This window comes from Deltaproteobacteria bacterium, from assembly GCA_016874755.1.
Taxonomy (GTDB): Bacteria; Desulfobacterota; Binatia; order UBA9968; family UBA9968; genus DP-20.
The window spans coordinates 1-57,671 of sequence record VGTH01000033.1 but is presented as its reverse complement, the minus strand read 5'-3'; the positions used below and the strand labels follow the sequence as shown (position 1 = coordinate 57,671).

Here is a 57,671-nt window from a genome sequence, read left to right as displayed (position 1 = left end):
GCCCTGGCCTAGTCAACAGCGTCATGGCGGGCTCGGACGCGGTGTTTGTTGCCGCCGGTATCACCGGCTTGAACTATGTGCTGATGGGTAAACCGGGGGTAAAGAGCCTTGAACAGCTGAAAGGCGGCACTCTAGCCATCAGCCGTTTTGGCTCGGCAACCGATACCATCGCGCGCCTGGCGCTGCGCAAAGTCGGACTCACCGTGGGCAAAGACGTAACCCTCATGCAGGTCGGCAGCGGCCCTGAGCGGTTGGGCGCCCTGATGACCGGCAGAGTCACCGCGGCGGTGATCAATCCGCCGTCTAGCTTTACCGCGGAGAAAAAAGGCCTCGCCACACTCGTCGACGTCGCGAAGATTGGCGTGGTCTTTCAGCATACCGGTGTCGCGACGACCAAACGTTTCATCAAGGAACAGCCCGATACCGTGCGCCGGTATGTCCGCGCTCATGTGGAAGCGGTGGCGCGCATGTGGAACGACAAGGAAATCACGATCAAAGCGTTATCGCGCTACATGGGCAGTAGCCTCGACCGCGAGACCCTCGAAAAGAGTTACGAGAATGTCATGAGCGAAGCGCTCTATCCGAAAAAACAATACCCGAGCATCGAAGGGCTTAAGACTGTGATCGAGGACATCGCCGAACGCGACCCACGCGCCAAGAACGCCAAGCCGGAGCAGTTCGTCGACAATACTTTCATTCGCGAACTCGACCAGAGCGGCTTCATCGATGGGCTGTACAAGAGAAAGTAAGCCACAGCGCCGGGTAATATGTTAAGCCCGCAACGCGGCGACGCCGCCGTGCCGGATCTTTCCGCTTGGGCGACAGAGATCGCCCGGCGGACCGATCCGGAGGTTGACACCCAGGTCGAGTTCGAGGAGGATTCTCATACTTTCATCCTGCGCTTGACCAAAGGCGCCCGCGTGTTGATCTTCCGTCTGTCGCAAACTCAGGTCTACACTGACGGCCGCGAAGCCGAATGCGAGCGCACGCTGGTGCGCAAGATCAAAGATTTGTGGAACTTGATTTAGACTACCGCCTCACTGCTAACCAACCCCTTCTTTTTTCCGATTTCAGTTGATCCATTCTTTGACTCTGCCGGCCATGATTTCGTCGAGGATCTCCTTGCAATCTTTGATCGACCCGTCGACGACTTTGGGATCATCGGTGTGCGATATCCCGGTTTTGACCGCGCCGTACAGCGCGCGCACCACTTCGGTAAGATGCTGGTCCAATTTATCTAGATTGGCGACTGGCGTTGGCATAGTTTCTCCTCCTTACATGTAGCGGCGGCCTTTATTCGGATCGGGAACTTTCAGCCCCATGCCAGTGAGGATCGGCCCGACCTCATTCATATAATCCTGCCGCGCTTGCTCGTTGGAGCGGCGCTTCAAGCCCCAGTGACGATAGCGCTCAGAGCGCTTCGAACCGGTGCGACCAAACATATCCAGCGCGCGCACATACCAGAAATCGACCGCACGCTGGGCTTTGGCTTTGCCCTCATCGCCGGACTGCACGAGCTCCAGCGTTTTGTTGTAACCGTACTCGATATGGCCCAACTCTTCGGTCACGATATCGGGCAAAATGCGCTGCAGCGGCAAATAGCTGCAATCGTAGAACTCTTCGAGCTGATAACGGCCGACGCGGTCGATCAAGAAACCGAAGACAGCGTTGTCTTCCCAGGTCGTAATCAAACCACGGAAAGTATCGACGAAACGCTTTTCGTTGGGTTGACTTAAAACAAACGAAACATCGATGCCAATGTCGCCAGCAACTTTTGCCACCTTGCGGTAGTGATCGATCTCTTCCCCGGCGGTGCGCGCGACGATCAGTTGATCGAGTTTGGTCGGCGCCGCCGGTAACATCTTTTCAACGTAGAGGTGCGGCCCGCCGATTTCGCAGTCGGCTTGAATGCACAGCACATGCGCCATAAGATCTTTATATTCTTGGTCCATCTCGTCGTAGTCTTTTAACTCTATCTTGTCTGTGAACATGCTTACCCTCCTTCGGTCGTGCTTAAGAGCGAATCTAAGGGTTGATTAGAGCAAGAGAAATGCCAGCAGGGTAACGCTTTCGCTCCCAGGAGGATAAGCGCCGTCACACCAATTCTTTCTCAGCCTTCGGAGAACTGGCTCGCTTGATTCCTAAGGATAAGAAAATTGCTTGACCGGTGCGCCGTAGCTTTGATAGGAGCGGTCTCGTTACGTGAGGTGCCAATGAAGATGCTCACCGTGATTTTTGTCCTGGCCGCTTTCCTGGGGACAGCCGCGGCACCCGCTTTCACCGCCGAAAAGCTCGTCGCCGGCTATTCGTCAATCAGCCCGGCGGAATGGACACTCGTCAGCGCTGCCAGGGCCAATCTATTTGAAAAATACGGCCTCGACGTCAGCACGGTCTACCTTGGCGGCAGCACACGCATCGTTCAGGTCATGATCGCCGGCGACATTCATATCGGCCAGATTGGCGGCTCGGCCGCGCTCTTCGGCAAGGCAGCGGGCATCGATATGGCCTTCATCGCCACGACGATCAACAGCATGGCGGCACAAGTGATCTCGCGCCCCGAGATCAAAACCATCGCCGATTTGAAAGGCAAAGCCGTGGGAGTAACTCGACGCGGCGCCAACACGGATTACTGGGCGCGCTTCGGGCTCACCCATCATGGGCTAGTCCCAGACAAAGACGTGCGGATTCTCTACACGGGCGGCCTGCGCGAAACCTATACCGCGCTGCAGCAGAAGCAGGTGGTCGCGGCGGCCATGGGATTGGGCAATTCCTTTGGCAAGATGCTTCAACGCGAGGGATTCAACACGCTGATCGACGTTTCCAAGCTCGGCGAAGACTTTCCGTTTAACGGCATAGCCACCACAAAGAAGTATCTGCAAACAAAACGACCGGTGGTCGTCAACTTCATGAAAGCTTATCTCGAAGCGATCAAATGGAACCTTGACAACAAAGCACAGTCTAAGAAAATCCTCGCGGCCTATACCGGCGTGAACGACGACGAGCTCCTAGAAATCGCCTACGATGTCTACATCCTGAAAATCCGCAGCAAAGTCCCCTACCCCGTCAACCGCGGCTGGAAAACACTGATTGAATTCACCGCGCGCGACAATCCGAAAGTAAAGGACGTTAAGGCGGAAGAGATTCTCGACGACAGTATCGTAAAAGAACTGGACGAGAGTGGGTTCGTAAAGAGTCTGGGGCTGAAATAAATATTCAAGAATAGGAGAGCAATGCACGTCTTTCTTCGAGCCACTGATGTTCATCTTTCGTGGCGATTTTCTCTAGATCCGCTGGCGAAGCTCCACCATCATTCACCCACCGCCGCAACAACTCGCTACCGTTGATCAAATCGATCGCTAACCGTTCGCGTTCGTATTCGTAGGGAAAGTCGCGCCATAGCTCATAGTCCGGTCGCAATAGCTTCAGCGCTTTGAGTGCCAGCGCCATCAAGCGCCAAGGCTTGAACGCTTGATGATCGTAGCCCAGATCGTCGACGTGGATTTGCACACCAGCACAGAGCTTCCCTGCATGTTTATGAAACGTCGGCTCAAACCAGCATTCGCGCAGGCTGCAGCCGCGCAGCCACTCTGGCGCGAGGGATTCCATCTTGGCGAGCAATTTCCTCGGTTCGATGTCCGGCGCACCAAACAGTTCAAGCGGCCGCGTCGTGCCACGCCCCTCCGACAGCGTCGTGCCTTCGAGCATCACTGTGCCGGCGTAGCAGCGCGCCATCGACAGATTGGCCGCGTTCGGGCTCGGGTTGACCCAGCTACGCTCACACAACGGCCAGCCATAGCCCGGGCCGGTGTCGGGTTGCCACCCTTCCATTGCGATGACCTGGTAATCAACGTCGAGCTGCAACGTCTTCGCGAACCAAGTGCCCAGTTCCCCTAACGTCAAACCATGCCGCATCGGTAGCGGTCCGGCACCGACAAAACTCTCCCAACCCGAGCGGAGCAATAAGCCTTCCACTGGCCGGCCCACCGGATTCGGCCGATCGAGCACCCACACCGTTTTCTTGTGCTGCGCCGCCGCCTCAAGCACGTATCGTAACGTGGTAATGAAGGTGTAGATGCGGCAGCCCACATCCTGGAGATCGACGAGTAAAACATCGAAACAATCCATCATCGCCGTCGTCGGCCGGCGCACTTCGCCGTACAAACTGAACACGGGAATGCCGTGCACCGGATCGACATAGTCCGGCGACTCGATCATGTTGTCCTGCTTGTCGCCGCGCAGGCCATGCTGCGGGCCAAAGGCAGCAGTCAATTTGACCTCGGGAATGGCCACCAGCGCATCGAGTGAATGCACCAGATCGCGCGTCACCGATGCCGGATGGGCAAGCAACGCAACGCGCCTGCCGGCAAGCCGCTTGCGCAGTGCCGGTTCCTCGAGAAATCGATCGATGCCAAATTTCATCATCGTCGATTCTAAGCGCTCTCATTGCCAAGTGCGAGCTGCAACAAAAAAGACTCCGGGTGATGAAAATCTGGCTTATCAGCGGGGTGCTTGAGCGCCCAATAGGAGAGCTCCCCATCGCCGCCTTCGATCACTGCAGTTAAGCCAACGTGTAGCCGCGCGCCCGCTGTTATCCACGCTAGCGGCTCGAGCGGAACAACGGCTTCAAGCTCCAAGCAGTTGCCAGCATAGCGCACTGAGAGTTCCGGCGCCCAGTCGGACGCGCGCAGCGGGACGCCGTCGCGATAACTGCGAAACTCGTAAACAGCCCACTGCCGCGATGGCGAGAAGTTAAATTCATAGTAAGCCGCGCTGCCCCTGACGCCCACAAATGCCTCGAAACAAGTATGTTGCCAAAGACCATCGGCGTGAACTGGTGCGGCGAGTTTCGGCAGTCGCAACAGCGCCAGGTTACCATCGAGCCGATAGCGAAATATCAATTGGTTTTGTTTGCGGGCGATGCCTGCGTGGACCCCCTCCACCCCGACACTTGGCCGCGCAAACGGATGGAGCCGCAAAGTGATTCGCCGGTTAGCCATCGCTGATCACAAATTATGCCCGATTCGCCGCCAAAGCGGAACTCAGCTCGGCTTTTGCCTTGACTCTCGATGCCACCGCGTTTAGAACCGTTCTACTCTGTGTCACAAGTCAGGAGCGAGAATGACTACCGTTTACCGAGGTCCTTATTTCAACTCCCCCGAGCTCAAAGAAATCAAAGCTAAAGTCGTCAATGCTTGCCTCATCCTCGATCGTGAAGGAATCACCGATGGCTTCGGTCATGTCAGCATGCGGATACCCGGGCACGATGCCTTCATCACCATCGCTCAGGTGAGCCCGGGCTGCGCCTCGCTCGACAAGCTCGTGTTGTTGGATTTCGATGGCAACTTTCTCGGCGGTGCGCAACCGGCGCCCTACGAATGGCCGATTCATGCCTGTATTCTAAAGGCGCGTCCCGATGTGAACAGTGTTTGCCACACCCACTCTAAATGGAGCGCGCTGTTCAGCGTGCTCAAAAGAAGCCTGCGGCCGGCGCACATGTACGGCCGGTTTCTTCCGGTAAGTGGCGCGCCGATTTATCCGCACGCTGGTTTGGTCACCTCAGTCGACCGCGGCCAAGCACTGGCGCAGTCTCTGCAAGACGGCGCGTCGACGTTGCTGCGCGCCCACGGCGACGCAGTGGTCGGCGCCAGCGTCGAGCAGGCGGTGCTGCGCACTGTGCAGCTGGCCTTTTTGGGTGAGCTTGCCCATATGGCAGCGGTGCACGGCGGGCCGGATTATTTGACCGAAGGCGAGCTTGCGACTTTCGCCGGCGACCGATCCTTTCCGGCGCGCCCCTGGGAATATTTTTTGAGCCGGCTGGGCGATCGTCGCGTTTGACAGGTTCAACTTCGCCAAAGTAGATTCGCCAATATGGCAGCCAGTCGCAAAAATGTGCCAACACTCGATTCTTCAGAGCTAAAAGAATTAACCGACAAGCTCATCACCTCTTGCCATATTCTCGACAACGAAGGCGTTACCGATGGCTATGGTCACGTCTGCGCGCGCGTGCCCAACTACGACGCGTTCATTACCATCGCTAATATCAGCCCGGGCTCAGTCACGCGCTCTCGGCTGATCATGCAGGACTTTGCCGGCAACCATCTCGACGGCGCAACCACGCCGCCCAACGAATGGCCGATTCATGCGTGCATTCTCAAAGCGCGGCCGGAGATCGTCAGCGTCGCCCACACCCATTCGAAATGGAGCACGATCTTTAGTGTGCTGCCGATCAAGCTGAAACCGCTGCACCATTACGGTAAATTTCTTTCCGCCGACGGGCCGCCGGTCTATGAAGGGGTGGGGCTCGTGCGCACCATCGAGCGCGGCAATGATCTAGCCAAAGCATTAGGCAACGGACCGGCGGTCCTCATGCGTGCGCACGGCGACGCGGTGGTCGGCGAAAGCATCGAGCAGATGATCGAGCGCACCACCAGATTGGCCATGCTCGGCGAATGGAATCACCTGGCGCTGCTGCACGGCCAACCGAAATATCTGAGCGCGGAAGAACTAGAAGTTTACAACGCCGACCAGCGTTTCCCGCTGCGCGGCTGGGAATATTTTGTCGATAGACTGAGAAAAAACGGCTTGGAGTAGTCGAGTGTTGGAGTTGCTGGGGGCCTACCCACCCACTCCAGTAATTAATTCGTTCGGGAGGTTTTCTCATGGCCACATCCAAAGAATGGGTTGCGCAGATCAAGAAAGACATTCAGACGTTTCCCAAGATTCGCATTAATCATCCGTTTCTGAAGGCCGTCGGCAACGGCACGGCGTCGCTGGACGACATTCGCGCCTGGACGATTCAGGATTATCAGTTTCGCGCCGCTGTGCCGCGCATCGCCATGCTGAGATATCTCGCCTGCACCGATCCGGAAATCGCGCAGAAGCTCTGGGGCGTGGTCGAGGAAGAGACTCGCGGCATGGACACGGGAAGCGCCGGCCATAACGAATTGGCCATCCGCTTCGCTAACTCGATCGGCGTCAGTCAGAAGGAACTAGAAAATGCTGAGCTGCGGCCGTCGACGGCGGCGCATCTTTACTATGTCGAGCTGATCATCCACACGCTGCCCTGGTTTGTCGTTATGTCGATCCAGATTGGCGCCGAGGGCACCTTTGGCCCGGCTGCTGCGGCGATTGGCCATGGCTTGCTCAAGAACTATAAAATGAAACCCGACGATGTCCGTTTCTTCACCGTGCACGCGGAAGCCGACGAAGATCACAGCAGCCTGGCCGAGGAAATCGCCACCAAATACCTCCACTCACCGGATCTGCAAGAGCAAACCCGCAAACACATGTTCCGGCGCATGGAACTGCTCTACGAGATCTGGTCGATCCCCGGCTATGATAAGTAATAATCCAAGGGAAAAGATTCACCACGAAGGGCACGAAGTTCACGGAGGCAAGAGAAGAAAATAGTTTCCGAACTTCGTCTCCTTCGTGTGCTTCGTGGTGAAAAAGCATTTCTCACATCGAGCGACAGGCAAAAATGGACCAACTTACACTAGGTTTCATCTCCGCCTACAACGAGCGCGTCGAGCCGTTCATGAACGGCACCATCAAGGTCGATGGCGTCGAGCTGATCCCTACGTACTCGCATCCGGCGGAGACGTTTTGGCGACAATTGAAATTCGGCGAGTTCGAAGTCGCTGAGATGTCGATGTCGTCTTTTCTAATCGCCCGCTCGCAGGGCGCCGATATGATCGCGCTGCCGGCGTTTCCCAGTCGGCGGCTATTTCAAACCGAACTCTCGTATCACCTCGACTCGGGTATCACGAAGCCGGAGGATCTCGGCGGTAAAAAGCTCGGCGTAGCCGAATACCAGCAAACAGCGGCGCTGTGGATTCGTGGCATTCTCGAACACGACTTCGGCGTATCGCAGTACAAAATTCACTGGTACATGGAGCGCAGCGAAGAGATGAGCCACGGCGGCGCCACCGGCTTCAAACCGCCGGAAGGAATTTCCTTTAGCCGTATCGATCGAAGCAAAAGCCTCAAGTCGACGCTGATGGCGCACGAATTGGACGTGGCGCATGTTTCTAGTCCGTGGGTGCGGCAAGCCAATACATTAGACCGTTCAAGCCGCATCGGCGGCGACGATTTGAGCAAGATTCGTCCGCTGTTTCCCGACCGCATGGCCGAGGGCGCGCGCTTCTACCGCAAGCACGGCTTTCTGCCGGTGAATCACGCCTACATTATCCGCGGCGACATCCACCGCCAACATCCGTGGCTCGCCGCGAAATTGTATGACGGATTCGTGCGCGCCAAGGCTCTAGCCAATCAAAAACTCACCGAGCAGATTCCAACCGCACTCATGTTCGGTCAGGAATATACCGCCAAAACCCGCGAGCTAATTGGTGAAGACCCGTTCCCATTCGGCATCAAGGCCAACCGTGCCATGCTCGACATGATTACCGGATTTTCTTGCGAGCAAGGGTTGACGCCGCGCAAGATGAAAATCGAAGAACTATTCGCCGAAAGCACGTTGGACACTTGAAGACTTAAGAATATTTCGCGCAGAGACGCGGAGTTCGCAGAGAAAGAAAATTTTCCGAGCCCTGCGCGCTCTGCGCCTCTGCGCGAGCCATGTCCGAAAGAGAACCCCCACAATGGCAACTCTCAAACTCGGCATCATCTCCGCCTACAACGAACGCGTCGAGCCGTTGATGCGCGGCATCGTCAAGGCCGAAGGCATCGAGTTCGAACCGACCTATTCGCATCCGTCCGAGACTTTCCTGCGCCAGTTGCGCGATCTAGAATTCCCCGTCGGCGAGATGTCGATGTCGTCTTACTTGATCGGCCGCGAGCGCGGCCTCGACATGATTGCCCTGCCGGTGTTTCCCAGCCGCCGGCTGTTTCACACCGAGCTTTCCGTTCATACCGACTCCGGCATCACCAAACCGCAAGATATCGTGGGCAAACGGATCGGTGTCAGCGAGTATCAGCAAACCGCTGCGCTCTGGCAGCGCGGCATTCTCGAACATGATTTCGGCGTGTCGCAGCACAAGCTTGATTGGTACATGGAGCGCACCGAGGAGATGAGCCACGGCGGCGTCACCGGATTCACGCCACCGAAGAACATTGCGTTTCATCGTGTGCCCCCTGAGAAAAGCTTGGCATCGATGCTGGTGCACCACGAGCTGGACGTCGCGGCGATCAACAGCCCATGGAAAAACTCCCCCAGCCAGCTCGGCCGCTCGCACAAGATCACCGGCGCGGAGGGCGACTGGAGCAAAGTGAAGATGCTTTTTATTGATAGGATTGCCGAGGGCAAACGCTTCTTCAACAAGTGGGGTTTTCTACCCGTCAATCACGCTTACACCATCCGCGGCGATATCTACCGTAAATATCCCTGGGTCGCATTCAATCTCTATAGCGGCTTCGTCAAAGCTAAAGAACACTTCAACGCCAGATTGGAAGAGAGCATCCCGTCAGCGCTCTTCTTTGGCAAAGAATATCTACACCAGACCCAAGAAATCTTCGGCCGTGACCCGTATCCGTACGGCATCAAAGCCAATCGCAAGCTGCTGGAGACGTTGATCGAGTTTTCTTTCGAGCAAAAACTGACGACGAAGAAGATGAAAATCGAAGAACTGTTCGCGGAAAGCACGCTGGACCTGTGATGCCGATTGGAGTGATGGCGTATTAGAGTATTGAAATATCAGGAAACTCTTATGAAAAAACTATTGCTTGCCGCAGCTATCGCGGGAGCGTGCCTATTCTCAGCCTTATCCGTTAACGCCGCTCAATACTTTGAGCGCACGCCGCGGCAAAACGAACGCGCTTTTTCCCCGGCGGTGATCACCGAAGACGGCAAAATGATCTGGCTTGCCGGTCACCGAAGGCATCGCGTTCATGAAGCGGCATCGCAGCGACAGCGAGCGCATGATCGCCAAGTACATGAAAATTTCCGATCCCCAGTTGGCAGCCATCGAAAACAATTTCTACAGCGTGCTCTACCCTGACTATCCGCTGGCTACGGTGGAATGCATACGACTGATCCTGGACAATCTCGCGTTGGAGAATCCAGAGGCGGCGCGCCGTGATGCGAGAGAGTTCGTCGACCATTCACCGATCATAAGCCGAGTCGGACGGCGACAACATTGTTCCCATGCTCCGCGGCATCAAGGGTGGATTGGACTTTCTCAGCGTCAATCAAGAAAAAGTCGCGACAGTGGTCACGAAGAAAAGCTCCTTGGGCGACCCGGCCACCGTGCGCCAGGTGATCAACCATTTTCCAACCAATACTCGATCGCCATCATCGATTCGCTAATCGCCGCCGCCAAGATTGAGACCGAAGCTAAAAAACTCGGCGGTTCAGATAAGTTCTTTGCCCGGCAATTCGTCAACAGGGTATTGGGACAAAGTCGCTGAATCTGGCCCCGTTAGCATATGTGGCAGCGGTCGATTCCGTTCGCCCTGAGCTCAGTCGAAGGGCTCCGATGTTTCGTGCGCATTGACGAGGAGCAAACAATGAAAACCAGCAAACCCAAGCCGCGCATCATCGACGCCGACGGCCACATCCGCGAGACCGACGAGGAAATCATCGAATACATGTCGCCGGGCTACCGCAACCGGCGCGACGCCATGCTCTATTTTCCGTTGACACCGCACCACGGCTGGCACCGCTCGATTCCCGCCAATGATTTTCGCCCGTCGGACTTCCGCGTGCCCGATTGGCAGGAGTGGGTCAGCAAATTGGATGAAGGCGGCTTCGAGCTAACGGTTCTTTACCCCACTCGTTTCATGCACATCGGCCAGATCGGCAACCCGCCCTACGCCGTCGAGCTATGCCGCGCCTACAACGATTACTTGCACGATCGCTTTCTCAAACACGACAAGCGCTTTCGCGGCATGGCGCTCTTGCCGATGCAGGACCCGCAGGCCGCAGTGAAAGAACTCCGCCGCGCCGTGAAAACATACGGCACTGTCGGCGGCATCGTGCCCGCCGAGGGGTTGTCGCTGCCGCTCGGCCACAAACAATTCTGGCCTGTATTCCAGGAGGCCGACAAGCTCGGCTGCGCCTTATCGATTCACTCCTGCAACTCGCTGCGAGATAACGACCGCTATCTCGTACCCAACGAAGCCGCGACGTTGACTCACGTGATCCCACAAATGCGCCAGTTCACCAACATCATGTTCTCCGGTGTCATGAACAAGCTGAAAAACTTACGCCTGGGATTTCTCGAAGCCGGCTGCGGTTGGACGCCGTTTCTAATTAGCAAAATCGAAGAACGGCTAGAACGCGTGTCACCCAAAGAACGGCCGATTCTGCCGAGCGAACTCCTCGCGCGCAAACAGCTCTACTTTCAATGCGGCGAAGAGACCACGACAAAACGCGACGTCGAGCTGCTGGGCGACGACTGCCTCTTGTGGGCCTCCGACTTCCCCCACGAAGCGACACGCACCGACATGAAAAAGCTGGTCAAGGAACACTTTTCCAGGAAAGATCTAAGCCCAATAACGAAGAAGAAAACGATCTACGATAACGCGAAGCGCTTCTATCGACTTTAGATTTCGCCGAAAATTACCCGAGGTCAGGGCTCCACCGAACATCTTTTTCTCTGCTGCCGTGACGCCGGGTCATTTAGATATCAATCGGCGGTTTAGCACCGACACCCACGGGCGTTACAAATACTCGGCGCTACGCATCTTTAATCGTCAACGCCATGGGGAATCTTTCTATTGTTGCAACCCTTTGATAAACCCGCTCTGCTCCAATTCCCGCACAATCTTTCCGTCGGCGTGCTCCTCCGGTTTCGAAGTCTTCGCTTTGGGATTCGACGGCTCCAATCCTTTCAATAAGCTGGCGACGCCCGGCACGGACGGATGCGGGGGGATGACAAAGTTATTCTTGACGATCATGTCGTAGCTTTCGTCGAGCAGCTCACGGTCGTCGGTGCGGAAGATCTTGCCCATGGAGCGCGTCGCGAAGTTTTTGTCGCGCTGGCCGCGCACGGCGCCTTCGATGTAGGCACGCATGAAGCGGCGCACTATATCTTCGTTGGTTCTTAGATAACGGCGCGTTGTTACGACACCGTTGATGTGATACTCGGCGTCGAGCTTGGACATGTCGAGCAGCTCTTTGAGCTTGCTCTTTTTTGCCTGCAGAGTCGCCGGCGGGCTTAGTGCCGCGGCGTGAATGCGGCCCGTGGAGATAGCCACCACAGTGTCCGCCGGACTGGAAGTTTGAACCATGGTGATATCGCGCTCGGGGTCAATGCCGTAGAGACGCAGGGCAAATCGTGATGCCAGGTCGGACAGCGACCCAAATCGCGTCGTGCCGAACACCTTGCCTTTCAAGTCCTCCATGCGCGCGATACCTGGCGTGGAGTAAATCCAAAAGAGAAATTTCTTGACGATGGTCGCAATGATCACCGTATCGGCGCCGGAAAAATTCGCCTGGAGCGACGCCGCCCCGCCAAGCTGGATAATCGGCAGCTCGCCTGAGAGCATCGCTTGCAGCGCTAGACTGCTTCCCGGAATGCTAATCGCTTCGACGCTCAAACCGTTCCTCTCGTAAAGACCGGCGTCCTTGGCAAACCACATCGACATCTGCGTCGCCGAGGTGGAGCCGCCGCCAATACGAATCCGGTCCAGCTTCTTGTCCTGTGCGAGACCATCCGACGCACTCATCAGAGCCAGCCAGACTACCCAGCACCCGAGCCATTGATATTTGGCCATAGAAAACTCCTTAACGACCGTTTGCGCTCTTGCTGACCGCCTGCGCGCCAGCCAGGATCTCACGCGCGGGAGTTGACAGGAGGCAGCCTTTGTCCGAGAAAAATCCCAGGAGCTGGGGCAGCCAATCTGCCTGCGCCAAATTCATTCGCGAGGCGAAAAACGCCCCGCGCCAATGAAAGATAATATCATGCCCGCCAACCCATTGACGCGCGTCGACCATCTCGACGTCAGCATAGCTGCGGCGCCTGTGTTTGACCAGATTGTACTCGACGCCATCGCCGTGAAGTACCAGGCTTGGGTTCAGGTTATTGGACGCCACCCCGATGAGGGGCCAGCGTTTGAACACCTGAAACGCCGCTCGCAGCGGGACAGCCAAGCCGGCGGCCGGTAAGGGTGTGGGAATGATCATGATCCGACCCTAACCTTTTAGGCAAACCCGGTCGGCACGTCAAGGATTTGACCGCCAAGCGCGCGCCTTCGTTTAGTGCATCGAAATTGCATGTCCCTTCGTCTAAGAAGTGAACGCGGCACGAAGTGCCTCTCGACGGAAGGAGCAAGGCTATGGCGACTTATAAAATTTGGCTGGTCGGAACCCAGGAAGTATCCATCGAAGAAGCCAACTCCGAGCGTGAAGCCTGTGCAAAAACCGGCTGGAAGCTCAGCGAGTGCGAGCTCCAGTTGATCCCGGAACGGGCAATCATCCGCAAGTACGAACGGACTCTAGAGACCGCGGCCGCTGCCTGAACGATCGGCAGATCCCGCGCCATCGGCGCGCGCCGTCGCCGCTCACCAGGTGAGGTATTCGACGCGGCGTTCGCCAGACTCTCCGCTGGGAGGTCTCTCACCTTGATCGCCGCCCAAAAAGATTATCGCTGATACGCTGCGACAATCGGTAAACTCATGGCACGATGCCGATTCGGCGCAGCGTCTCTCCGCGAATGCGCTGCATTTCGAATTGCAGCGTTTTGCTCTGCGCCGGCTCAATGTGCAGCCACAGCGCCGCATCGCCGGGGCCTCGCTCGGGTCGCCCACCGCCCCACAGTGTGGACAAGTTTCTGATCGCTATTGCTTTCATGATGGCTCTCCTTTCCGCTCGCTGCTGCCAAAATCCTAACGATGGCAATAGCAGCCGCCATGCCAGCGCGTGCAGTAAGCAGCCAAAGTTACGAGCAATGAAATATTTGAGGAAAAACAGCGGGAATCACGCTCAACGGATGCGCGATACCAGATCAGTCGCGTATCTGAAAGGATACGGGGAACAGAAAACCGGGAGAATCAAGTAAACCTAGTTTACATCCGCCGGAAAAACCGTTGACACTAGCCCTTCAGGAAGTCCACGACCAAGCGGTTAAACCGCTCGGCCTGATCCCATTGCACCCAGTGGGCGCACTGGTCGAAGAGATGAAACTCGCAGTTCGGCATCAACTGGAAAAGTAAGATACCGCGCTCCACCGAAACGCCGCGATCTTGGGCACCCCACAGGAGCAATGATTTCTTCTTGAACTGGCGCAACTCATCAAAAACTGGCCGCGGCGGTCTGACACCGCGGCGGCGTTCTGCGGCTTCTTGGTTCTTGCCGATGCTCATTTCGTAGCGGGCCTGGACCAACGCTTCGGTTACCAGCTCCTTTTTGCACAAAGTGCTCAGCGTGAGCTTGCGCATGTTGTCCAGGCCTGGCACATACTCGCGCAGCTCCTCGGAATGTTTCTGCCCCAGCGCTGCCGATTCCTCGGATCCTCTCGGTGCCAACGTACCGCTGGTCGTCGTAACAAACTTGACGACACGTTCGTCTTCCAACGCCAATCGCGCGGCAATGTAACCACCCACTGAGTTGCCGATCACGTGATAGCGATCGAGTTGCAAGGCATTGACGAACGCCCTGGCATGCGTGACGCGATATTCGATCGACAAATCCGCGGGGTTGTCGCTCCGGCCGTAGCCGGCTTGGTCGTAGGCGTAGACCGTAAAGCCCGCCGCCGCCAGCGGTTCGATATTCAACTGCCAATTGACCTGCGCCGATGCGCCCGGCGCGGCACCGTGAAACATGACCAGCGGAAAGCCGCTGCCGGCTTTCACGTAAAACGTCTTTATGCCGTCGGCGTCGATGTAATGCTCTTCCATGCTATTTGCCTTGACCCGCTTCAGCGTAGCGCAGCACTTTGCCGCCCTTGGGCGCCCGCGTCGGTCCGTAGGGCGTGTCTTTTTCAATGTAGATGCAGGCACCCTCTTTGTAGACCGTGCCGCCAATCTCGATCTCACCTTCGAGCACGTAGAACATCTCGTGATAGGGATGGCTGTGCACAGGAATATCAGTGTCAGGCCCCCAGTTGCGAATCATCATCTCCGGACCGTTGCCGCCAGGAGAGACATACAGCCATTGGGTGAAGCCGCGGCCGCTTTTCACTTTTTGAACGTCGTTTTCGTTGGTTGCGTAGATTGCCATTTCGCTTCCCTCAAAAGACTCACCACGAAGGTACGAAGGACACGAAGTCGGAAAAAACATTTAGGATATTCTTCTCTTACCTTCGTGCTCTTCGTGACCTTCGTGGTGAATTTTCCCTCTCCGAGTTTTGTGCCTTTTGCGCCCATCCTCATCCGACCGCCGCGGTCTTGGACAAATTCCGCTCGCTCTCCGGTACCCACTTCTCGTAAGCTGGTATCACAATCATCTGGTTCTTGGTCGGGTCGCGCACGACACAGCGCGGGTCTTCGCCGCGTTTTACTTTCTCGATCTCGCGCAGATACATCTGGCGCAATTTGATAATGCCGTCGTCGATGGCTGGGCCGAGATTTTCGTTCTCGCGATCGGCGATCGCCGGCATGCTGTCGACGACCATGCCGTCTTCGATAAAATGCAGCGGCGGTATCGGATAGCCCAACTCAGGCTCGTCGGAATCCAGATATTCTTTGTAAGGCACGATGAACTGCTGCGGCGGCTTCCAGCGTTTGCTGAACGGATCGCCTTCATACTTGCCCGCATTGTCGCCAGGCTTAAAGCGCACCCGCATCAAGAGCGTGTGCGTGTCGTCGATGGGCACACTCCAGCGCGCCGCCGACACCGGTGTGCCGGTTTGCTTGCCGGCGAGATAGCGCCCGCCGCTGCCGCCACAGCTAACACCTGGCATCAGCAAATGATGCTCGCGATAGTTCAAAACGCCGGGCTCTTTGGTCTTGCGATAGGCTTTATAAACCATGCCCCAGTCGGTTTCGTGAAAGCCCAACTCCGGCTCCGTGCTCATAATGTCTGGCCAGGCACCACCGTGGGTGAAGCTCGGATGCACCGGATCCATGCCATTCTCGACGCACTGCAGCCAGTTGCAATTCTGGATGCCTTGAATGGTCAGATAAACTTCGCCGTCGCCGACAAGGAAATTGTAGCGCGGCACCAGCGGCACCGGCTGAGGGCCGAAATAGGCGAAGATCAAACCGCCCAGCTCTTCGACCGCATAGGCCGAAAGGCGAATCGATTCCTTCTTCAGCTCGCTGTTAGGCGGCTCGCCGGGAATCTGCACACATTGACCCTGCGTGTTGTACAACCAACCGTGGTAGCGGCAGCGCACGCCGTCACGCTCGACGTCGCCGAGGCACAAGTTGGCGCGCCGATGCGCGCAGTAGGCGCTGATCACGCCCGCCTTGCCAGTGCCGTCGCGAAACAGCACCAAGTCTTCGCCGAAGACACGAATGAAAGTCGGCTTAGTTTTCAGATGCTTGGAAATACCGATGGGCCACCAATAACGCCGCAGGAACTCGCCCATCGGCGTGCCCTTGCCGGTGCGAGTTAAGATTTCATTTTCTTCCTTGGTTGTTTTGTACATGAGAATTCCTCCTGAGAATTAACCACAAAGAAGCACAAATAATAGGATCGGAGATTGAACCGCAAAACGCTTGTCGTGAGCGATGTCGAAGGGCGCAAACAGAATCTTTGTAGGGGCGGGTTTCAAACCCGCCCGCTCGATTTGCTCTCTGTGGTTAAGACTCCCTAGTGCCCTAGTATTTTCTTCATCCGCTCGACTACATCCGCTGGCTGCACGACGACTTTTTTGCCGATCGCTTCCAGCTCTTCGCCCGTAACCGGCTCCAACTCCCAGCCGCGCGTTTTCGCCTCGCTGACAAATTCCGGATCGGCGAGCGCTCTCTTGAACGCATCGCGCAGTACTTTCACTCGCTCCGGCGGCGTGCCCGGCGTGGTCGCCAGCGGCCGGCCGATTTGATCCGGCGACAACAGCACACTCGCCAGGCGGCGCGTGCCCTCCGGCGCTTTGCGCTTATCCATCAGCTCAGACAACGTTGGTACGTCGCTGATACGTGGGTCGCGCTTGACGCCGCCATGGATCAAAACCCTCGTAAACCCCGTCTTTGCCCAGCTCTTGCTCGGCTCACTGCCGAAGTAGCCTTCCAAGCTTCCGGCGCGGCACTGGACTTCGTTTTTCTGAATCGCGAGGTCAATCTCCGCCGCACCGGGGTAACCCAAGACCAGATTGAACTTAACGCCTAACACTTCTTCAACAAGCCTCGGAAAGTAATGTCCCACCGTGCCCAGCGCCGTAGCGCCGCACTTTGGACCCTCTGAGGTTTTCAAATCTGCGACGGTTCGAAACGGTGCATCGCTGCGGATATAAATGATCCGCTGGGTCTGCTCCGGCGAGCCGATCCAGACAAACTTCGACCAGTCGAACTGAACTTCTTTGGCGCCGATCAACTGATTGAAAAACAATCCCGGCGTGAAGAAGGCCATCGTCAGGCCATCTGGCTTCGCCACGTTGTAAACGTAATTGGCCGCCGTAAGCGAGCCAGCCCCCGGCATGTTGTGCAAAATAATCTGCGGCTTGCCTGGAATGTGCGGCGTCATTGCGCGCGCCAAAGCGCGGCCCCACAGATCGCTGATGCCGCCGGCGGAAAAACCCAGCACCAAGCGGATCGTCTTGTCTTCGTAGAAGTTAGCTTGGGCTAACGCCGAAACGGTCCAAACACAAACCAGCAATATCGCGCAGGCAATTCGTTTCAAAAAACCCTCCGTTAAGCGAATGCAACTTATCACAGGATGCTGAGAATTGTCAGGTGGCAAACCGTCAGGGGCGATGGTTGCACAGACTCATTCCGGCGGCACAGTAACCGTCGCGCGCGCGCCTTCGACCCAATCGATACCATCGGGAATGACAACGGCGCAGCCGCGCACGCGGTAGACGCTGCGATCTTTGGCGCCCGGAGGATTGGCGCCGCGCTCGCGCCAAGCCTGCGCTGCGTCCAACAACATTTGGCGCGCTTTAATCACGGTCATATCGCCGGCGCAAAGATTCTCCCTGGTGCGATCGAGGATCGCCGTTGGCCCTTCGTTCTCAGTGACCGCAACGTCCTGCAAATTGACCCCGGCGATGCCGAAACGGCGCGTCTGGTGCAGCTCCCAGTTCATCAAATAATCGTTGGCTTTTTTCGCTTTCGTTCGGATATGACCGAACGGCACCGCATTGGTCGGCGCATCATACGCCTCCTCGGCGAAACCGCCGCGCAGCGTTTCCTTGGACGCTTGTTTAATCTCTTTGCTCGGAAACCATTTGATCTGCCACTTGACGCAGCTCTCATCGTCGACGGGAATGTAGGCCCGCGCCTGCTTCTGATCGCCACCCGGCGGCATGGTGTAAAAAGGCATGATGAACTGATTGATGCGCCACAGGCTCTTGCCATCGCCCGCCGGCCGCTTGGCGCCGTAGGTGAAACCGCCGGGGGTGTCGGCGATGGCCACGTCCAACGGCGTGCGTGCACCGGAGCGCTGCGCCACGCGGTGCTGATCCGGTTGCTGCGTCGCCGTCAGCTCTTCATCACCAAGATCGTAGGGTGAGTGGAGCCACATGACATGGGTGGGATCGATGCCGCCTTCGAGCACCTGGAGATAATTGCATTCTTGGTAGAACAAGCGATACTGCCGGTCGTCATCGCCGACCCGGAGAAATTCCAAATCGGGCAGCTCGGGCTGCGAGCCGCCGCGCCCCAGGTAGGCCCAAATTACGCCGCCATGTTCCACGCAAGGATACCCGGCATGATGGATATCGTCGCAGAACGAAGACTCGGCCGGCACGTTCGGCATCTCCATGCACTTACCGTCCGGCGCAAACTTCCAGCCGTGGTAAGCGCAGCGCAGTCCCTCGTCTTCAACGCGACCATAAAACAGCGGCGCCAGACGATGCGGACAGAAAGAACCGATCAAACCAAGTTGGTTATTTTTAGCACGGAACAAAACCAAATCTTCACCGAGCAGCTTCACCCGCAAAGGCCGTCCGCCTGGCGCTTGCACATCCACTGACGGCGTCACAGGCAGCCAATATTGCCTAAAGAAATTCCCCATCACCGTGCCAGGACCAACGCGCGTCAACGCATCGTTTTCCTGCTTGGTAAAATGATGGAGCTGGTCCCGACCAGCTCCGTATGCGCTCTCAGATTTCATCAACCGATTCGCAGGGTGACCAGCCGGTCGCCCCTACTTGCCTACTGCCGGCTGCTTATTTCTTAAAATCCATTCGCGGGTCCCAGGTATTGATCATGCCCAACTCGTCGAGCACTTCTTTCAAATATTTGAAATTGTAGTAGTCGCTCACCGGCTTCACCGGCAGATTCCATTCTTTGGTGTAAAAATCGACCTTGCGCTGGTAAGCATCCAGGTTGAGCACCGGTCCCCACTCCTTGTTTACCTCATCGTACGCCAGATTGGCCAATTCGCGATTGATGAAATGGTTGTGGCGCAAAATCGAATCCAGCGCTTCCTGCTTGCTGTATTTCGCCACCATGACGCCGCGCAACAGCGCGCGCACCATGCCTTTGACCACGAATGGCTTTTCCGCGATGACCGCCGGCGAAGTCGAAAACCCCGCCTCGGGAATTTCAAAAAAATCGCGGCACGAGCTCAGCGCGTGGCCGCCCATCTGCACCGCGATATTCCAGTGCGGTGGATCGCAGCAGACCGCGTCCACGTCACCGCGATCAAACAATTCTAAGCGATAACGCTCGGTGTTGGGCGGTTTGCCGCGGCTATCGATCCAGGTCACGTCTTTTTCCGGATCGACACCGAAGTGGCGCATCACCATCTTTGCATCCATGCTCGAACCGCCCTTTAAGTCGCCGGCGATCTTTCTGCCCTTCAAATCCTGAACATCTTTGACGTAGGGCTTGGCGACAAACACATGCGCGGTGCGATTGGCGATCGAGACCACGTTAACCTCACCGTCGATGTGATCGCGGTTCTCCAACACCGAGCGAAACGGCGGCGAGCCGCCGGGCGACTGAAAAACAATCTCGCCGTTTTTGCGCCAGCCGTGGCGCGGGTGTTGGCTATCGGGTATGCCCTGCACCGGGCGCAAGTCGACGTCCAAACCTTCTTCTTTGAAAAAGCCTTTGTCGTGCGCCACCCACATGGGCGTCAGATTCATCGGCAAGGCCGGGCCGAAGACGACGATTTTTTCGTTGGAACTCACTTTTTTGTTTTCCTTTCGTTTGGCCTCGATTGGTCTGGCCAAACAACCCATGGTTTGCTATAACGCAGCAGCATCTAGACTGTCAAGGAACACATTTGGTCAGACCAATGATTGCTTACACCAGCCGCGTCGACAAGATCGCCAATGACCTGCAGCAGCAAATCACCAAGGGCAAACTGCGCCCGGGCGACCGCCTGCCTGCCGAGCGCAGCCTGTGCGTCTCTTTCGGCGTCGGGCGCACCACCATCCGCGAAGCATTGAAGACCCTGGTCGCACGCGGCGTCATCGGCCGCAAAGGGCGCGGCACGATCATCGCCGATTCTCAGAATATCTTACAACCGGGACTCGACCTTGCCGGCCTGGCGGCCCAAGTGAACATCAAGCAGCTCTACGAAGTTCGTAAACTCATCGAGGTGCAAATTGCCGGTTGGGCCGCCGCGCGGGCAACGCCAAAGGAGATCAAAGCGCTGCGCCGTGCCCTCGACCCTTCCCTCACGCCACGGGGCCCTCATCGCGCATTCCACGGCGCCCTTGTGCAAGCGGCGCACAATCCGGCACTGGCGCAGATTTACGACTCCGGCGGCCAAATCTTCTTTCGCCTGCCGTTTTTCTGGAAGCTGTTTGACGACACCGAAGTCAAAGCGGTGCGCGAGCGGCGCCACGAGATGGCGCGGCGCTGGCATGAACAAATCCTGCAAGCGATCGAACAGCATGACGTGCCGGAAGCAAGAGGTGCGATGTTCCAGCATCTCGATATGATGGAAAAGGACTTGTTGAATCGACTGTCTCCTGGAAATGACAAAACCGCGCTGCACCCGCTGCTCCAGGACTCGCCGATGAACAACAACAAAATTTCACCAGCCAAGCGCGCGGCGCGCTAGAATGGTCAAGAAGGTATCTCGTTATGAAAGTATGGCTCCTCTTAAGTGCACTATGGTTTGGGTTACACGCAGCGCCGCTCAGCGCCGGCGAGGCGAAAGCACCGCTCAAGCTGCGCGTCGGTCTGGGGTCGTCACCGGTCCCGCCGCTGCCCAATTCCGTCCTTTGGCTTGCGAAGGACTTGGGCTTCTATCAGCGTGAAGGTCTCGATATCGAGCTAATTGAGTTTCAGGGCACGCCGCTGGCGATTGCGGCGATGATCTCGGGCGATATCGATGTCGGTAACGTCTCGACGTCTGAAGTCATACGACTCAGCGCGACCAAAGGCGCGCCGATGCGCGCGATTCATTCTCCTGACGCGCGGCTCTATTTCTTGATTGCCGCGCGCGACGAGATCAAGTCGCTGCAAGGTTTGGCCGGCAAGACCTTCGGCGTGGCGCGCTTGGGCAGCGTCGATCACACCCAATCGATGTTAACCCTCAAAGCCATGGGCGTGAACCCGGCCAGCCTCACCGTGATCGCCATGGGCGTGCCATCGACCCGCGCGCAAGCGTTGGTTGCCGGCCGGATCGATGCGACTTCCATGTCGGTGGGCACTTGGGTCACGATTCAGCGCGAGTCGGGTGTGAGAGTGCTGGTCGATCACAATACTTTTTTCGAGAACGCGACCGTAGTGGAAAAAGTCAACGCCGCGACGGCCAAAGTGATCGAAGAAAAACCCGAACAGCTACGCCGTTTCACGGCGGCCATCGTCAAAACCGCGCGCCACTTCGCCGACAACCAGGAATCGTGGGTCAACGCCATCACCAAGCGGCGCACCAAGCTCGACCGCGGCGATGCAATGAATCTATGGACAACCTTCAAAAGCTCCTGGGCGGTGAACGGCCTGCTGAATTTAGACATCTACAGAAAGACCGCGGAGTTTTACTACCAAACCGCGAGCTTTGAAAAAGTGCCGCGCATCGACGTCAACGAATGGACCGACACCCGCTTTCTCGACGGTGTGCTGAAAGAGACCGGCGTTTTCGCGCAGATCGACCCATTAGGGCGGCAAATTCGCTGAAGCGTGGCTTGACAGGCATTCAACTTGAGGTCAACAATCAACCCGAGATCGTAACTAGTGCTCGCGATTCTTCTGCCCGAAAGGGGTCGGCGAGCACCAGTAACGAAATAGAGAAACGGAGGATAAACTCATGGCAATCGGACTATCCCACGGCGGAACGACCATTTATTCTTCTCCCACCCTTTCCAACCAAATTCTCGTCGGCACGGCCCAAGGCTTGGCGACCATCGAGCGCAGCGGAGCGGAGTGGCGCATTGCTCATCGCGCGGTGACGGACAAGCACATCAGTTCCATCATGAAAGAACCGGAGAGCGGTTTGATTTTCGCTGGTGTGTTCCAAGGCGGCATCTTGGTCAGCGCCGACGAAGGCAAAACCTGGGAAGCCCGCAACAACGGCATGACGCAAAATAACGTCTACTCGGTGAATGCCAAACGGATGAACGGCAAAGTGCGGGTCTTCGCCGGCACGGAGCCAGCCCATCTATTCGTCAGCGAAGACCTCGGCGTGAACTGGAAAGAGCTGCCCAACCTGCGCTCGGTGCCGAGCGTGTCGAAATGGAGCTTCCCGGCCCCGCCGCACATCGGCCATGTGAAGCACATCAATTTCGATCCGAACAATCCAACGACCATCTATGCCTCCATCGAAGTCGGGGGTCTCCTACGCAGCACCGACGCCGGCGAGAACTGGGAAGAGTTCCCGAGCCTCTACGAAGACGTGCATCGGTTGATGATCCACCCGACCAATGCGAATTTTCTCTACGCCGTCACCGGCCGTGGTCTGTACACCGGTCCAGAGCGCGGTGCGCGCTGGGAACAGTGGACACGAAGAGAAGATGACATCGGCGGCTACCCCGACGGTTTCGTTTTCCGCCCGAGCGATCCGAAGCTGATGTTCATGACCGCCGCTCACGATGCCCCCGGCACCTGGCGCACTACCCATTTCGCCGGCGCGAGAATTTCGCGCAGCCAAGACGGCGGCAAAACCTGGGAGATTTTGAAGAACGGCCTGCCCGATCGCTTGCAGGCGAGCATTGAAGCCTTCTGCCTCGAAGAGGCAGGTAGCGCAACTTCGATCTACGCCGCCACCACCGCCGGCGAAGTGATCTGCAGCGAAGACCTGGGCGAAAGCTGGAAAGTAATCGTCAAAGGTCTCGCCCCGGTCTCCAAAGGCGGCCACTACCGCCCGCTGGTGCAGGCCGCGTAAGCATTTCCGCCTTACGCTCGTGCCTGCAGGGCCGGGCGTAAAGCTTTTTCGTATTAGCACAAGCTCACTGGCATCCGGCGAGGCAACAGTGATGAGGCGGATTTGGTTACACCCTTCCCGCCGTAACACCGCCATCGATGACGTAAACCCCACCGGTGATGTGGCTCGCTTTATCGGAAGCGAGAAACAACGCCAACTCCGCGACGTCGTTCGGTTCAACGACACGGCCAAGCGGGATTTCTTGCAACGGCTCTTTGATCTTGTCCGCCGCTATCATCGGCGAGTGAGTGGCGCCGGGGCAAATGCAATTGACGCGAATGCCATAAGGGGCCAGTTCGCGCGCCGTGGTTTTACTCAACATGATCAACGCCGCCTTCGATGAGCAGTAAGCGCTCCCTTCGGCGTAACCGACCAGACCGGCAATGGAAGCGATGTTGACAATGGCGCCTTTGCTAAACTTGAGATGGGGCAACGCATACTTCATACAAAGGTAGGCACCGCGCACATTGACCGCCATCGCCTCGTCCCACAGGGATGTTGAGACTCTGTCCATCGCCCCGAGCTTTCGAATGTCGGCATTGTTACAGAGCACATCGAGCCGACCGAACTGGTCGATCGTCCGGCGCAGCAGCGTTTGTACTTGTTTTTCGTTGCGCAGATCGGCAGCGATCAGCGCCCGCCGGCACTCGTATTTCTCGAGGCTCACGAGCACTCGTTTGCAGCGTTCCCGGTCAGCACTGGCGATCGCGACATCGTACCCCATGGCGGCAAACTTGCGCGCAATACCGAAGCCGATGCCAGAGCCGCCGTCGGTGACCAAAATAACCGGGCTGCTCGGTGCTGACTTTCTTGCGAGGTCGGCCGCCATAAAGACAGTTTACATCTTCTGACGGCCGTTGCCGATAGCACCGATCTTTTGACAATCGAACTCGAAAGGGATCCAAAAAGTGCAGCGAGGAAAGTTGGTGGGCCCACCTGGACTCGAACTTCTTCGAGCGAAAACGACGGAGGCGACGAAAACCGCTGAAGTTGTTGAGAAATAGAATGAATGTGGACTTTTTTGCGATCAGCGCGATCCCGCAAAATCCCACGTTTTACCCCGCAAATCCCCAAGAAACCGGAACGTTTCCCGGAACGCTTTTGGCAAATCCATCGCTACAAGGATTGCGGAGCGGGAGCTCCCATAAGCTTCTCAATAAGTTGTTACGGGCTCGATTGCGGTTGGCGCTCGGTCGCGGCGCGAATCTTTTTTGTTACAGCTTGATCGGCTTTTTGCGCCTTTACCAACACCTTTTGTTCAGGGGTTAGCGGCGCCGGCCGACCCAATAGCATTGTAAAGCGAGCCGCGCTACCATCTTGCCCTGGTAGCGCCACACAATGGCCAACCTTTGCATGCCCAGCGCTTCGCTGACAGTACGGCAGAGAAATACTCGCTGCGCGCAAACTCGACAGTGCCGGACCCGATTTTCGCCCGTACGATCAAGATCTTTCCAGTTCATCGGGCACTCGAATGCAAATTTCACGTCGTAATTTCGGATCGCGTTACGCGGTCGCTCACTTACCATGCCTTAGATCGCTAGCAACGGAGCGTGGCTGTCATTTACCGTTGGCGCACGCAAGCAATACAGCGGTCAGAAACTTGCCTGGACCAGAAGCGGAACACACCTGAACACGGCAAGCATGCTGCGTCCGATCCAGGTACCGGCCACGTGAGCGTACGTTCGGGCTTTCCCAGGACCGCCAGTTTCCGTTATGAGCTATACGTAGACGCGACCCCTTTTGGCTTTGATTCACTGTGGCGACGGATGCAACGGGATCAAATGCGACCCCCGGGACGGGTCGACAACTAATTTTTCGGCTCCGGCCTGTCTATATGGGACCCAGCGATAAGCCGCTCTGCGGTTTCATCAGGCAGGGACTCCAACTCCGCCAAGGTCCTTTCCGACTGCGACGCGGCAATTTTTCTGGCGGTATTTTCATTCATGATCCCTGCCATTTGGGCGATTGTCGGCGCACCGAGCAGGGATTGCAACGGCACTTCGATCTGGAGCTGTTTGTCAATCTGATTGATGATCTGCATCGCGGCGAGCGAGTGGCCGCCGAGCTCGTAGAAGTTGTCGTTGATGCCGACGCGATCTAGGCCCAGCACTTCGGCCCAGATACGTGAAAGCATCTGCTTCAGTGGGGTCTTCGGCGCGACGAAATCCGCGGTGAGAATCCGCTTTTTTTCGTGCCGCAAGGCCAGCGCTTGCCGGTCCACCTTCCCGCTGGGGCTGAGCGGCAGAAAGTCGACGACTACAAAAGCCGTGGGAACCATATATGAAGGAAGCTGCTCGCCCAGCAGCTTTCTCAGCTCTGTCGCTTGCAGCGGCGCGCCACCAAGCGGAACGATGTAAGCCGTGAGATGGCTGGTTTCGCCATCTTCCTCACGCGCCAGAACAGCCGCGTCTTTGATCATGGGGAGGCTCGCCAGCAGAGATTCGATCTCCTGGATTTCCACCCTATGGCCTCTTACCTTCACCATGAAATCCTTGCGTCCGCCGTAGACCAGGCACCCATCGGCCCGCAAGCGACCGCAATCGCCGGTCAGATATATTCGTTCTTGACCGCCGCCAGGATTGGGCAAAAACACAGCTTGGGTGAGATCGGGCCTTCTCCAGTACCCCGGAAATAGATATCGGCTGCGCACGGCGATCTGACCCACTTGGTCGGACTCCAGATACTTCCCTCCTTCGTCCAGGAGGAGAATCTCTTTGTCATCGACTGCATAGCCGACGGGCAGAGTGTTGTCCGTGATGACGCTGTGGCGGTCGAAAAAATGTTCTCGCACCGTGCCGCATTCCGCCGAGCCAAGAGAGTTCAGCATGATGCATTGCCGGGTGAAGTACTTCTGGAATATCTCCAGATTTTTCCGCCCAACAGCCTCACCTCCTAGATGGATAACCCGCAAGTTCGGAAAGGCCTCATTGCCGCTCAGGACATCCGGTAACTGTTGGAAAACCGACGGGGTCGAAAAGTAGATCGTGATCCCCTGTCGAAGGAGCCACTGTGCGAGCCGCCCTACGCCTTGGTGACCAACGTCGAAGGGACAGAGACAGGCACCGTTGAGCAAGGCGCCAAAGATATCTCTCAGCGACATATTGGAGCTGCAATAACTAAGAAGCGAGAGCCGGTCTTGCGCGCAGATATGCACGTCGCGTGTGTACGCGAATATCCGGTGCAGTAAGTTCCGATGGTTCTGCACGACTCCTTTTGGCTGACCCGTGGAGCCGGAAGTGTACATGATCAGCGCCGACGCATCCGGCCCGACCATGCATCCGGGGTTTCTATCCGGCAGACTCCCTGCTAACTCATCGACGTTCATTACCATGCGCGCATCTTTGGTAAGGCTGTGAGCCTGAGCGAGATTGGCTTGGTTCGTGACAATCAAGCGAGCGTGACTATCCTCCAGCATGAAGCCAAGACGCGCCTCCGGATAGGAGCTGTCCAGGGGAACGTAGATATTTCCGGCCTTCAATACCCCCAAGATCGCCGCGAGCATGTCGCAATCATGGTCAAACAAGATAACCACCGGCTCCGCATCGCCGCTGCAGCGATCGAGAATAGCCCACGCAATGCGATTAGCGTTCACGTTAAGCTCTTCATAGGTTAGGCTTCGCTGGTCGGTTTTCGCCGCAAGCCGCAGTGGATGGAGCCGCGCCATACGCTCGAATCTTTGGGCCAACGACTGCTCAACATGGTCTCGGCCAAAATCGCTGGCCGTTCCGATAGGATGAAAACAGTTTGCGCGAATCGCGGCCTGCTCTGGCGGCAGCTCTAGGGTGCGATGTTGTTGTCGATCCATGGCCGATGGGACAATGAGTGTTCGGTGTCAAAACTTTACTTTTGACATCTGCTCTTCAATCTCCACCAACGCTCGGCTCAGCGTACTGTCTTGCGCCGACTTTTCTCCCGTAGCCGCGTGCGCGCCCAACCCACCGAAGTGCAAGCCAGTTCCCTCGCTACAGTCCGTAGAAGCGACGCGGGTTGTCGCAGAGAATTTTTTCGATCACCGCCGGCGCTATGCTTTTCTTGCGCCGATCACACCCACCATTCCATCTTCTTTGGATTGACCCTGGTGGCTGTAATCCGAGCCCATGATATGTTGTCTTCGCCGATGTGAGTCAAGCGATAAGCCAGGTCATCGTCCGCCTCGGCGGCGACGTAGAGCCGGTAGTCCTTGAATAGCTTTGGGCCCCACTTCATGGCCGCATCGGCGTCGCTGCCGGAGTTGAGTTTTGCGCCGCTGGACCAACTGCGGCAGCCCCTTGAAGATCATCGCCGCCATTGAAGACCCGCCGGTCATCGACAAGATCCTCAGCCATCTGGGCCTGCCGACCCGCGCCCCGGCTCGTCGAGTCGATTCATTCCAGGAAATCTGACACCCGAAAACCGCCTGCCACTGCAAGCCGATGGCGCCGCTCGCTCCGAGTTCGACAGAGCAGCGCCGTAAGCAACCTTTCGCGCGCTTACCGACCGCTCGCCGGGTGAGCCGACGATAGAACAGTGGGTTTTTTCATCGCGTAGAACACTGATTGACGATTCTGCCGGTTCTCCGCTATAGCTCCGCCATAGAAAAGGTGGTTTAAAAATCCTATCCAGATTTCGGCGCGATTTGAAGAGAAATCATGAGCGAAGAGTAGGCACAAGGTTTGCTGTCGAGTTCGGAAGGATCGCAAAACTCGGATTGAAGAAACGGATACTGATGCCAAGAAATCCACTGTCTTACAGAACACCGTGGTATTCTTGTTAAGGGTTGTTCCACATGGTGTCGACAATCCACCAGCTGTTGCAAGAAAGAGCTACTTTCACCGGGGACGGTATTGCCTTCGCGGCTGCCGGGAAAGGCCCGACCACATATTGTCAGCTTAGTGAGCACGTCAACAAATTGGCAGTGTTTCTCACCGCCAACCGTGTTGGCAGGCAAGACAGCGTAGCCGTTGTCTTGCCCAATGGGCCGGCGCTGGCGGTCGCCCTGTTGGCTTCGATGTCAGTTGCGGCGGCGGCGCCGCTCAATCCGGCTTACACCGATGCCGAATTAGACTACTTTTTCTCCGATCTCGAGGCCAGTGCTTTGATTGTCGATGACAGTGGTTCACTTGCCGCAAAGGTGGCGAGCAGGCGCGGTATTCCGGTTGTTGAATGGTGCGATGAACTGAGCGCTCCTCGCGGCGGCACGGGTTACGAAAGAGATGCGCAGCAAGTATCTCCCGACGCTCGACCGGCGGACATTGCGCTTAGGTTGTACATATCGGGCACGACTGCGGCACCCAAGCGTGTGCCGTTGAGTCACGGCAATCTCCTCGCTTCGGCAGGTAACATCGCAGCGACGTTGCAGTTAAGCCAGCGAGACCGCTGTCTTAACAGCATGCCGCTGTATCATGTTCATGGATTAGTCGGGGCGTTGCTGGCTTCGTTGACCGCGGGAGCGAGTGTTGCGCTGCCACCGCTGTTTGAGGTCGGTTTGTTTTGGCAATGGTTGAAGGAGCTGCAACCGACCTGGTACACGGCAGTGCCAACCATGCATCAGGCGATCGCGGCGCACGCCGCGGATCATCAAGAGATTATTGCTAATCACTCACTGCGGTTCATTCGGTCCTCTTCAGCGGCCCTGCCGGCGCGCCTGCTGACAAAGTTAGAAGCGACCTTCGCTGCTCCGGTGATTGAAGCCTACGGTATGACCGAAGCGGCGCATCAAATGGCGAGCAACCCTCTGCCTCCTGTCGAGCGCAAACCGGGGTCGGTGGGCAGAGCAGCTGGATCCGAGATTGCTATCATGGATGAAGCGGGCGGTCTGCTGACGGCCGGCGAGCGTGGCGAAATCGTTGTCCGTGGCGCCAATGTCATGGCCGGCTACGGAAACAATCCCGCGGCCAACGCTAACGCGTTCTCAGCGGGCTGGTTTCGCACCGGCGATGAAGGATATCAGGACCAAGACGGCCACCTTTTTATCACGGGTCGATTGAAAGAGAGGATCAACAAAGGCGGTGAAAAAATCTCGCCGCAGGAAATCGACGAAGCGTTGCTCGATCATCCTGAAGTATCGCAAGCCGTGGCCTTCGCCGTAGCGCACGCGACGCTCGGCGAAGATGTCGCAGCTGCGGTGGTTTTGCGACCTGGTTGCCAACTAACGGAGTCGAGTCTGCGGCAGTTCGTGGCGCAGCGGTTGGCAGCATACAAGATCCCGAGCCGGATTGTGACGCTTGACGAGCTGCCCATAGGCGCGACTGGCAAGTTGCAGCGCATCGGGCTAGCGGAGAAGTTAGCGAACGTCTTCTTGGAGCCGGCACCGAGCGGTCCGGAAGGAGATATCGAATCGCAGTTAGCGAGCATCTACGCCGAGGTGCTGGGAGTGCAACGAGTCAACCGCGCGGAAAACTTCTTTGCCCTCGGCGGCGACTCGCTGCGGCGAACCGGCAGAATTGTCAATCCGTTTTCTACGCGATGAAAAACCTTGCTTTTCTATTGGTCCGCTCGGCCAGAGAGCGCTAGGTAAGCGCACGAATGGTTGCTTACGGCGCCGTTCGATCGAGCTCAGAGCGAGCGTCGCCGTGGGCTTGCGTTGGTAAGCTGTTCTGACTGCCCAGATGCTCTGGAAAAGATCGAATCGATGAGCCGGCGCGCGCGGCGGGGCACGGGTCGGTAGACCGAGATGGGTGAGGATCTTGTCAATCACCGGCGGATCTTCAATGGCAGCGGATGCGCCGAGGCAATCACCGATCGCCCGGCTACGGCCGCAAGTGTTTGACAAAAAACGCTTCCGCGCGTTTCAACGTATCTTCCAGCGCCGCTTTATTCGGCGCGTGGCTTTGTTTGGCTTTGCCCGGATCGTCGTACGAATGGTGCGCGCCGGGATACATGAAAAATTCAATATCCGCGCCGCGCGTTTTGATGTGCTCCGCCAAGGTCGCGCACACCTGAGGCGAGACCTCATCGTCATCGGAGGCCACCAGCATCAACATCGGCGCATAGGGCTTGTAGTCGGCCTGATCGCGCTGAATGCGGCATCCCGGATACTGGCTGATCGCGGCGCGAAATTCGCGTTGCGGCGTGGGCGCGGCAAGCCGCGCGCGATCGGCCTGGTCGGGTGCCACGCGTGGCGGATTCGGGGCCAGCGCCGCAAGCAAGGTCATGCCGCCGTTCGACCAGCCGTGCACGCCGACGCGATCGGCAATCACATCGTTGCGGGTGCGCAAATAATCGAGCGCGCCATAAGCATCGAGCGGCCGCACCGACTGTTCGTTGACTTCGGGCGGACGACTGCTGTACGAGTGTTTGGGAAAACCCCGCGGGTAACCGCGCGGGCCGAAGCTGTCGACGTGCAGCGCCACATAACCGCGCTCGGCCCAGAAGTTGCCCCATAAACGGTGTCGCGCAGTGAGATTGGTCGCGTCCGCCACGCCGGGCCTCAGCGCCGAATAGGGCCCGCCGCGTCCATGCAACATCACCACCGCCGGATGCGGCCCCGCGCCCGCAGGCTTAAACAAGTAACCGACAAGTTCGGTCTTGCCGTCGCGGCTCGCGAACTTCACCGTCTCCGGCGTAGCTGCGAACCCGTTGCAGGCCAGCCCCAGCGCAAAAATGATGGCGTTCTGTAAGCATTTGATTTTAGTCATATTTTAACATGGCTTTCCGATGCGCCCGCTAATTCATCCTTCATCCTTGCGCCGTCATCCTTGACGCGAAACCACGCTGCATATAACGCCGGCAGAAAGGTTAAGGTCAACACCGTTGCAAACAACAGCCCGCCCATCCGTATAGGAATTTTAAACGCGCTTTTCTATGACCCAGAGCCATAGCGCGGGACCGCAAGAGATGTCAATTCGGTTTGTGCCTGGCGTAGCGGTTGACTCGGCCGGCTCAATACCGAGGTGGTGCCCGAGCTGTGATCCCGCGCGACTACATCACCGAATGGCGGGCACAGGTGCCTTGGGTGCAAGATTTTCAGGTTGAACTCAGCCGGGCTCTGGTTGAGATCTTCGGGCACCCACTTCTCGGAGCATCCCTGGCTTTCCGGGCGGAACGGCGATTTACAAACTTCACGTAAAGCCACCAGCCCGGTATTCGGCGGATATTGATCTCGTCCAAGTCGCGGCTGAGCCGGCTGGGCGGCTGATGAATGCGCTGCGCGCTGTGCTTGATCCGTGGCTGGGTAAGCCACAGCTGAAGGTAGAGATCAACTCACGTGAACATTTCACGGTGTACGGAATCACTCGCGTCCCCTTCTCCGTATCCTCTCGTTGGTTTCAAGGGTCATGCGACATCGAGCGCAAGCCCTACTCTACTCGTCACACCTTCATCTCTGCCGGGTTAAGCAATGGCGTCAACATCGAATGGCTTGCGGAATATTGCGGCACTTCAGTGGCGATGATCGAAAAGCACTACGGCAAATTCATCGGCGGTAACGCCGAAGAGCAGCTTTCGCGGCTGTTGGGGGGCAAAACCGGAACGCTTCCCGGAACGCTGCGGGGGCGAGCAGGCACCCCTAAGGCAGAACTGAATGATTTCAATAAGTTAAGTGAAGAAAAAGTTGGTGGGCCCACCTGGACTCGAACCAGGGACCAACCGGTTATGAGCCGGTGGCTCTAACCAACTGAGCTATGGGCCCCAAGGAGGGAAAACGTTGCGGGTTCGGGTTTAGAGTTTAGGGTTCCTTAAATCGCCTGATGCCGAAACATGTCGGCGTGTTTGGCGCGTTGGTGATTTCGAGTTGCGGATTCTCCCTGCTAGGTTTCCATGAAACTCTTCAGCCGTTTGCTGCGGCTAGGGTGGCGCAGCTTGCGCAGGGCCTTGGCTTCTATTTGTCGGATGCGCTCGCGGGTGACGGTAAACTTTTGGCCGACCTCTTCAAGCGTGTGGTCGGAGCGTTCGCCGATGCCGAAGCGCATGCGCAACACTTGCTCTTCGCGCGGTGTCAACGTCGCCAGCACTTTACGTGTTTGCTCCTGCAGGTTGATATTCACCACGGCATCCGACGGCGTGATGATGCGTTTGTCTTCGATGAAATCGCCTAAGTGACTGTCCTCTTCTTCGCCTACTGGGGTCTCCAGTGAAATCGGTTCCTTGGCGATCTTCAAAACCTTGCGCACTTTGTCGAGCGGGATCTCCATCTTGCTGGCGAGCTCTTCGGGGGTCGGCTCACGGCCGATTTCCTGGACGAGGTAGCGCGAGGTGCGGATCAGCTTGTTGATGGTCTCGATCATGTGCACCGGGATGCGAATCGTGCGCGCCTGGTCGGCGATCGCGCGCGTGATCGCCTGACGGATCCACCAGGTCGCATAGGTGGAGAACTTATAACCGCGCTGGTACTCGAACTTGTCGACGGCTTTCATCAAGCCGATGTTACCCTCTTGGATCAGATCGAGAAATTGCAAACCGCGGTTGGTGTATTTCTTGGCGATGCTGACCACCAGGCGCAAGTTCGCTTCGATCAATTCTTTCTTGGCGAGATTGGCTTTGGTTTCGCCTTCGAGGATCGACCAAACCCGCCGCTTGATTTCTTCTGCGGGCATTTCGATGTCGCGCTCGATCTGGCGCACCTCGCGGCGGGCGTTACGAATATCTTCGGCCATCTGCACGATGGCATCGTGGCCCATATGCATGGAGTGGCTGAGCCGCTGCCAGTCTTTGCGCTTGCCGTTGAGGCTCGCCACCGAGCGGAGAATTTCTCCCGCCGGGCGGCCGGCGCGCTGCTCGAAGTCTTTGACGCGCCGCTCATAGGACTGCATGCGCTCCATGGCCTTCTTCAAGCCATCGGCGATCGCCTCGGCCTGTTTGTGGTTGAGCTGCAGTGCTTTTAAGCCGGCGATGATTTTTTCCTGCAGTTTGTTTTGCGCCGAGGTCAATGCCTCGTGGCGCTGGCTGGAGACCCTCTTGCCATCGAGTTGGTGGCGCAGCTTGTCGCGCTCGCCGACGACGCGCCGAATCTTGCCGATCTGATCGAGCAAGCGCTTCTCGTGGACTTCTTCGTCGGTAAAGTTTTCAGCGTCCTCCTCGCCTTCTTCCTTGATGATTTCGCGCACGCGAATTTCGTGATTGGCCAGCTTCTCGCCCAATTCTAAAATATAGCTGAGCGCCATCGGGCTGGTGAGAACTTCGTGAATCACCTGGTTCTCGCCGTGCTCGATCTTCTTGGCGATCTCCACCTCGCCCTCGCGGCTGAGCAACGACACCGTGCCCATCTCGCGCAAGTACATGCGCACCGGGTCGCCGGTCTTGCCGACGACGTCGCCGTCGACGTCCGATTCAATCTCCTTCTCGTCTTCTTCGTCTTCCGACACCTCATCGCCGCCACCGCCGAGGGTCACGCGGGCGTTGGAATCGACAACCTCGATGTCCATTTCGCCAAAGATCGACATGACATCGTCGATCTGGTCGGGCGACACCACCTCCGCCGGCAGCATGTCATTGACATCGTCGTAGGTGAGGTAGCCCTTTTCCTTGCCGAGGTCGATCAGTTTCTTGACCTCTTTAAGGTCTTTTTTGCCGCCCGCTTTAGCGCCGCGCTGCGGCGCCGGCTCCTCTTGCTCTAACTCGTCATGTTCTTCGGATCGAGCCTTCGGCGTTCTAGCTGGCGTTCTTTTCGTACGATGTCTTGCCATTCTAGTATCCTTTCACGCTTGGCGTTCTCATCCTTGCGCTCTTCCGCAGCACGGATCGCCATGCGCAAGGTCCGTTCGAGACTTCGCAAATGTTGGCGACGCAGATGAATCAGGCAGTCGCTTGCCATCCGGCCGCTCTCTGCTTCCTCGACCCGCTCCCCCTCCAGAGCGAGCCCAGTCAACTCCGCCGCCCTCTCAGCGGCCAGCCGTTGGCCAACGCGAACTACATCGACCTTAGAATGTTCTTGCCATTCGGCGATAATAACGTCAACTACCTGAGCCCACTTGGCGCTCAGGGCTTGACGCACTTCGCCGTTAGTCTCGACCTCTGGGACAATCCGTTGCGGGTACACCAGCATCAACGCTACCAGCGAACGCTCGGCGAAATCATCACGAAGAACCGGAACCGGAGCGATTCCCGCCGCGTTACGAACTTGCGGTTGGCTCGCCACGGGGCGTCGCAACACTCTTTCGTCAATGCCGAGATCCGCGGCTCTACGGACGAGCAAATCAACTTCGACTTGAGTTCGCACTTTCGTGAGCACGCGATTCACTTCTTCGGCTGTCTGCTTTTTGCCTTCGAGCGTCCGACCGAAGCGTTTGTCGAGCCATTCAAAAAAATAATCGGGCAGCGGCACCGCCTTTTCCAGAATGGCTTCCAATGCAGCTTTTCCTTGTTTTCGCACAAAGGTATCGGGATCTTCACTCGGCGGCAAGAACGCCGCCCGGCCCAGCAAACCCGCTTCGACGAAAACCTCGAAGCTGCGCGACGCTGCTTTCTGGCCGGCGACATCGCCATCGAACAATGCGATGATATTTTTCGTGTAGCGCGATAACAGTCGCACGTGATCAACCGTCAGTGCCGTGCCGAGCGTCGCCACAGCGTAGTCGATGCCATGCTGAAAGAGCGCGATCACGTCGAGGTAGCCTTCAACGACCACAACGCGGTCCGATTTGCGAATGCCGTCTTTGGCGTGAAACAAACCGTAGAGCGTGCCGCTTTTGTGAAACAGCGGCGTCTCGCTCGAGTTCAAATACTTGGGCAGGGCTTGGTCCAGTACCCGGCCACCGAACGCCACCACCTTGCCGCCGGGGTTCAGAATTGGGAACATCACCCGCGCGAAAAATTTCTCGTGATACTGCTGCGGCGCTTTCTGGCCGATCAGGCCAAGCTTGAGCGCGTCCTGAACGGAAAACTTTTCCTGTTTGATCACCTCGATCAGGCCGGAACCGTACGGCGGCGCAAAGCCGATCATGAAGTTTTTCACCGTCGCTTCATCCAAGCCGCGTTGTTTGAGGTACTCGCGCGCGCGCTTGCCTTCGGGATGGGCGGTGAGCATGCGCTGGTAGTTGACGGCGGCGCGTTCGTTGAGGCGATAGAGCAGTTCGCGCGCACCCTGGTCGCCGTATTGACCGCCCCGCTGGTCGCGCTCGATCTCGATGCCGTAGCGCTTGGCGACCCGCTCCACCGCCTCGGGAAAGCTCAGGTGATCGTACTGCATGAGAAAATTAAACACGCTGCCGCCGGCCTGACAGCCAAAACAATGAAAGATCCCCTTCTCTTCGTTGACTGTAAACGATGGGGTTTTCTCACCGTGAAATGGGCATAAGCCCATGTGATTGCGGCCGGTCTTTTTGAGGGTAACGTAGTCTGAGATCACTTCGACGATGGAAGCTCGGTTGCGAATCTGCGCGATCTGCTCTTGCTTGATCATGGCTTCGATCGGCCCTGGCGTTGCCTGCTAAAGCGCGCCGCCGGCATTGGCCGGGGAGTTAAGCAAACGGCTTTTGCCGAGGCGCCAAAGTCCTTCCGCCCATTGCGACAGCGGTGCCACCAGCACCGCCTCTTCCAGGCTTTGGCGCGTCGTGTCGGGCAGCCAGGAAGCCGAAGAGAGAAACAGAGCCAAGAGACCGACAAGCGCCGTGCCTTTGCCGACGCCCACAGCGACACCGCCAATGCGATTGATGGTTTTCAGGAACAAGAGTTTTTCCGAACGATGGAGCAGCCAGCCTGCCAGGCTGAAACAAAAATAAACCATGAAAAACAGCGCAACGAAAGCGATTCCCTTGAAAAAAAACGGCGTCAGCTGCCAGTATTGCGCGCCCCAGGCGGCCGCCGCGTCACTGTAGCGGCTTGCGACCACGAAGCCCGCCAGCAAACCGGCCAGCGAAAACACTTCGCGAAACAGTCCTCGAAAAAACCCCCTGAGTCCAAATAGACTCAGCACAGCGAGAACCGTCAAATCAATCCAGTTCGCCACCGGCAACTACTTTGGGTCGAGCCATCTTGCGCGCACTGCTAGATCGCGAGAACGGCGATCGCGAGCGCGCGCTCCGTTTGCCTAGGAGTAAAACGCTGAAACTTGCTACGTTGAGAGAAATCAGACGCTGGCAACCGAAAGACTCTGCTAGCCCTCGAGCAGAGCTTTAGCCAACTCGTTAACCTTCTTGCCGTCGCTGCGACCACTGACTTTGGGCATGACCAGCTTCATGACTTTGCCGAGATCTTGCATGCCCTGTGCGCCGACTTCCTCGATGCTGGCCTTGATCACCGCGCGCACTTCATCGTCACTTAACTGCTGCGGCAAAAACCGCTGCAAGATTTTCAGCTCATCCGCTTCTTTTTGCGCCAGCTCAGCGCGATTGCCTTTGCGATAGAGCTCGATCGCTTCGCTGCGCTGCTTCGACAAGGTGGTGATGGTTTTCTGAACTTCCTCGTCGCTCAGGTCGCGCCGCAGGCGGATCTCTTCGTTATGCAACGCTGCCAGGAGCAGCCGCAGCGTCGAGAGCGTCAGCGCATCGCCGCTCTTCATCGCCGCTTTAACCGAATCTTGAATCTGGGTTTTTAATGGCATTGGAAAGTGTCGGCCACGACGGACGCCGCGGCCGACCACACATCGAGCTTGGGTCTAAAAAGAGTGACGCACACGCCGCATGGCTCGCTTCTTGGCGGCAATGGCTTTTTTCTTTCGTTTCACACTGGGCTTTTCGTAGTGCTCGCGTTTGCGCAATTCAGCCAAGATGCCGGCTTTCTCGCAGAGCTTTTTGAAGCGCCGGATGGCGCTCTCGATGGATTCGTTCTCTCGGACTCTCACACCCGTCATAGTTGAATCACCCCCAGTCCACCCGTTCGCCTGATCGCAGGGATTGTAGCGAATCTTTCCGCCAAGTCAAGCAAATCGCCAGCAAAATAAAATAGTTGGCAAGCTTTGACAGCTCCCTGGAAGGCATCTAAAAAAGCCGCTGTGCCCTCGGCGGGGATCATCCGACAAGCACCAGCTGAAGCAAAAATTCCCGGTTGCCTTTGGGCCCCAATAAGGGCGATTCGACCAGCCCGCGGACCTGAAAGCCTGCTGCTTGCGCGGCCTCTCTGATCTCTTCGATCACCCGCTCGTGCTCCGCCGCCGCGCGCACCACTCCCCCCTTGCCGACTTTGCCTTTACCCACTTCGAATTGCGGCTTGATCAGGGCGATCACTTGCGCGCCGGCTGCCAGGAGCTTTTTGACCTGCGGCAGGACTAGCTTGAGCGAGATAAAAGAGACATCGATGGTGGCAATGTCGGCGGCGCTGGGCAACCGCTCCAAATCGAGATAACGGATGTTGGTTTTCTCGAAGACTCTGACCCGGGGATCGCTGCGGATCTTCCAGGCTAGCTGACCATAGCCGACGTCGACCGCGAAGACTTGGGCCGCTCCATGAGACAGTAGGCAATCGGTGAACCCACCTGTGGAGGCGCCGACATCCAAAACGGTTTTGCCGACGACGTCGAGGGCAAACTCACGCAGCGCTTTTTCGATTTTGTCGCCGCCCCGGCTCACGTAGGACGAAGCGCGGGGCTTTAAGCGAACCGTTGCGTCCAGGCTGATTTGGCTGCCGGCTTTGGTCACCGGTTGATCATCGACCAGCACCTCTCCAGCCAAAATTCGGCCGCGCCCCTCCTCGCGGCTCGCCACAAGGGCGCGATCCACCAACAGCTTATCGAGCCGCTCCCTCTTTGCCATCCTCCCTGCTTCGCTTTCTGTCGGCGCGCACCATTTGCAGCGCCGCTTGAGTAATCGCCTCCTGGTCAAAGCCGCAAATTTTGCGCAGCTCGTCCTGCGTGCCATGGGCGACGAAGCGGTCCGGCACGCCGAGGCGGCGCACCGCCAAGTGGCTCAGCCCCTCCTCGGCGAAAAACTCGAGCAGCGCACTGCCAAAACCGCCGACCACGGTGTGATCTTCCACGGTGATGACGTTGGTGACGCGGCCAAGGACATCGCGCAGCAGTTCTTTATCGAGCGGCTTGACAAAGCGGGCGTTCACCACCGCGGCGTCGATGCCGAGCGGCGCCAGATCGTTGGCCGCCCGCAGCGCCGGCAACACCGTATGGCCGATGCCAACGATCGCAATGTCTTTGCCGCCGCGCAAAAGCTCCCCTTTGCCGATCGGCAAGGGTCGCGGTTTCTCGTCCATTTTGAGGCCCCAGCCATCGCCGCGCGGGTAGCGCAGCGAAATCGGACCATCGTAATCGATGGCGGTCTTCAACATATGCTGCAGCTCGTTCTCATCCTTGGGCGCCATGATGACGAGATTGGGAATCGAGCGCATGTAAGCAAAATCGAACACGCCATGATGGGTCGGCCCATCGGCGCCCACCAGACCGCCACGGTCGAGGGCGAACACCACGTGCAAATTTTGCAGGCAAACGTCGTGCAAAATCTCGTCGTAGCCGCGTTGCAAAAATGTCGAATAGATCGCCACGACGGGAATGTAACCTTCGGTCGCCATGCCGGCGGCAAACGTCACCGCGTGCTGCTCGGCGATGCCAACGTCATAAGAACGCCCCGGCAGTTCCCGCGACAGCTTGTCGATGCCGGTGCCGCTGCCCATCGCTGCGGTGATGCCGACTACTTTGGGATTTTCCTTGGCGACTTTGATCAAGGCCTGGGCAAAAACATCGGTGTAGCTGGGAATCGGCCCTTTTTCTTTTTTCCATTTACCGGTCAAAACATGGAACGGCACCACGCCGTGATACTTGATCGGGTCCTTCTCGGCCGGCGGATACCCTTTGCCTTTTTTCGTCAGCACATGGACGAGGGTTGGCCCCTCGATCTTCTTGACGTTTTCGAGGGTTGTCACCATCTCGGCAATATTATGGCCGTCGATGGGACCGACATATTGAAAGCCCAAGCTCTCGAACAAGAATCCCGGCGTGACAAAGCCAAGAAAGGAATCGCGCACTTTGCGCGCGGCAAGTTTCAAATTTTCCCCCTGCGGCAAATTCAGCAACAGGTTTGAAAAGTGCTTTTGCAACCGCACGCCCAAGTCCGTGGTAAACTGTTTACTCAAGAACGACGACACGGCGCCGACGCGTGGATCGATAAAATGCTCATTGTCGTTCAAGACCACGATCAAATCTTTATCGAGGTGGCTCGCCGCGTTGAGCCCCTCAAACGTCAATCCTGCGCTCAAGCCGCCGTCACTGATGACCGCCACGACTTTGCGCGACGTGCCGGCCAAGTTGCTGGCCTCAACCATGCCCAGCGCCGCCGAGATTGAAGTGCCCGCATGGCCTGCGCCGAAGACGTCGTATTCGCTTTCTTCACGGCTCAGAAATCCGCTGAGTCCGCCCAATTGGCGGATGGTCGATAACCGCGCGCGCCGGCCGCAAATAAGTTTGTGCGCATAGGCTTGATGGCCGGTGTCCCAGACAATGCGATCCTTCGGCGTGTCGAAAACGTAATGGAGCGCCAGCGTCAGCTCCACCGCGCCCAGGGTCGAAGCCAAATGACCGCCCACCTCCGACACCACGGAAACCACCTCGTCGCGCACCTCCTGGGCCAACTGAGGCAGCTGCTCGACCGGCAGCCGGCGAATGTCTTTGGGGGCATCCACTCTATCTAGCAATCTTGTCATGTCAGATTTTCATCTCCTCTGATCGAGCTTTACCATTTTGTTGGAGCGCGCGTTGGGCAATCTGCACGGTCAATTCGCGCAGCGGATCGGCCGCCCTGCCAAAGGGCGCAAGCCCAGCCAGGCATTGATCGAGCAACTGCTTCAGTCGTGTTTGCGCTTGCCCGACACCGACCACCGAGGGATAGGTCGCCTTGTTCCACTCGTTATGGCCTGACTCGCCGCCCTCACCCGGCGCGGTCTCGCCTAAAATGTCCAAGATGTCATCGGCGATTTGAAACGCCAAGCCGAGCGTTTCGCCAAAGCGCGACATGCGCCGCAGGTCGGCCTCGCCGGCGCCGGCAACCTGGGCGCCCAGACGAATGGATGCGCGAATGAGCGCGCCGGTCTTGCGCACATGGATGTATTCGACAACGCCAATATCCACTTCGCGGCGGTCGGCTTCGATATCGAAGGCTTGACCGCCCACCAATCCGGAGATGCCAATGGCACAGGAGAGTTCATGAATCAGCCGCAGAATCAGATCCGGCGCCAGCTGCTTGGCGACCTCCGGTCCGGAGATCACCCGAAACGCTTCGGTCAACAATCCATCGCCTGCCAACAGCGCAATTCCTTCGCCAAAAACTTTATGATTGGTCGGCTCGCCGCGGCGCAGATCGTCGTTGTCGAGCGCCGGCAGATCGTCATGGATCAAGGAGTAGCCATGGATCATCTCGACCGCGCACGCAAACGGCATGAGAGCTCGGCGTTTGCCGCCGAACGCTTCGCCGGCCGCAAGCACCAAGATCGGCCGCACGCGTTTGCCGCCGGGAAACAGGCCGTAACGCATCGCCCGCCAAATCGTATGGGAGTGTTCGGAGTAGCGGCCAAGGTAGCTATCGAGGGCGCGGTCCACCGCCTCACGGCGTGAGCGCAAGTAGTGCTCCAGATCAAATTTGGCCACGCCGTGCAAACGTTTCGCTGCCACACTAGAATTCAAGTATCACCGTCGTTTCATCACCAAGCTAAAGTGCGCTCAGTGTAACATCGAGCGGCTCAATTCTTCAAATTCGCCGATGCAGATTTGGTGCAGAGATTCATGAAAGATGGCGCGACGCGCCCGCCTCCGCTGGAAATTTAGGGTTCAAGGCACTTAAAGACTCCGGCGCCGATTGAGTCTTTCGGAAAGCGACCAAAGCCAAAACCACACTGCCGATGCCGGCCGCCACTGCCAGCCAATATTGATTGAGAGCACAAAATCCAAGCGGCAAGGCAAAATTGACAAAGTAGACCCACCCGGCGAAGCTTACCGTGCTGCGCGGCTCAGGCTCAACTCGGTGCAGGATGACAAACAGCACCAAGCCAGTGACTGCCCAACCGAACAGATTGCTCCATGGCATCCCATAGTAGCTTCCCGCTTCACCCCAGACCCAATAGCTCGTCACCTTGCTCATCGCCGGATCGAGCAACAGGTCCCAGGCCACGAGTAGCCAGGTTGCCAGGAGGACGCATTTCATACCCATGGCGCGCTGGCGCGCGATCACCCAGCAAACCCAGGCCAGGGTGAACCAACTGAGAGGAATCAGATACGGCACCAGGCCAAACCATTTAGGCCCCAGCAGGTGGGTGTAAGAGTACGGGCCAAACGGGATGCCCCATCCGGTTCCCATCAGTTCGCTGGCGAGACTCACGGCATAAATGGCGATGAACGCGACCAGCGCTCTTAGTCGGTTGCGCATAAGCGCATCGGCAACCACCGCCAGTCCGCCGAACAGCATATTGCCGATGGCAAAGCCGGAAAACGCCCAAGTGAAAAAGCGCGCTTGCGGATCGACCTGCATGAGTAGGTCCGGCCGCGCGGTAAAGATGCCGTAGCCCAACAGACTCGCGACAACAATAGCGGCTTGCACGGCGAGCAAAATCCACGGGATCAAATGCATCGTGTTTTCTCCATACACATTAGCGGACTTGCGCAAAGGTCAACACATGATCGATCGGCACGGGCGACCAGGGGCGGGCGCATCGCGCCGGCAATGAACTCAGCAGTTTGCCCACACCGCGCAGGACAACCCGGATTTTACGCACGCCCGTCACATAGGTGCGCTGGTCCCAGGCGTGCGCGCCCCTTCTCAGCAGCAACGAGCCAATCTCAGAGTAAACCTGGCGCGCGGCTGACACCGCGCAGGCGGAGCGAAACGACAAATGCCACAGACCGGCGTCACCGGAGCGGTAGTAATCATCGGCTCGCTGTAGCAAACGCTGCGTCAGCTGAGCTAGTTTTGCACGGTTCTTCGCCTCGGCAATTTCTTCAGCAGCGACACCTGCCTGGTCGAGCCACTCCTGCGGCAGGTAGATCCGGCCGAGCGCTGCGTCTTCGATGATATCGCGAGCGATGTTGGTGAGCTGCATGGCGATGCCCAAGTCCGCGGCATGCTTGAGCGCGGTCTGGTCGCGCAGGCCCATCACATGGGACATCATCAGGCCGACGGTGCCGGCAACGCGATAGCAGTAGAGCAGCAGTTCGTCGAGCGTTCGATAGCGTGTCTGGCGCACATCCATCGCCATGCCTTCGATCAATTCCAGCGCGTAGTGGGACGGAATGGCGTAGCGTCGCACGATATACTGCATTGCAACAAACACGGCTTGATCCTGCGCCTCGTTGGTAAACGCAGCAAGCGTGGCGCGCTTCAGCTCCGCCACTCGGCGCTCCATTTGAGCTCGATCGGCTTGCTGGCCGGCCTCGTCCACTTGATCATCACAGTAGCGGCACCAGCCATAGAGAAAGAACGCCGCATGGCGGTTTTCCGGCTCGAAAAGCTTGGCCGCAAGAGAAAAACTCTTCGACCCTTTGGCGATCATCCAGCGGCACTCGTCGAGTGCGGCTCGGACCTCGTTTGGCAGCCCTTCAGGCATAGGAAGGTTCGGCCACTTTTTGGCGCGCGCGCGTAAGCGGCGATTTGTAATCCTGCAAAATCAAACCCGCCGTCGCTTTGCCTGAATTGACCACGCCGGGAATCCCCGCCCCTGGGTGGGTGCCGGCACCGACAAAGTAAAGCCCCTTAATGATGCGATCGCGGTTGTGCACGCGAAAATAGGCGCTCTGGGTCAAACGCGGCTCGAGCGAAAATGCCGAGCCGTTGAAGGCGTTCAACTCGGTTTCAAAATCTTTCGGCGTGAAAATACGCTGTGTGACGATCGCGTCGCGCAGTCCGGGCATGTAGCGCTCTTCGAGATATTTGAGAATGCGCTCGGCGTAGCGCGGACCTTCGATCCTCCAGTCGATCGCTAGCTTGCCAAGATGCGGCACCGGCGACAGCACGTAATAGGTCTCGCAGCCCGGTGGCGCCAACCCCGGATCGCTTTTTGACGGCGCATGCAGATAAAGCGAAAAATCACTGGCCAGCCGGCCGCCCAAGAAAACATCTTCCAACAACTCGCGATAACGCGGCCCGAAAATAATATTGTGATGCAAAAGATCCGGATAGTTTTGCCGCACACCGAAGTAGATCAAAAACAACGACATGCTGTGCGCCATGCGCTTGAGCTTGTGCCGCATGGCGCCGATCTCGGGTGCGTGCTTGAGCAGTCGATCGTAGGTGTGAACCACATCGGCATTGCTGACAACCACGTCGAACTGCTCGCGCGCGCCGTCTTGGGTGCGCAGCCCGATCACTTTCTCATTCTCGGTGAGAATCTCGGCCACTTCACTCTGGTAGTGAATCTTGCCGCCCATTTCATCGTAGAGCTTGACCAGCGACTGCACCAAGGCGCCGGTGCCACCTTTGGGAAAGTAAACGCCCCACTTCCGTTCCAGGCAGTGAATCAATGTGTAGATCGAGGTGGTGGTAAACGGATTGCCGCCGACGAGCAGAGAGTGAAAGCTAAACAGCTGGCGCAGATGGGGATCTTGAATATGTTTAGCCACCGCACTGTAAACCGACCGATACGCTTCCAAGCGAATCAACTGCGGCGCCACGGCGATCATGCTGCGCCAATTTAAAAACGGCACATGGGCCAGTTTTTCGTAGCCCTCGCGGAAGACCTCTTCGGAGTAGGCAAGAAACTTCTTGTAGCCCGGCAGATCGCCTGGTGCTTTAGCGATGATTTGCTTTTCGATCGCTTCGCCATCGTCCGAGTAGTCGAAACGGTAACCATCTTCCCAGAACAAACGATAAAACGGTTTGACCGGCAGGAGCTCGACGTAATCGTCGAGCTCGCGACCGGCAATCGTGAACAGTTCACGCAAACAACCGGGCGCGGTAATCACCGTCGGGCCGGCATCGAAAGTGAACCCCTGATCGCGATAAACGTAAGCGCGCCCGCCGGCCAGATCACGTTTCTCAAAAATCACGGTTTCCATGCCGGCAGCCTGCAAGCGGATCGCTGCCGCTAAACCGCCGAAGCCACTGCCGACGATCGCTGCGCGCGGCTTAGTCATAGGCCACCGCGATCTCCTCACCCAAGTGACGCAGCTGCTCCAAGGCCGGCTTCGACCATGCTTGCGGCGCGTCTTTCAAGCCTGCTTCCAAAAAACGGAACGCCGCATCGAGATGGCCGCGGGCGCTCTGGCGCACGTAGGGAATCAACTCATAGCGGGTCATCCAGTCATTTAGCGCGGCTGACTCAGGCAGAGCCTGCACCGCGGCGACGAAGGCCTGATACTCTTTTGCCGGACTGAGCGTGGCCGCGCAGGCCCACACCCAACAAAGTCTTTTCATTAACAGGTCTTCGCATCTTTTGGCCGGTTCACAGCGGCCGATGACGTTTCCCATATCGTCAAACATCTGCAGCGCAACGCCAAGACGTTTGCCAAATTCGTCCAACAGCCGCACCATCCGCACCGGCGCCGCTGCCGCTGCGCCACCCAATGCCGCAGCAAAACCCATCAACGCGCCGGTCTTCAATTCGACGGTGCCGAGGCAGGCCGGCGCCACCGCCGACTGCGCCAAGGTATTGGCGCGACAGCCAAGGTCGGCCGCTTGGCCCAGGTGGGCGCGCGACATAGTCCGATGGTACAGTTCGTAAACCAGCAATTTTGCGCTTTCCGGTAGATCCAAGCGCCGAATCAGGTCGGCGGACCAAAAGTAGAGCCAGTTGCCGGCATTGAGCGCGAGCGGCACACCGTGCCGCACATGCAGCGCCGGATGGCCGCGCCGCACCAGGCTGCCGTCTTCAATATCGTCGACGATCAAGGAACCAAGGTGAATCACCTCCACCACTTCGGCTGCGCGCCGGCAATAGGCCGCGTCCTGTGCAACCGAAGGTGAGGCAGTATTGACCAGTTGGTAGCACAAGCTCACCAGCTGCGCGCGGATGCGCTTGCCGGGATGGGCCGTCGCCTCCGCCACCGGGCCGAACAATGCACGATCCAAAATGTCCTGTAGCGCAGCAACATCGTTCACGCCGAGCAGCTCACCGAGGTTGTCCAGAAAGGGCAGGCTTCCGCTCGGCCGATGGCTCGCCACAACCTCACGGCGCGGCCACTCGGGACGATGAGCCAGTGGTTGTTCCAGCACCGCGCTGTCATTTGCAAAATACGGATTTTTCACACATCCCCGCCTTTCAACCGGAAGTGTTCACCTGTTCATGATCACCGGTCAACAGACTTTCCGGGGTGATCGCCAAAGCATTGGCGAGCCGGACGACGATATCCATGGAAAGATTTTGTTTGCCGCCTTCCACGGCGACGATGCAAACTCGGGTCACCTTGGCGGCCTCGGCCAGTTGCTCCTGGGTCCAGCCCTTGTCGGTGCGCAGCCGCCTCACCTTCTTGCCAAGCGTGGTCAAGTACTCGCGCAAAATCGTCTTGGGCCGCTCGCTGCGCTGGCAATCCGCGACAAATTCCACCCCAGCATAAAGGTCGCTGACAACACGGATGTCGCCGCTCCCTAAGGATCGCGCAACAATAGCCGCCACCGCCTGCCCCCCCAGAAGCAGCTTTGGCGGCGCCGCCACATCCTCCAGTTCGACCGCGAGTTTTCTTGCATGGGCGAGGCCGTGGTCCATCGTCAGCGAAAGGGCCAGTAGTTGGGGATAGCGCCGTCTTACCATGTCGACGATCGCCGAGTTCGGAGCATCGGGACCGAGAAAGTCGACCCACCAGCCACGCGCCAGGCAAAGGTCGGCAAACATGCGCGCGCCGATAAAGTGCATTTCCCCTTCGACGCAAGAAACCATGACGCGAAAAGAAGAGCGGTGCGACGGCGCGACAAACTTCGCGCGCAGCCGTTCCATTTGCGCCAGCACGATCTGGGTCGTGAGCTTTTCCTGACCGACACCGATATCGCCGACACACCAAGCCTCGCCAAGGCCCTGCAGGGCCGGCCCGATCAAAGACATGTATATATCCGCGAGCGTATATCTTCCGGCAACCAGTTCGTCGATCACTGCGCCCGCCGCATCGGCGTCGCCGTTGACGAGCGCCATATGATACGCATTCGACAAACAGCCGAGACTTTTCGGCCGCTGCGAAAACTTCTTGGTGAGTCCTGAGGCTTCCAACGGAAACTCTAGAATACAGATTGAACTGCGCGCCTGGCGCTGTCACTGAGCAAGTTCATAAATTTAACGAGTCCAACGCTACGGCGATTCTCGGATACTTGAAGCGGTAGCCGAGACCCAGAGCGGCTTTCGGCACGGCGCGCTGTCCGCCTAAAAGCATGTCTGCCATCTCGCCAAGCATCAGGGCCAGCACCCAAGAAGGCACCGAAGCCCAGGCCGGACGGTTGAGCGCCTTGCCAAGCGCGGCGGCAAACTCTGCCATGGTGACCGGATTGGGGGCGGTCAGATTAAACGCGCCGCGGGCCGACTCATGTTCCATCAAGAATTTGATCAGACCCACCTCATCGTCGATATGAATCCACGGCATCCACTGCTGTCCCGAACCCAGGGGCCCGCCGAAAAACATTTTGAAGGGCGGCGCCATCTTCTTGAGCGCACCTTTGTCCTTGCCAAGCACGATGCCGGTCCGCAGCTGCACCACTCTAATGTCATAGAGCTCAGCTTTTTTTGCTTCCGCTTCCCAATCGGCACAAAGTCGTCCGAGAAAATCATTGCTCGGCGGCGACTCTTCGGTCAGCAGCTCGTCGCCCCGATCGCCGTAATAACCGACGGCGGAGGCGCTGAGAAAAAACTTTGGTTTGACTTTGGCTTTCGCTATGGCTGAAACCAACGCTTGGGTGGTCTCGATGCGACTCGATCGCAGCTTCTGCTTCTGCTTGACGCTCCAACGTTTACCCGCAATCGGCTCCCCCGCTAGATTGATTACGCCGTCGGCGCCGTCAACGGATTGCTCCCATGCACCGCTTTGGCCGGGCTGCCAGCTTAGATAAGTCTTGGTGCTACTGCCTTCTTCTTGGCGCCGCGGGTTGCGGCTCAACAGCACCAGCGAATGGAAATCCTTCCACAGTTGCTGCACTAGAGCCGATCCAATAAAACCGCTGGCGCCGGTTATGACGAGCTTCATTTCAGTGTCGCGGCTTTCCGTCTATGTCCGCTATAGCGACATTGCATGTTAAATAATATTGACTTGTATAAAGCACCTGTCACATGTAATCAACATAGCTATGAACAAAGTTGGGGCCACTAAACCAAAGGTCGGCATCAGCTCATGCCTTCTCGGCGCCAAGGTTCGCTTCGACGGCGGACACAAACGCGACGAATTTCTTACCGGCGTTTTGGGCCGGTTTGTCGAATGGGTTGCCGTCTGTCCCGAAATGGAGACCGGCATGGGTGTTCCCCGCGAAACCGTGCGGCTGGTGGGCGACGCCACGAACCCCAAAATGATCGCCGAAAAGTCCGGCACCGACTGGACCGAAATTATGAACAAATTCGCCCGGCAGCGTGTCCAGCAGCTCATCGATCTCCATCTCTCGGGCTACGTGCTCAAGAAAAACTCGCCGAGTTGCGGCATGGAAAGGGTCAAAGTTTTTAGTGCTAAAGGCGCGCCAAAACGGGACGGACGCGGCTTGTTCGCTGCGGCGCTGATGCAACATCTGCCGCTGCTGCCTGTCGAAGAGGAAGGTCGCCTCAACGACCTCAAGCTCCGGGAGAATTTCATCGAAAGAGTCTTTGCCTACCGGCGTTGGCAGGATTTTTCGTCGCAACCCCAATCTCGACAAGGGTTGGTCGAGTTTCACACCGCACATAAATTTCTTTTGCTCGCCCACAGTGAGACTCATTACCGTCAACTCGGCCGCATCGTTGGCGCGGCCAAAACCAAGCCCCTAGCCGACATCTATTTTGAATACGGCGAACTTTATATGCACGCTCTGGCCAAACCTGCCACCACCCAGAAGCACACCAACGTCTTGGAGCACATGCTTGGTTACGTTTCCAAGCAGCTTTCAGCCGATGAGCGCCAAGAAATGGTCGAACTGATTCGCGACTTTCGCCGCCAACTGGTGCCGCTGATCGCACCCACAACCCTCCTGCGCCACTACACCAACAAATATCAGATTGCCTACCTGAAAACGCAGGTCTATCTCGAACCGAATCCGAAAGAACTGATGCTGCGAAATCACGTGTGATCGAGCCAAATCCGCTGGCCGCGATCAATGAAAACCTTTTCACTCAAGAGAAGCCTATGGCTGCCTCAACCGCGCGAGAAAATCTTCAATTTTTTTTCCAACCCGCATAACCTCGACCGCGTCACCCCGCCGTGGTTGAGATTTAAAGTCCTATCACCCCCATCAACGACGATTCAAACCGGAACACTGCTTGACTATCGTCTGCGCCTGCGCGGCATCCCTATTTTTTGGCAAAGTGAGATCAGCTTATGGCAGCCGCCCCTGCGATTCGTCGACCGGCAAACCAGAGGACCGTACTCTTTGTGGGTCCACGATCATACGTTTGATCACGACCATGGCGGCACTTTAGTGGGCGACAACGTCGAATACGCGGTGCCCGGCGGCACTTTAGTTAACCTCTTACTCGTCGCTCCTGATTTAGAGCGCATTTTTGACTACCGCCATCAAGTGCTAAAAGACCTTTTCGATTCGCAAAATTCTCGTGGAATCAGATCGTGAGACGCAACACTTTATTTTTTCAAACAGAGCTTAGGATGATTTAGCATCACGGCTGATCGGGTCATAGACTAAGGTCCGTTTATGCTCGCAGTAACTTGATCGACGACGGCGTTTGGCGAAAAAAGGATTCCAAAACGCCATTGAGTTCTGCGGTTCTGTTATCACACGCTTACGGGTGGACTTTCTGTGTAGGTGAACTGCCGCCGTCATCATTATCATTCCGACCACGAATATGAGCGTTTTCATCCCGCCTCCAATCGTCGATTAGTTTGATATCCCTGCCATTAGTTATCACTGCAGCCTAAAACAAACTCGCGGCAAAATTGCATCAGGTCACCATCAATGGCGCCGCAATTCTCACATAGCTTAACGATCGAGTAGCCATTTGTTTCGACTTCTATGCCGATGGTAACTTGACTCACGTTATTTTGATCGCAGGCTTCGCAGCATATTATTGTCGTTTTCTTTTCCTGTAGATATGCCGAGTATTTTCGCATTCTCCACCTATTAGCGGGGCCGGACCAGGCCGGCCCCGCTGGGACTCACTCGCTCACTTTGGCAGCACCACCGTGTCGATCACATGAATAACCCCGTTGCTAGCCAAAATGTCAGTCGAAGTTACCCGGGCATTATCGATCATCACTTTGCCATCTTTCTTACTGACCTTGAGCTCTTGACCGTTCACGGTCTTGGCTGATCTTAGGCCGGCAACTTTGTCCGCGGTCACTCGTCCGGGAACCACATGATAAGTTAGAATCGATACCAACTTATCTTTGTTTTCCGGCTTCAACAGATTTTCGACCGTCCCGGCCGGAAGCTTTTTGAAGGCCTCGTCGGTCGGGGCAAAAACCGTTAGCGGACCCTCGCCCTTGAGCACGCTGACCAAACCGGCTGCCTGCGCCGCCGCAACCAGCGTCTTGAACGAACCCGCTGAAACCGCCGTGTCCACGATATCTTTGTCGGGCATCGACTCAGCCGTCGCCGCTCCTGCAATACTTAAGCTCAGTGCAAAACCAAGCAATCCCTTCTTTAACGAATTCATGTTCTCTGCTCCTTATTTTTTTATTTTGCGCACGCACATTACTAGCGCAACTCGAATGCCAAGTCGCAGGAACTGGATTGGGTGCCGATTTGATTAGAGTTTTTCGCCGAGCGAAATGCCGAAGGAAGATCTCAGCAGGGCGCTTGAGACAACCACGTGTCTCAGCCCCGTCTCAAGGCTGTATCAGCAGAGAAAACTAAACTAGTGACTCTCGGGATCGATCTTGAGGTCGGCCAAACGGCGGTAAAGAGTTGCGCGACTGATGCCTAACAAGCGTGCAGCTTGGGCACGATTGCCGCGGGAACGATCGAGCGCTTGGAGAAATCGCGATCTCTCGTCCATCAGTGGGTCACCAGGGATGACGTCCGCCATGGGAAATACTTCCGGCGGCAAATCGTCGGCTTGAATCACCGTTCCGGCACAGTGAATCAAGGTAAACTCTATGGCGCTCCGTAGCTCGCGCACATTACCAGGCCAATCATAGTCCATCAAAAAACGGAGCGCCTCTTGGCTCATCTCGCTGACGCGCTTGCCGCTGGCAGCGGAAAACTGCCCAAGAAAGGACGCCGCCAGCGCGGGAATATCCTCACGTCGCTGTCTTAGCGGCGGCAAACCAAGGCGCGCCACCCGGATGCGGTAAAACAAATCAGAGCGAAACCTGCCTGCGGCAACCTCCTCGCTTAAATTGCGGTGCGTCGCTGCCAAAATGCGCACGTCAATCTTGCGCGGCAAGGTCTCGCCAAGCCGCACAATCTCGCGCTCCTGTAGAACGCGCAACAGCTGATTCTGCACAGGCATCGGGATATCGCCGATTTCGTCCAGCAGCAAGGTTCCGCCGTTGGCGGCTTCAAACAGACCGCGCTGATCATCGATGGCGCCCGTAAACGCGCCTCGTTTATGACCGAAGAGCTGGCTGCTCAAGAGCGATTCGGTGAGGCCAGCGCAGTTTACCGCAACAAAAGGTTTGTCCTTACGTTGACTAGAAAAATGAATCGCGCGTGCGACCAGTTCTTTGCCGGTGCCCGTCTCCCCTTCAATGAGGACAGTTGCGTCAACGCGAGCTATGTCGCGGATGCGCTTGTACACGGTCTGCATGGCCTCGCTCTTGCCAATCAGATCGTGAAACTGCACCCGTTCGCCAAGCAGCCGGCGCAGGTCATCCACCACGGTGACGTCATAAAAAAAGAAAATCTTGCCGCGTCGGTCGCGGGGATCATCTTTGACATCCACTTCCAAGGAGAACCGGTGGCCATCGGCACGATCGACATGCACCGAAATCTTGACGCGCTCCGTAGGGCTTCTTCGGACCACGCCATCCAGCAACGCAGTATCTTCGTGCGAGAAATTGAACAGCTCGCGCCAAGGCCGGTTTGAGCTTTCTCGCCGCGCGAAAATGCCCTTGGCGACGCGGTTAAGAAACACAATCCGCCCCTGCTCGTCGGCCATGGCCGTGCCGATGTTAAGCTCATCTAGGATCGCGAGGAGATCGGCGCGGCTTTTCTCGATCTGAGTAAAGGCGTCTTGAAGCTGCTGTTCGGCCGCTTTACGGGCAGTGATGTTTCTCTGAATCGAAAGAAAATAAACAACTCGCCCGTCCTCCGCGCGAACCGGACTGATATCCCACTCGACGTAATATTCACTACGATCTTTGCGATAATTGACAGTTTCGCCCGAGAACGTTTCGCCCTCAGCGAGAGCCTCTCGCAAGCGCTGAAGCATGGCACGATCAGATCTTGGCCCCTGAAGAATGCGCGGCGTCTTGCCAATAATCTCTGCTTGACTGTAGCCTGTCATCTCGCAAAACGCGGGATTGACGAACAAAATCTCGGGGCCAGGTAGTTCGAGCTGGGCGGAGGTAATCAGCACCGCTTCTTTCGCTTGCGCGACAGCGGTCTGGAGCAATTTCAACAGTTGCCCGGAGTTGAGCACCCGGTCCAAGTTCACTGTCTCTAATCCTTCCGCGGTCAATTTAGCTGCCGATTGGGCCACACATTCTCGCCGTCGATTCGCTTAAACAGGAATGCCTACATCGCAAGCTCGTGACAGCGATCATCCCTTTGCATTAACCACCCTATCAAAACCTAACGGGTGCAGCGAGTCAAGTTAGCGCGCCCGATGGGCCCGAACAATCCAATAAACTCGATCCGAGTTTGCTCATTACTGCGCCGCTTTAGTCCCCAGTAGATATACCTCGCCGATCGTAACGACCGAACATATTTAGCGCCTTCGGATACCACCGTTCTAGCGCCTCCTGAAGCGCTATTCTCGAGTCGTCTCTCTGCGCCAGCAACTCCAATGTCATATTCAATCCATGTCCCACGTGGCCGAGTTCTTCCTTGAGTTTCCCGGGCGTAATTGTTGCGAAAGGATGATAGCTGCAACAGGTGGAGATGCGGACCGCCGATTTCGCAGTCCGCCTGAATTGCCAGAAGTCGCCGTAACAAATCCTGGTACTCTGAGTTTGCGTGCGCGGCGCAATCCGCTATATTGAATCCAGGCCGAAGCCAGATGCGTGGGAGGGCTCGCTTGTGGACATGAGTGGCGCGTTGGAGTTGCACCGATCGTTTTTCGAGCAATCCCGCATTCCGCTGCGCCTGGCCTGCTTGACCCGCCAGGGCTGGCCGCTGGTGGTTTCTCTCTGGTTTCTCTATGAGAACGAAAAAATCTATTGCGCAACTCAGGAAAGCGCAAAAATCATTGCGCATCTGCGGCAGAACAGCCGTTGCGCTTTCGAGATTGCCAGCGATCTGCCTCCCTACCGAGGTGTGCGCGGGCAGGGAGAAGCCGCGCTCAGGCCGGAGCTGGGTCGAGCGACGCTTGAACGACTGGTCGCACGCTATTTGAGTGGCAGGCAAACACCGCTCGGCAAGAATCTCCTGGCACGCGCCGACGCCGAAATCGCCATCGAAATTCGCCCGCTGCGAATTTTCGCCTGGGACTTCACCCGCAGAATGGCGGGATCGATCGCGGGCACACCTTCTTAAAACATCCAACGCCATTGAGCCAGCGGGCGTGAAAATCGATGCCACCGCTCGCGATGCCGTTAGTCTTGAGATAATTCACTAGCCTAGCCGAAGCATCCCGCTAGATTAGTGCTCAATTTCCAATTCGGCGGCGCGCTTCAAGCAAGTGAAGATTGCCGGAACGGTTCTTTGTGATCGGAAAATCAACCTGATGCTCGCATGCCTGTTTGGTCACCCGGTGGCGATAATCGAACAGACGGTTGAGTTTGCGCCGTATCAACCAACCGCCAACCAACCGACCGATCCATCCAAATGGTAACTGATATTGGATATCATCGGTCAGCTCACAGGAATTCCGATCTTTCGGTGTGACGCTATGGGTGTGAACCCAAATCTTGAAGGGACCTGATAACTGCTCATCACGAAACATCCGTCCGGGCTCGTAAGCGGTATGAACCGCGATCCAACGCCGCCTAAGTGGTCCGAGGCGCATCTCAAGAGTCAATTGGGTTCCAGGTTTAATGCCCTCGGCGCTGCGCTCGATAATTCGCACATGCTCCCAGGGTGGAGTCAACTTTTCGAACACCTCGGGAGCTTCATGCCAGCCAAAAACCAGCTGGGCCGGCGCCGCAATGAGAGATGTTTTGCTAAAATGTTCCATAACTCTCGCAAGGCCCAAGATTATTAGACATGATTTGTCAATCACAAGCCAAACGCGGCAGACAGACTTGGCTAATCAAAGAATCCAAAAGCTGCGTTTGACGACTCAAGAGCGGCACCGCCAACGACAGTAATCTCGGTCGATAGATGCAGTTCCGTATTAGCGCGTTAAGCCGCTGGCGCGCGCTAAACTCCCTCCGGCAGGCTCGATCGTACGAACCGAGCTGTACCTCTGTAAAATTGTTCTGCCGCAAGGCTGAGGCCATCGTTCTTGCGGCCAACTGGCCGGCTCTGAGTGCGAAGAAAATTCCTTCACCGGTTAGCGGCTCCGTTACCCGAGCCGCGTCTCCCACCAGCAGAAAACCATCGCCAAAACAGCGTCGCGCCGGAAAATAAACCGGCCACACTGAACGCAGATCGCTTACCGGCTCGCTCGCGCGCACAAGCACATTGAGAAACGGATTGTGGCGCAGAAAACGCTCGCGCAGATTATCGAAGGAAATCGATTTCCCGAGCAGCGATCGCTTTACCGTAAAGCAAAGATTGACGGTACTCGGATCGACCCGCACCACTCCCCCATAACCGCCGACGTACTGATGAATCTCGACACTGCCACACGACCCCGGGACTTTTTGTAATTGGATTTCAAATCCCACTGAAGCTGGGTACTTGGCAGGCTTAGACGCAACGCCGATTTGCCGTGCCACCCAAGAGTTTCTGCCATCAGCACCGACCAGAAGCTTAGCTTGAGCAACCCATGGGCGACCGTGCTCATTCAGATCCAAATGCCAGCCACGCGAAACGCGCTTTACGCCGCTCACCTTGACCCCTTGATAAACACTCACGCCGGAGCGCGCCGCCCGCTCAAAAAGCACATGATCAAGATGAAAGCGTCTAAGACCCAGTCCGAAGTGATACACGCCTTGCCCCGGCATAGCACGGACCGCTTCCGCTCCGCCGGCCGTGGTCAGGCGAAACGTCGAGACCTTGGTATGCGGCAAAGAAAGCAACTCGTGGGCAACATTCAGTTCTTGGAGCACTGGCCAGTTAATCGGATTGACAAAATCGCCGCATAGTTTATCGCGCGGGAAAAACGCGCGATCGATCAGCACAACATCAAACCCGCTCTGCGCAAGCGTGATCGCAGTCGCGCTGCCCGCCGGTCCGGCGCCAATGATTGCAACATCGAACTCCTTCATTGCCGCCCTCCCAGTTGAACCACGGCAGCCATGCGAAAAGGGCAAACCGAGAACATTTTCACCGGCCCGATATCGGCCTGGGACAAGAGGCGGTGCCATTCGCTAAATGTGAATGCACGTCGCACCGACAGCGGCGCATCAATCAGCGTCATGACGTTGCGCGTCGCAAGCTTGGTGAGCAGTCGAATTCCAAAATAGGCAATCGGGCTTCTTATCAGATCGCTGATCACAATCGCACGCCGTCCCAGCGTGGCCCAATGCTTCAAAAGCTCGATGATTCGGTCCTCCGAGAAATGATGCAAAAACTGCGATGCGATTACGAAATCGAAAGAGCCGGGAGAAAATGGCAGTGCCCTGGCATCAGCTCGAATAATCTTGATGGCCCCGAGTTTCCTGGTTTGATCAGCCGCGATGCGCGCGGTTATCCAGTCTGCCTCCACGGCTACGATATTCGCCGCGACCTTGCGCCGTTTTGCCCAAGCAAATATTGCCGCTGGAATATCGGCGCTACCGGTGCCGACATCCAGTATCGAAAGCTCTTTCGGTAGCTCATCCCCCACAGCTTGCTGAAGCGCCGACATCACGCTGCGCGAGCCGCTCAAGTATCGGTTGAGGATACGCAGGTTGTTCAAGTCCTCGGCCAAGATCTCCGGAAGGTTGTCCGGAAGATCCATCATTTCTTTGTCGTAACTCCGCTCCACGTCAACACCCCCGAGCGACGACCAGTGCGGAGTTTTTCGAGCCGAAACCGATACAGTTACACAGCGCGATGTCGATCGACTTTTCGATACTTTGATTAGGAATGTAATTGAGATCGCACTCCGGATCGGACTTATCCAAATTTATCGTTGGCGGCAAAAAGCCGCCGTTCATGCCGCAGATCGCCGCCACCACACCGGCCGATCCCGATGCGCCTTGAGGATGTCCGATCATCGACTTAACCGAACTCATCGGCAGCTCGTGGGCTCGCTTGCCGAAACATACTTTTGCCGCACGGGTCTCGGTTTTATCGTTCAGCACCGTAGAAGTCCCGTGCAACGCAACGTAACCTATTTCGTCTTTGGCAAGCCGCGCGTCTTGGATCGCCAAGCTCATTGCCCGCGCTGGTTCCTCGCCGCTCGGCTCGAGACGGACGCGATGATACGCGTCGCATGTCGACCCGTATCCCAACAGCTCAGCGTAGACTCTCGCACCCCGCGTCAATGCCAGCTCGCGCTCTTCCAGAATCAGAATCCAGGCACCCTCCCCAAGAATAAATCCGTCACGGCTGTGGTCGAACGGCCGAGACGCCCGCGACGGCTTGTCATTGCGCGATGTCGACACAGCTTGCATGATGCAAAAGCCCTGCATAACCGCCGGCGTAATAGTCGCATCGGCGCCGCCCGCGACTAAACGATCGGCCAAGCCGAAACGGATTTGATTAAACGCATAGCCTAACGCATCGGTGGAACTCGTGCAGCCTGTGGAGATGACATGGCTAGGACCATGAAAACCAAAATGGATCGAGATCTCGCTGGATAGAGAGCCGATGGTCGAACTCGAGACATTATAAGCACTAATCTTGCGAAACTGATCACTATAATAGAGCCGATACTGTTCCTCGGCAAAATCCACCGCCCCACCGCCGCTGCCAATGATCACGCCCCACGACTGCCTCTCGGCCAAACTCATGCCCGACGGACAAACCCGAGCCTGATTCAAAGCCTCGCGAGTCGCCGAAATCGCCAAATGCACGGCACGCCCGATGCGCCTACGCTCACGCGGCGGCAGTTCCGTATCTTCTCTCGCGGCTGTCACCTCGCCGGCCACCCGGCACGCAAGCCCGCTCGCATCAAAAGACGAAATCGTACTGATACCGCTTAGTCCTTGCTCCAAGGATCTTTTGTAACTATCAACGCCGACGCCGTTCGGACTGACGACCCCAAGGCCAGTCACCACGACTCGGCGGGGTTTTACTCGATCACATTGGTTCGCAGGATGTCTTAGCCCGAACATAATTCACCACTATCCGATGACTCAAGCGGCGTTCCTTGAAAAATTAAAATCCCTTAGTCTTCAAGTGCTCCATTACGTGATACGAAACCTATCTTTCGAGCCGAATCGCGATCCGCCTGGTTCGACTCTAAAGTAAGTTCCGTTTCGCTTTCGCTAGTAAACATAGGTCTTTTCAATACCGCCTCAAGCGTCGGCGGCGCGCGGTGAAAAGCCACCAGCTCCCACCCTTCGCCGCCACGATCACCCAGAAATCCGCTCGTAAAAATTTCGTCCCCTTTATCTCGGTCCAGCTCAACATCAAAATTTCTATTCGCTTGCGCATTCCCAGAAAATGCTACCGAAACCGACAATCTTCTTTTTAAAGATGTTTCCACACCGCTCAAAATACAGTACTCCCATTTCAGCATACATAAATCCTTTCCGATCTTAATCGCAAGCCTCACAGTATTTTGTCGCTATTTTCTGATCCTGTATATGCCGAGTATTTTCGCATTCTCCACCTATTAGCGGGGCCGGACCAGGCCGGCCCCGCTGGGACTCACTCGCTCACTTTGGCAGCACCACCGTGTCGATCACATGAATAACCCCGTTGCTAGCCAAAATGTCAGTCGAAGTTACCCGGGCATTATCGATCATCACTTTGCCATCTTTCTTACTGACCTTGAGCTCTTGACCGTTCACGGTCTTGGCTGATCTTAGGCCGGCAACTTTGTCCGCGGTCACTCGTCCGGGAACCACATGATAAGTTAGAATCGATACCAACTTATCTTTGTTTTCCGGCTTCAACAGATTTTCGACCGTCCCGGCCGGAAGCTTTTTGAAGGCCTCGTCGGTCGGGGCAAAAACCGTTAGCGGACCCTCGCCCTTGAGCACGCTGACCAAACCGGCTGCCTGCGCCGCCGCAACCAGCGTCTTGAACGAACCCGCTGAAACCGCCGTGTCCACGATATCTTTGTCGGGCATCGACTCAGCCGTCGCCGCTCCTGCAAT

56 protein-coding genes, 1 tRNA gene and 1 pseudogene (1 of these 58 running past the window's edge) are annotated in these 57,671 nt (G+C 57.0%); 19 read left to right on the top strand and 39 right to left on the bottom strand.

Translation table 11 applies throughout. From position 1 onward, the window contains the following. On the top strand, positions 1–749 hold the 3' portion of the coding sequence (locus tag FJ145_18720) for an ABC transporter substrate-binding protein (protein MBM4263450.1). The gene continues 253 nt to the left of window position 1, outside the view; the window shows 749 of its 1,002 coding nt (coding positions 254–1,002); the start codon falls outside the window, past its left edge; the stop codon is at positions 747–749. 18 nt (positions 750–767) lie between these two features. Next, complete coding sequence (locus tag FJ145_18715; protein MBM4263449.1) at positions 768–1,028, top strand: hypothetical protein; 261 nt, start codon at positions 768–770, stop codon at positions 1,026–1,028. A 42-nt stretch (positions 1,029–1,070) separates the two neighbouring features. On the opposite strand, the gene FJ145_18710 is transcribed toward FJ145_18715, so the two are convergent. Next, positions 1,071–1,262: a hypothetical protein gene (locus FJ145_18710; GenBank protein MBM4263448.1), complete on the bottom strand. Its 192-nt coding sequence runs from the start codon at positions 1,260–1,262 to the stop codon at positions 1,071–1,073. A 12-nt stretch (positions 1,263–1,274) separates the two neighbouring features. Further along, on the bottom strand, positions 1,275–1,991 hold the full coding sequence (locus FJ145_18705; GenBank protein ID MBM4263447.1) for a hypothetical protein: 717 nt from the start codon (positions 1,989–1,991) through the stop codon (positions 1,275–1,277). A 222-nt stretch (positions 1,992–2,213) separates the two neighbouring features. Here FJ145_18705 and FJ145_18700 point away from each other — a divergent pair, with 222 nt between their 5' ends. Next, the gene (locus FJ145_18700; protein MBM4263446.1) at positions 2,214–3,209 is read left to right on the top strand and encodes an ABC transporter substrate-binding protein; all 996 of its coding nucleotides are present in this window, start codon (positions 2,214–2,216) and stop codon (positions 3,207–3,209) included. A 4-nt stretch (positions 3,210–3,213) separates the two neighbouring features. Here the strand turns inward: FJ145_18700 and FJ145_18695 are convergent, their stop codons facing one another. Both FJ145_18695 and FJ145_18690 read right to left on the bottom strand, forming a co-directional pair. After that, on the bottom strand, positions 3,214–4,419 hold the full coding sequence (locus tag FJ145_18695; protein MBM4263445.1) for a DUF1343 domain-containing protein: 1,206 nt from the start codon (positions 4,417–4,419) through the stop codon (positions 3,214–3,216). 11 nt (positions 4,420–4,430) lie between these two features. Then, complete coding sequence (locus FJ145_18690) at positions 4,431–4,997, bottom strand: DOMON-like domain-containing protein (GenBank protein ID MBM4263444.1); 567 nt, start codon at positions 4,995–4,997, stop codon at positions 4,431–4,433. Positions 4,998–5,118: 121 nt separating this feature from the next. On the opposite strand from FJ145_18690, the gene FJ145_18685 reads away from it, so the two are divergent. From FJ145_18685 to FJ145_18655, 7 genes are all read left to right on the top strand, one after another. Then, positions 5,119–5,835 carry a class II aldolase/adducin family protein gene (locus tag FJ145_18685; protein ID MBM4263443.1) on the top strand — a complete coding sequence of 239 codons (717 nt, stop codon included), beginning with the start codon at positions 5,119–5,121 and terminating at the stop codon, positions 5,833–5,835. A gap of 33 nt (positions 5,836–5,868) precedes the next feature. Further along, on the top strand, positions 5,869–6,591 hold the full coding sequence (locus FJ145_18680) for a class II aldolase/adducin family protein (protein MBM4263442.1): 723 nt from the start codon (positions 5,869–5,871) through the stop codon (positions 6,589–6,591). A gap of 68 nt (positions 6,592–6,659) precedes the next feature. Then, the gene (locus tag FJ145_18675; GenBank protein ID MBM4263441.1) at positions 6,660–7,346 is read left to right on the top strand and encodes a hypothetical protein; all 687 of its coding nucleotides are present in this window, start codon (positions 6,660–6,662) and stop codon (positions 7,344–7,346) included. 134 nt (positions 7,347–7,480) lie between these two features. Continuing rightward, complete coding sequence (locus tag FJ145_18670) at positions 7,481–8,488, top strand: hypothetical protein (protein MBM4263440.1); 1,008 nt, start codon at positions 7,481–7,483, stop codon at positions 8,486–8,488. A 112-nt stretch (positions 8,489–8,600) separates the two neighbouring features. Further along, on the top strand, positions 8,601–9,614 hold the full coding sequence (locus FJ145_18665; GenBank protein MBM4263439.1) for a phosphate/phosphite/phosphonate ABC transporter substrate-binding protein: 1,014 nt from the start codon (positions 8,601–8,603) through the stop codon (positions 9,612–9,614). A gap of 205 nt (positions 9,615–9,819) precedes the next feature. Beyond that, on the top strand, positions 9,820–10,365 hold the full coding sequence (locus FJ145_18660) for a hypothetical protein (protein ID MBM4263438.1): 546 nt from the start codon (positions 9,820–9,822) through the stop codon (positions 10,363–10,365). A gap of 18 nt (positions 10,366–10,383) precedes the next feature. After that, complete coding sequence (locus FJ145_18655) at positions 10,384–11,505, top strand: amidohydrolase (protein ID MBM4263437.1); 1,122 nt, start codon at positions 10,384–10,386, stop codon at positions 11,503–11,505. A 168-nt stretch (positions 11,506–11,673) separates the two neighbouring features. Here FJ145_18655 and FJ145_18650 read toward each other — a convergent pair whose 3' ends face one another. After that, positions 11,674–12,675 carry an ABC transporter substrate-binding protein gene (locus FJ145_18650; GenBank protein MBM4263436.1) on the bottom strand — a complete coding sequence of 334 codons (1,002 nt, stop codon included), beginning with the start codon at positions 12,673–12,675 and terminating at the stop codon, positions 11,674–11,676. A 10-nt stretch (positions 12,676–12,685) separates the two neighbouring features. Continuing rightward, positions 12,686–13,084, bottom strand: coding sequence for a hypothetical protein (locus FJ145_18645; GenBank protein MBM4263435.1), 399 nt, complete (start codon positions 13,082–13,084; stop codon positions 12,686–12,688). Positions 13,085–13,236: 152 nt separating this feature from the next. Between FJ145_18645 and FJ145_18640 the strand changes: the two genes are divergently transcribed. Beyond that, entirely contained in the window at positions 13,237–13,419 is a 183-nt protein-coding gene (locus FJ145_18640; protein ID MBM4263434.1) for a hypothetical protein, read from the top strand. Between the two features lie 573 nt (positions 13,420–13,992). Here FJ145_18640 and FJ145_18635 read toward each other — a convergent pair. From FJ145_18635 to FJ145_18610, 6 genes are all read right to left on the bottom strand, one after another. Further along, positions 13,993–14,796 (bottom strand): alpha/beta fold hydrolase, encoded by an 804-nt coding sequence (locus tag FJ145_18635; protein ID MBM4263433.1) that lies wholly within the window; start codon positions 14,794–14,796, stop codon positions 13,993–13,995. 1 nt (position 14,797) lies between these two features. Further along, entirely contained in the window at positions 14,798–15,178 is a 381-nt protein-coding gene (locus tag FJ145_18630; GenBank protein ID MBM4263432.1) for a cupin domain-containing protein, read from the bottom strand. A gap of 88 nt (positions 15,179–15,266) precedes the next feature. Beyond that, positions 15,267–16,490 (bottom strand): Rieske 2Fe-2S domain-containing protein, encoded by a 1,224-nt coding sequence (locus FJ145_18625; GenBank protein MBM4263431.1) that lies wholly within the window; start codon positions 16,488–16,490, stop codon positions 15,267–15,269. A 164-nt stretch (positions 16,491–16,654) separates the two neighbouring features. Beyond that, positions 16,655–17,680, bottom strand: a complete 1,026-nt coding sequence (locus FJ145_18620; protein ID MBM4263430.1) for a hypothetical protein — start codon at positions 17,678–17,680, stop codon at positions 16,655–16,657. 87 nt (positions 17,681–17,767) lie between these two features. After that, the gene (locus FJ145_18615) at positions 17,768–19,114 is read right to left on the bottom strand and encodes a Rieske 2Fe-2S domain-containing protein (GenBank protein ID MBM4263429.1); all 1,347 of its coding nucleotides are present in this window, start codon (positions 19,112–19,114) and stop codon (positions 17,768–17,770) included. Positions 19,115–19,169: 55 nt separating this feature from the next. Beyond that, positions 19,170–20,189 carry an ABC transporter substrate-binding protein gene (locus FJ145_18610; protein ID MBM4263428.1) on the bottom strand — a complete coding sequence of 340 codons (1,020 nt, stop codon included), beginning with the start codon at positions 20,187–20,189 and terminating at the stop codon, positions 19,170–19,172. Positions 20,190–20,233: 44 nt separating this feature from the next. Between FJ145_18610 and FJ145_18605 the strand changes: the two genes are divergently transcribed. The 3 genes from FJ145_18605 to FJ145_18595 all read left to right on the top strand — a co-directional run bounded on the left by FJ145_18605 (position 20,234) and on the right by FJ145_18595 (position 23,284). Beyond that, complete coding sequence (locus FJ145_18605) at positions 20,234–21,019, top strand: FadR family transcriptional regulator (protein MBM4263427.1); 786 nt, start codon at positions 20,234–20,236, stop codon at positions 21,017–21,019. Positions 21,020–21,042: 23 nt separating this feature from the next. Next, positions 21,043–22,080: an ABC transporter substrate-binding protein gene (locus FJ145_18600; protein MBM4263426.1), complete on the top strand. Its 1,038-nt coding sequence runs from the start codon at positions 21,043–21,045 to the stop codon at positions 22,078–22,080. 130 nt (positions 22,081–22,210) lie between these two features. Further along, positions 22,211–23,284, top strand: a complete 1,074-nt coding sequence (locus FJ145_18595; protein ID MBM4263425.1) for a hypothetical protein — start codon at positions 22,211–22,213, stop codon at positions 23,282–23,284. Between the two features lie 106 nt (positions 23,285–23,390). On the opposite strand, the gene FJ145_18590 is transcribed toward FJ145_18595, so the two are convergent. Both FJ145_18590 and FJ145_18585 read right to left on the bottom strand, forming a co-directional pair. Further along, positions 23,391–24,152, bottom strand: coding sequence for an SDR family oxidoreductase (locus FJ145_18590; protein ID MBM4263424.1), 762 nt, complete (start codon positions 24,150–24,152; stop codon positions 23,391–23,393). Positions 24,153–25,130: 978 nt separating this feature from the next. After that, on the bottom strand, positions 25,131–27,128 hold the full coding sequence (locus FJ145_18585; protein MBM4263423.1) for a non-ribosomal peptide synthetase: 1,998 nt from the start codon (positions 27,126–27,128) through the stop codon (positions 25,131–25,133). A 960-nt stretch (positions 27,129–28,088) separates the two neighbouring features. Between FJ145_18585 and FJ145_18580 the strand changes: the two genes are divergently transcribed. After that, positions 28,089–29,771, top strand: coding sequence for an AMP-binding protein (locus FJ145_18580; protein MBM4263422.1), 1,683 nt, complete (start codon positions 28,089–28,091; stop codon positions 29,769–29,771). A gap of 280 nt (positions 29,772–30,051) precedes the next feature. Here FJ145_18580 and FJ145_18575 read toward each other — a convergent pair whose 3' ends face one another. Beyond that, the gene (locus tag FJ145_18575) at positions 30,052–30,939 is read right to left on the bottom strand and encodes a dienelactone hydrolase family protein (protein MBM4263421.1); all 888 of its coding nucleotides are present in this window, start codon (positions 30,937–30,939) and stop codon (positions 30,052–30,054) included. 269 nt (positions 30,940–31,208) lie between these two features. On the opposite strand from FJ145_18575, the pseudogene FJ145_18570 reads away from it, so the two are divergent. Next, positions 31,209–31,588: pseudogene (locus FJ145_18570) on the top strand (nucleotidyl transferase AbiEii/AbiGii toxin family protein). A 266-nt stretch (positions 31,589–31,854) separates the two neighbouring features. Here FJ145_18570 and FJ145_18565 read toward each other — a convergent pair. The 15 genes from FJ145_18565 to FJ145_18495 form a co-directional block, all read right to left on the bottom strand. Continuing rightward, positions 31,855–31,931, bottom strand: a tRNA-Met gene (locus FJ145_18565). Positions 31,932–32,049: 118 nt separating this feature from the next. Continuing rightward, entirely contained in the window at positions 32,050–33,924 is a 1,875-nt protein-coding gene (rpoD, locus tag FJ145_18560; GenBank protein MBM4263420.1) for an RNA polymerase sigma factor RpoD, read from the bottom strand. Then, on the bottom strand, positions 33,852–35,639 hold the full coding sequence (locus FJ145_18555) for a DNA primase (protein MBM4263419.1): 1,788 nt from the start codon (positions 35,637–35,639) through the stop codon (positions 33,852–33,854). The genes rpoD and FJ145_18555 overlap by 73 nt, the downstream gene beginning before the upstream one ends. A 27-nt stretch (positions 35,640–35,666) precedes the next feature. After that, positions 35,667–36,191 (bottom strand): CvpA family protein, encoded by a 525-nt coding sequence (locus FJ145_18550; GenBank protein ID MBM4263418.1) that lies wholly within the window; start codon positions 36,189–36,191, stop codon positions 35,667–35,669. A gap of 141 nt (positions 36,192–36,332) precedes the next feature. Next, positions 36,333–36,779, bottom strand: a complete 447-nt coding sequence (locus tag FJ145_18545) for a GatB/YqeY domain-containing protein (GenBank protein ID MBM4263417.1) — start codon at positions 36,777–36,779, stop codon at positions 36,333–36,335. Between the two features lie 54 nt (positions 36,780–36,833). Further along, positions 36,834–37,028 (bottom strand): 30S ribosomal protein S21, encoded by a 195-nt coding sequence (locus FJ145_18540; GenBank protein MBM4263416.1) that lies wholly within the window; start codon positions 37,026–37,028, stop codon positions 36,834–36,836. Positions 37,029–37,185: 157 nt separating this feature from the next. Further along, positions 37,186–37,926 carry a TlyA family RNA methyltransferase gene (locus tag FJ145_18535; protein MBM4263415.1) on the bottom strand — a complete coding sequence of 247 codons (741 nt, stop codon included), beginning with the start codon at positions 37,924–37,926 and terminating at the stop codon, positions 37,186–37,188. Beyond that, on the bottom strand, positions 37,901–39,820 hold the full coding sequence (gene dxs, locus FJ145_18530) for a 1-deoxy-D-xylulose-5-phosphate synthase (protein ID MBM4263414.1): 1,920 nt from the start codon (positions 39,818–39,820) through the stop codon (positions 37,901–37,903). The genes FJ145_18535 and dxs overlap by 26 nt, the downstream gene beginning before the upstream one ends. A 1-nt stretch (position 39,821) precedes the next feature. After that, the gene (locus FJ145_18525) at positions 39,822–40,760 is read right to left on the bottom strand and encodes a polyprenyl synthetase family protein (protein MBM4263413.1); all 939 of its coding nucleotides are present in this window, start codon (positions 40,758–40,760) and stop codon (positions 39,822–39,824) included. Between the two features lie 133 nt (positions 40,761–40,893). Next, positions 40,894–41,736 (bottom strand): carotenoid biosynthesis protein, encoded by an 843-nt coding sequence (locus tag FJ145_18520; GenBank protein ID MBM4263412.1) that lies wholly within the window; start codon positions 41,734–41,736, stop codon positions 40,894–40,896. 19 nt (positions 41,737–41,755) lie between these two features. Beyond that, the gene (locus tag FJ145_18515; GenBank protein MBM4263411.1) at positions 41,756–42,709 is read right to left on the bottom strand and encodes a phytoene/squalene synthase family protein; all 954 of its coding nucleotides are present in this window, start codon (positions 42,707–42,709) and stop codon (positions 41,756–41,758) included. After that, entirely contained in the window at positions 42,702–44,234 is a 1,533-nt protein-coding gene (locus FJ145_18510) for a phytoene desaturase (protein MBM4263410.1), read from the bottom strand. The genes FJ145_18515 and FJ145_18510 overlap by 8 nt, the downstream gene beginning before the upstream one ends. After that, a complete protein-coding gene (locus tag FJ145_18505; GenBank protein MBM4263409.1) occupies positions 44,227–45,345 on the bottom strand; it encodes a hypothetical protein in 1,119 nt (372 codons plus the stop codon). Before FJ145_18505 ends, FJ145_18510 begins: the two co-directional genes overlap by 8 nt. Positions 45,346–45,358: 13 nt before the next feature. Then, positions 45,359–46,222 carry a helix-turn-helix domain-containing protein gene (locus tag FJ145_18500; GenBank protein ID MBM4263408.1) on the bottom strand — a complete coding sequence of 288 codons (864 nt, stop codon included), beginning with the start codon at positions 46,220–46,222 and terminating at the stop codon, positions 45,359–45,361. A 130-nt stretch (positions 46,223–46,352) separates the two neighbouring features. Then, positions 46,353–47,261 carry a TIGR01777 family protein gene (locus FJ145_18495; protein MBM4263407.1) on the bottom strand — a complete coding sequence of 303 codons (909 nt, stop codon included), beginning with the start codon at positions 47,259–47,261 and terminating at the stop codon, positions 46,353–46,355. Between the two features lie 100 nt (positions 47,262–47,361). Between FJ145_18495 and FJ145_18490 the strand changes: the two genes are divergently transcribed. After that, the gene (locus FJ145_18490; GenBank protein ID MBM4263406.1) at positions 47,362–48,324 is read left to right on the top strand and encodes a DUF523 and DUF1722 domain-containing protein; all 963 of its coding nucleotides are present in this window, start codon (positions 47,362–47,364) and stop codon (positions 48,322–48,324) included. A gap of 27 nt (positions 48,325–48,351) precedes the next feature. After that, positions 48,352–48,822 carry an SRPBCC family protein gene (locus FJ145_18485; protein ID MBM4263405.1) on the top strand — a complete coding sequence of 157 codons (471 nt, stop codon included), beginning with the start codon at positions 48,352–48,354 and terminating at the stop codon, positions 48,820–48,822. Positions 48,823–49,372: 550 nt separating this feature from the next. Here FJ145_18485 and FJ145_18480 read toward each other — a convergent pair. The 3 genes from FJ145_18480 to FJ145_18470 form a co-directional block, all read right to left on the bottom strand. Then, positions 49,373–49,864, bottom strand: a complete 492-nt coding sequence (locus tag FJ145_18480) for a fasciclin domain-containing protein (protein MBM4263404.1) — start codon at positions 49,862–49,864, stop codon at positions 49,373–49,375. A gap of 201 nt (positions 49,865–50,065) precedes the next feature. Then, complete coding sequence (locus tag FJ145_18475) at positions 50,066–51,853, bottom strand: PAS domain S-box protein (GenBank protein ID MBM4263403.1); 1,788 nt, start codon at positions 51,851–51,853, stop codon at positions 50,066–50,068. A gap of 181 nt (positions 51,854–52,034) precedes the next feature. Next, positions 52,035–52,343, bottom strand: a complete 309-nt coding sequence (locus tag FJ145_18470; GenBank protein ID MBM4263402.1) for a hypothetical protein — start codon at positions 52,341–52,343, stop codon at positions 52,035–52,037. Between the two features lie 49 nt (positions 52,344–52,392). Between FJ145_18470 and FJ145_18465 the strand changes: the two genes are divergently transcribed. Further along, positions 52,393–52,848: a hypothetical protein gene (locus FJ145_18465; protein ID MBM4263401.1), complete on the top strand. Its 456-nt coding sequence runs from the start codon at positions 52,393–52,395 to the stop codon at positions 52,846–52,848. Positions 52,849–52,960: 112 nt separating this feature from the next. Here the strand turns inward: FJ145_18465 and FJ145_18460 are convergent, their stop codons facing one another. The 6 genes from FJ145_18460 to FJ145_18435 form a co-directional block, all read right to left on the bottom strand. Further along, positions 52,961–53,488: an SRPBCC family protein gene (locus FJ145_18460; GenBank protein ID MBM4263400.1), complete on the bottom strand. Its 528-nt coding sequence runs from the start codon at positions 53,486–53,488 to the stop codon at positions 52,961–52,963. 37 nt (positions 53,489–53,525) lie between these two features. Beyond that, a complete protein-coding gene (locus FJ145_18455; protein ID MBM4263399.1) occupies positions 53,526–54,785 on the bottom strand; it encodes an NAD(P)/FAD-dependent oxidoreductase in 1,260 nt (419 codons plus the stop codon). Further along, on the bottom strand, positions 54,683–55,387 hold the full coding sequence (locus tag FJ145_18450; protein ID MBM4263398.1) for a methyltransferase domain-containing protein: 705 nt from the start codon (positions 55,385–55,387) through the stop codon (positions 54,683–54,685). Before FJ145_18450 ends, FJ145_18455 begins: the two co-directional genes overlap by 103 nt. Before the next feature lies 1 nt (position 55,388). Then, the gene (locus FJ145_18445; protein MBM4263397.1) at positions 55,389–56,681 is read right to left on the bottom strand and encodes a beta-ketoacyl-[acyl-carrier-protein] synthase family protein; all 1,293 of its coding nucleotides are present in this window, start codon (positions 56,679–56,681) and stop codon (positions 55,389–55,391) included. Positions 56,682–56,734: 53 nt separating this feature from the next. After that, complete coding sequence (locus FJ145_18440; protein MBM4263396.1) at positions 56,735–57,088, bottom strand: hypothetical protein; 354 nt, start codon at positions 57,086–57,088, stop codon at positions 56,735–56,737. A 139-nt stretch (positions 57,089–57,227) separates the two neighbouring features. Further along, a partial coding sequence (locus FJ145_18435; GenBank protein MBM4263395.1) for a fasciclin domain-containing protein occupies positions 57,228–57,671 on the bottom strand: 444 nt, incomplete at its 5' end.

Bases quoted from the DNA above. Each gene is read 5' to 3' on its own strand.
- FJ145_18715 (MBM4263449.1), top strand. From the start codon at position 768: ATGTTAAGCCCGCAACGCGGCGACGCCGCCGTGCCGGATCTTTCCGCT.
- FJ145_18710 (MBM4263448.1), bottom strand. From the start codon at position 1,262: ATGCCAACGCCAGTCGCCAATCTAGATAAATTGGACCAGCATCTTACC.
- FJ145_18705 (MBM4263447.1), bottom strand. From the start codon at position 1,991: ATGTTCACAGACAAGATAGAGTTAAAAGACTACGACGAGATGGACCAA.
- FJ145_18700 (MBM4263446.1), top strand. From the start codon at position 2,214: ATGAAGATGCTCACCGTGATTTTTGTCCTGGCCGCTTTCCTGGGGACA.
- FJ145_18695 (MBM4263445.1), bottom strand. From the start codon at position 4,419: ATGAAATTTGGCATCGATCGATTTCTCGAGGAACCGGCACTGCGCAAG.
- FJ145_18690 (MBM4263444.1), bottom strand. From the start codon at position 4,997: ATGGCTAACCGGCGAATCACTTTGCGGCTCCATCCGTTTGCGCGGCCA.
- FJ145_18685 (MBM4263443.1), top strand. From the start codon at position 5,119: ATGACTACCGTTTACCGAGGTCCTTATTTCAACTCCCCCGAGCTCAAA.
- FJ145_18680 (MBM4263442.1), top strand. From the start codon at position 5,869: ATGGCAGCCAGTCGCAAAAATGTGCCAACACTCGATTCTTCAGAGCTA.
- FJ145_18675 (MBM4263441.1), top strand. From the start codon at position 6,660: ATGGCCACATCCAAAGAATGGGTTGCGCAGATCAAGAAAGACATTCAG.
- FJ145_18670 (MBM4263440.1), top strand. From the start codon at position 7,481: ATGGACCAACTTACACTAGGTTTCATCTCCGCCTACAACGAGCGCGTC.
- FJ145_18665 (MBM4263439.1), top strand. From the start codon at position 8,601: ATGGCAACTCTCAAACTCGGCATCATCTCCGCCTACAACGAACGCGTC.
- FJ145_18655 (MBM4263437.1), top strand. From the start codon at position 10,384: ATGTGGCAGCGGTCGATTCCGTTCGCCCTGAGCTCAGTCGAAGGGCTC.
- FJ145_18650 (MBM4263436.1), bottom strand. From the start codon at position 12,675: ATGGCCAAATATCAATGGCTCGGGTGCTGGGTAGTCTGGCTGGCTCTG.
- FJ145_18645 (MBM4263435.1), bottom strand. From the start codon at position 13,084: ATGATCATTCCCACACCCTTACCGGCCGCCGGCTTGGCTGTCCCGCTG.
- FJ145_18640 (MBM4263434.1), top strand. From the start codon at position 13,237: ATGGCGACTTATAAAATTTGGCTGGTCGGAACCCAGGAAGTATCCATC.
- FJ145_18635 (MBM4263433.1), bottom strand. From the start codon at position 14,796: ATGGAAGAGCATTACATCGACGCCGACGGCATAAAGACGTTTTACGTG.
- FJ145_18630 (MBM4263432.1), bottom strand. From the start codon at position 15,178: ATGTTTTTTCCGACTTCGTGTCCTTCGTACCTTCGTGGTGAGTCTTTT.
- FJ145_18625 (MBM4263431.1), bottom strand. From the start codon at position 16,490: ATGTACAAAACAACCAAGGAAGAAAATGAAATCTTAACTCGCACCGGC.
- FJ145_18615 (MBM4263429.1), bottom strand. From the start codon at position 19,114: ATGAAATCTGAGAGCGCATACGGAGCTGGTCGGGACCAGCTCCATCAT.
- FJ145_18610 (MBM4263428.1), bottom strand. From the start codon at position 20,189: ATGGGTTGTTTGGCCAGACCAATCGAGGCCAAACGAAAGGAAAACAAA.
- FJ145_18600 (MBM4263426.1), top strand. From the start codon at position 21,043: ATGAAAGTATGGCTCCTCTTAAGTGCACTATGGTTTGGGTTACACGCA.
- FJ145_18595 (MBM4263425.1), top strand. From the start codon at position 22,211: ATGGCAATCGGACTATCCCACGGCGGAACGACCATTTATTCTTCTCCC.
- FJ145_18590 (MBM4263424.1), bottom strand. From the start codon at position 24,152: ATGGCGGCCGACCTCGCAAGAAAGTCAGCACCGAGCAGCCCGGTTATT.
- FJ145_18585 (MBM4263423.1), bottom strand. From the start codon at position 27,128: ATGGATCGACAACAACATCGCACCCTAGAGCTGCCGCCAGAGCAGGCC.
- FJ145_18580 (MBM4263422.1), top strand. From the start codon at position 28,089: ATGGTGTCGACAATCCACCAGCTGTTGCAAGAAAGAGCTACTTTCACC.
- FJ145_18575 (MBM4263421.1), bottom strand. From the start codon at position 30,939: ATGACTAAAATCAAATGCTTACAGAACGCCATCATTTTTGCGCTGGGG.
- rpoD (MBM4263420.1), bottom strand. From the start codon at position 33,924: ATGGCAAGACATCGTACGAAAAGAACGCCAGCTAGAACGCCGAAGGCT.
- FJ145_18555 (MBM4263419.1), bottom strand. From the start codon at position 35,639: ATGATCAAGCAAGAGCAGATCGCGCAGATTCGCAACCGAGCTTCCATC.
- FJ145_18545 (MBM4263417.1), bottom strand. From the start codon at position 36,779: ATGCCATTAAAAACCCAGATTCAAGATTCGGTTAAAGCGGCGATGAAG.
- FJ145_18540 (MBM4263416.1), bottom strand. From the start codon at position 37,028: ATGACGGGTGTGAGAGTCCGAGAGAACGAATCCATCGAGAGCGCCATC.
- FJ145_18535 (MBM4263415.1), bottom strand. From the start codon at position 37,926: ATGGCAAAGAGGGAGCGGCTCGATAAGCTGTTGGTGGATCGCGCCCTT.
- dxs (MBM4263414.1), bottom strand. From the start codon at position 39,820: ATGACAAGATTGCTAGATAGAGTGGATGCCCCCAAAGACATTCGCCGG.
- FJ145_18520 (MBM4263412.1), bottom strand. From the start codon at position 41,736: ATGCATTTGATCCCGTGGATTTTGCTCGCCGTGCAAGCCGCTATTGTT.
- FJ145_18515 (MBM4263411.1), bottom strand. From the start codon at position 42,709: ATGCCTGAAGGGCTGCCAAACGAGGTCCGAGCCGCACTCGACGAGTGC.
- FJ145_18510 (MBM4263410.1), bottom strand. From the start codon at position 44,234: ATGACTAAGCCGCGCGCAGCGATCGTCGGCAGTGGCTTCGGCGGTTTA.
- FJ145_18500 (MBM4263408.1), bottom strand. From the start codon at position 46,222: ATGGCGCTCGTCAACGGCGACGCCGATGCGGCGGGCGCAGTGATCGAC.
- FJ145_18495 (MBM4263407.1), bottom strand. From the start codon at position 47,261: ATGAAGCTCGTCATAACCGGCGCCAGCGGTTTTATTGGATCGGCTCTA.
- FJ145_18490 (MBM4263406.1), top strand. From the start codon at position 47,362: ATGAACAAAGTTGGGGCCACTAAACCAAAGGTCGGCATCAGCTCATGC.
- FJ145_18485 (MBM4263405.1), top strand. From the start codon at position 48,352: ATGAAAACCTTTTCACTCAAGAGAAGCCTATGGCTGCCTCAACCGCGC.
- FJ145_18480 (MBM4263404.1), bottom strand. From the start codon at position 49,864: ATGAATTCGTTAAAGAAGGGATTGCTTGGTTTTGCACTGAGCTTAAGT.
- FJ145_18460 (MBM4263400.1), bottom strand. From the start codon at position 53,488: ATGGAACATTTTAGCAAAACATCTCTCATTGCGGCGCCGGCCCAGCTG.
- FJ145_18455 (MBM4263399.1), bottom strand. From the start codon at position 54,785: ATGGCACCGCCTCTTGTCCCAGGCCGATATCGGGCCGGTGAAAATGTT.
- FJ145_18445 (MBM4263397.1), bottom strand. From the start codon at position 56,681: ATGTTCGGGCTAAGACATCCTGCGAACCAATGTGATCGAGTAAAACCC.
- FJ145_18440 (MBM4263396.1), bottom strand. From the start codon at position 57,088: ATGCTGAAATGGGAGTACTGTATTTTGAGCGGTGTGGAAACATCTTTA.